This window comes from Thermoactinomyces sp. CICC 10521 (assembly GCF_016055135.1).
Lineage (GTDB): Bacteria > Bacillota > Bacilli > Thermoactinomycetales > Thermoactinomycetaceae > Thermoactinomyces_A > Thermoactinomyces_A daqus.
In genome coordinates this window covers 1-57,156 of record NZ_JAECVZ010000017.1, presented here as the reverse complement: position 1 = coordinate 57,156, position 57,156 = coordinate 1, and the positions used below count along the sequence as shown (strand labels likewise).

The following is a 57,156-nucleotide window of genomic DNA, read 5'->3' as shown; positions in this document are numbered from 1 at the left end:
AACACGACTTACAGCTTCGGAATCGACGACCAGGAATTCGTTGTCGCGTTTGAAACCGATGATCCCAAAGACTTCCTCAATCTCGTGCAGGAATTGCGCGAAACGGAAGCCAGCCGGTATACTCTGCGCGATGTTCCCATGTTTACTTGCATTCGCCATGATGATGTCCTCGATGCTCTTCATACCCTGTAAAAGAAGAAAAGTCCCGCTTTTAACGGGACTCGTTCCATTTGAATAAAAATTATGAATTTTTGTTACATTGTGTTTTATCTTTTGCGCTTTTCTTTGCCTGGCCCGTTCCGTTACAAGCATAGCAGGTTTCTGATCCGCCGAGAACCAAATCGATATATCCTGCACCTTCACAGTAAGAACAGGTCATTGTTTGCAGTTTCATATAACCGCCTCCTATAAAAATATATTTTCTGAAAATTATATAGTATTTTATCAAGAAATAAAAATCCCTAAATCAGGCATAAAAAGTGCTGCAGAGCAATGAAAGCGGTAACAAAAGGGTGATACGCGTCATTATATAGAATTAATCCGGTTTCCTTTCAAAAACAAAAAGACCCTTCATCAGAAGAGTCCCTGTTTGTTGACAAAATCCTGAAACAGGAGTCAGGCCGGGAAGAACCATTCCCTTTATTGACGGATGTCCGCGCGGACGCTGCCTGGCCCTCCATCAAGGTCCGGCCAGACAACGCTCAAGCTGGAGCAGACTGATCTCTTACAGTTTTCCTTTGCGCAATGCAAGGCCGACGCCGCCGAGCAGGAACAGCCAGCGCAAGTCGATCACTTTTTTCATGAAGGCAGCGGAACCGCCGGTCATTTTTTTGTTTCCGACAACACCAATCGCTTCTCTTCTTCCCAAAGAAGCAACTGTACCTTTCGGCTTGTAAACAAACGGCTCTGTAATCTGTCCGCCGCGAATCACTTTCGCTAATTGTTTGCCGAGATATTGGCCTTGTTGTGTCGAAATTTGTGCCGTTGGCGGATAAGGTCTTTCACCGTTAAACACCAAAGAGCTGTCACCGAGGATGAAGACATTTTCGTATCCGGGTGCGCGCAGTTGCTCATCCACTTTCACACGGCCCCGCATGGTTTCAATCCCCGATTCTTCAACCAGTTTGTTGCCCCGAACCCCACCGGTCCAGACAACGGTAGCAGCTTTAATTTCCTGACCGCCTTTGAGGATAACCCCCTCTTTTGTACACTCCTCAATCGGCGTATTGACCAGGAACTCAACCCCTTTTCCTTCCAAATACTTGACGGCATAATCGACAAGCTCTTTGTCAAAGCCCGGAAGAACCGTCGGGGCTGCTTCGACGTTCACGATCCGCACTTTTTCCATCGGAACATCATAGTCGTGGCAGAGTTCAGGCATGCGGTCAACCAGTTCACCTACATATTCGATCCCGGTAAATCCGGCACCGCCGACCACGATGGTAATCAATTCTTCTTTTTTCTCGCTTGCGTAGCGGGAGAACATATACTCCATATGTTCGCGGATCTGGCGCACGGAATTGATGTTGCGGATAAAGAAGGCATTTTCAAGAAGCCCTTTGATCCCGAACGTTTCCGGCGCACTTCCCAAACCGATGACGAGATAATCGTATTTGAGAGGCTCACCGTTTTCAAGCTGAACTTCCTGTTCATTCAGCTTGATCGCTGATACACGGTCTTGAATAAAGTTAATCCTCTTCGTGTTGATTACCGACGGAATCGAGACGCGGGCATGATCTGGATGGGCTGTACCTGCTGCCGGTTCGTGCAATTTGGTCGTAATGTAGTGATACTTATTTTCGTTGACCAGTGTAATTTCGGCTTCATTGTAACCCAGTTCCTTGGCCAGCCCTTTGGCGGTCATCAATCCGCCGTATCCCGCGCCCAGAATAACGACTTTTGGTACACTCATCGCTGATCACATCCATCTAACTAATATTGATTACTTTATCACAATCTGGGGGAACCAAGCACCTTCGCTCTTATTGAATGATACCAATGATTATGATATGATTTTCACGAACTTTTGGCAAGTCCTTTTCTTTGTTCACATTTTATCCACTTCTTTTGCCTGTATCCGCCGTGAAGCTAGAAGTTATTTCAAAAAACGGGTGATGGAGGAAGGCAGGAACATCGGTCTGTGTTTGCAGAGTGCCCCAAGATCGAATAGAGTTAGATTGAATTCCAGCAATTTGATTGGGATTTTTTATACACATAAGGTAATATATAAAATATCAACATAAAATCAAGTTTATCTTTTAAGAATTTTCTGGAGGTGGCATCATGACAAACATCGCTCAAAATCCGTCTTCAATCACGGATATTGCCGTGATCGGCGGAGGACCGACAGGTATTTTTGCTGCTTTTTATGCCGGAATGCGCCAATCATCGGTCAAGGTGATTGAAAGTTTGCCGCAACTCGGCGGCCAGCTCTCTGCGCTTTATCCGGAAAAATATATATATGATGTTGCCGGTTTTCCCAAGATTTTAGCGCAAGATCTGGTCAATAACCTGATCGAACAGGCCAACCATTTTAACCCGATTTACTGCCTGGATGAAAAAGTACTGCAAATTAATAAAAAAGAGGAACGCCTGTTTGAGATTGTCACGCAAAAACAAGTCCATCTGGCGAAATCAGTGATCATCACAGCGGGTAACGGGGCCTTTGAACCCCGCAAGCTCAACGTACCCGGTTCAGAACAATATGAACAAAGCAATTTGTTTTATTTCGTGAAGGATAAACAAACCTTCGCGGGCAAAGACGTTTTGATCGCGGGTGGAGGTGATTCAGCCGTCGACTGGGCCCTCATGCTGGAATCGATTGCCAAAAGTGTGACGGTGATCCACCGCCGGGATAAATTCCGCGCCCATGAACACAGTGTAGAATTGATGAAACAATCCCGCGTCCGCATCATCACTCCCAGAGAAATTGAATCTCTTCACGGCAAGGGCCGGATTGAACAAGTGACGATCGTCGACAAGAAATCCGGTGTACGGGAAGAATTGGCCGTCGATGCCGTGATCGTCAGTTTTGGTTTCATCTCGTCATTGGGCCCGATTGTCGAATGGGGGTTGGAGATTGAAAAAGGAGCCATTAAGGTAAATTCCCGGATGGAAACCAACATCCCCGGCATTTACGCAGCCGGCGACATTGCCACTTATCCGGGGAAAGTCAAATTGATCGCCGTCGGTTTCGGCGAAGCCCCCACTGCGGTAAATAACGCAAAACAATATATTGACCCGGATGCCCGCCTTCAACCCGGACACAGTTCCAATCTCAAACTGTAACAATGAAAAGAGTCCCCATCCGCTTAGGCCGGGGACCTTTTAATTTGGTTGTGCATTTCATCGCTGCATGAAAACACCGGAGCAGTGGCAGGTTAAACACAGGAGGTTGAAGAGAAGTCATGCGGAAAATTTCTTATGCCTGCCCCGTTTGCAACGGTTTTTCGGCACTGTCCATTTTATGCCCCAAATGCACGACTCCCTTGATGGATTACGGGCGCTTCAGCGACCTGCTGGGCGATTACAGCCCGTACCGTCCCATTGATGACTTGAAGATGACCGACGGATGGATCGATGTCGCCACCCATCGCTGTCCCCACCATCTGTTCTGTCCCGCCTGCGGTTTTTCCGATGTCGAGATGGTTTCGGAAATAGAAATTTAAATAAAAAACCCGCCTCTTTGTAAACGTGAGACGGGTGTTGGCCCATGCAATCAGCAATCACTTGGTTTTCCGGCATCAGTTGCCGTCCGGAAAGAAGATCCACAGCCGCAAGTAGCGACAGCATTGGGATTTTCAATGCTGAAACCACCGCCCATCAGTGACTCTTTGTAGTCAATGATCGTTCCTTTGAGGTAGGGTTCATTCTCTTTATCAATCAAGGTGCGCACACCATCAAATTCCAATTCGACATCATTTACATGCTTATCTTCATCAAAACCCATGCTGTATGAAAAACCGCTGCACCCTCCATGCTGTACACCGACACGAAGATACAGTTTCTCCGGATTTTCCTGCTCCGCAAGCATTTCCCTTACCTTTAACGCTGCTTGCTTCGTCAATGTGATCATCGGCGATCCCCTCCTTCATTCTTAGTATACAAGGGAATCCGTTGCCGATACAACCGAGCAAACGCGGCGAACATTCAGATCGCTTTAAACATATTGAGGTTTTTGCCCGATTCATCCGGCCGTGTGTGGGTGCGCAAGGGATAAACATTGCTCTTATTCTTCTCCGACCTGGCATTTTCCTGTTCCCATTGGTTGTGCAGCAGATCCAATTCACGACTCAGCTGATAGACCTTCGGATGACTGATCCCCAAGCGAAGTGCAGTTTCCTCCATCCGCTTCCGAACCGCCTCGATCTTGTCCTCCAACGAACGAAACCAGTTCATCCACAACTCCTCCCTTTCCTCAAAACTTGACCCTTGGTTTGTTTTTCTCTAAAGTTAAGCACATTTGTTCGAATTTGCTTACTATTTTCAGTATACAATGACAAAGGTGAAAATGAAAGATGGTATTTTTACAAATTTTTCAAGTAAACCTATTTTTTAGACAACCTGTCTTCCAAGCTCTTGACAATTTACGAAAACCAAAATTATTTTTGTAAAATGATGGGATGCGTTTTCCCATCAATCTCCTTTATACGTTGAAATCCGGCAAATCCGGAGAGCAAAACGCCGTCGCCCATCCCCGAAGCTTGACAGAAAAAGGTGGCACCCCGGCAGGTGTTGGATTCGACAGAGCTCTCGTGCCGTTTTCTATTAACTTCGTTTTGTGATATGATGAAATAGATCATGGCAACTTTTATTTAGAGTATCGAATTTTTCTCAATAAGCACAAACCAAAGCTAAATCGCTTGAATGATACCTGGGCAAAACCGGCCCAAAACATAAAAATCTCCACATCGTGGAGAGGAGGAACTTATGATGTTACTTTCCACCATCACTGACCACGCTCTGGAACCGATCGTGGAAAAGGTTCAAAACGGGGAGCGCCTTACGCTGGAAGACGGTTTAACCCTGTACAATACACCGGATTTGCTGACTGTCGCCCAGCTGGCCAATCTTGTCAACCAGCGAAAAAACGGGGATCGCGTTTATTTTATCCAAAATCTGTACATCAATCCGACAAACGTATGTGAAGCCAAGTGCGCCTTTTGTGCGTTCCGTCGCGACCCGGGCGAAGAAGGAGCTTACACCATGTCGCCGGAAGAGCTCCTGGAGTATGTAGAAAAGCGCTACAGTGAGGGAATGCGCGAGTTTCACATCGTGGGTGGTCATAACCACACCGTTCCTTTTGATTACTATCTGAATACGGTATCCATCTTAAAGAAACATTACCCCCATATTACGATCAAAGCTTATACCGCTGCGGAAATCGAATTTTTTTCCCGCCTCTCCGGCCTCTCCATTGAAGAGGTTTTGAAAGAGTTGATGGCTGCCGGTGTGGAATCTCTCACGGGTGGCGGCGCCGAGATTCTGACCGAACGTTACCGGCTGAAAATGAGCCCGGATAAAGCGAGCACAGATCAATATCTGGAAGTTCATCGCATCGCCCACCAGCTGGGGCTAAAAACGCACTGCACGATGCTCTACGGCTCGATCGAGACCCTGGAAGAGCGCCTGATTCATATGATTCGCCTGCGTGAATTGCAGGATGAGACGAATGGATTTTTGGTCTTTATTCCGTTGGCCATGCAGCCGCGCAATGTAAACGCATCGATCAAACGGCGCACGTCCGCGATGGATGATATGCGCACCATTGCCGTCAGCCGGTTGATGATGGATAACTTCCCGCACATCAAGGCATATTTTATCAATATCGGCACCCAACTGGCGCAGCTTGCCACCCAGTTCGGGGCATCCGACCTGCACGGCACCCTTGTAGAAGAGCGAATCAGTCACGCAGCCGGAGCATTAACCCAGCAGGCTCTTACCAAAGACGAACTCATCTGGCTGATCAAAGGGGCAAACCGCACGCCTGTGGAACGGGATACTTTCTATAACCCAATTAAAATCTATGAGTAAGAAAGCAATGCACCGGCTGATCTCCTGTTTTGGGGACTTTTGCAGGCAAAAAAAGCATCCGGCTCAATCCCGGATGCTTTCTTCATTTATAATTGATGTTAAAAGCGAACTTCCGTTTCCTCAATTGCCTTGTAAATGTTTTTCAGCAATTCCTCAGCCGTATCCCCGGTAATCAGTTCCCCGTTGACCAAGGCATAAGGTCCGCTTGCACAAATTCCGCAGTTGCCGAGGCAACCGTATTCAAGCACATCAATTTCCGGATCGGCTTCCAGTTTCTTTTTAATTTCCAAAACATCATCCGTCAAATTGTTAAGACAAAATTCCACCAACGGGAACATCTATCTTCACTCCATTATTGGCCTAACTGATCTACATAGCCATTATACATCGACTCTTTTATTTTGCCCAATCGCAAAAAAAGAGGTTCTTTTTTTCTTCAAAAAAACAAAAAGGCTCCGGCATAATGCGGAAGCCTTTTATCATTTATGATCCGATCTGCACCGCACCCCGCTCTTCGATGATGCGGACAATCTCTTTCAGTTTGGGATTTCCTTCAGCCACTATCTGTTCAGCGATCACGACCACCGGATACCACAGATCCTCATCGATCACTTTGCGGGAAAATGCTGCTTCTTCTTCGGTTTGCGGGTTAAAGATGTCGATATAGCGGACACTCACTTGCTCACCGTACTTGCGTCCCAGTGCCGCCCGCAGCCAGGTGGCCGTTTCGCGGGAAGACGGGAGATTGACACAGCTTGCGCACAACTCCTCCGCACCGTAAACAAGCACTTCGATCGGTTTCATGTTTCTTCCCCTCCTGACATCAGCTTAAAGCTTGATCCAGGTCGGTCAGCAGGTCCTCTATATCTTCCACCCCGACGGAAATGCGGATCAACCCATCCGTAATTCCCAGTCTCTCTCTTTTCTCAACCGGAATAGAAGCGTGGGTCATGCGGGCGGGAACCGAAATCAAACTTTCCACGGCTCCCAAACTTTCTGCGAGGGTGAAGAGTTTGGTTCTCTCCAACACTTGCTCTGCCAGTTCAGCACTGCCCACGTCAAACGAAATCATTCCGCCAAATCCTCTGGCCTGTTTAGCGGCAATCTCATGGCCGGGATGGGTGGCAAGCCCGGGATAATACACTTTCTTCACACGCTCATGATCAGCCAGCCATTCCGCAATCCTGCGGGCATTCGCCTCATGCTGTTTCATGCGCAGCCCCAGTGTGCGGATTCCCCGGATCAACAGCCAGGAATCTTGCGGACCCAAAACCCCGCCGATCGAGTTTTGCAGAAAATGGATCTCCTCGCCAAGGCTCTCCTCTTTGGTGACAGCGATGCCCGCCACAACATCGCTGTGACCGCCGAGATATTTGGTCGCGCTGTGCACAACGATATCGGCTCCCAATTCAAGCGGATTTTGCCAATAAGGGGTTAAAAAGGTGTTATCCACAATCAAAAGGAGCCCATTTTGCCGGCAAATGCCGGAGATCGCGGTAATGTCGCTTACTTTGAGCAGCGGATTGCTCGGGGTTTCCATATAGACTGCTTTTGTTTCCGGACGGATCGCCGCTTCAATCGCTTCCAAATTGCTGGTGTCAACAAAGGTGGCTTCCAGCCCCATCCGGTTAAAGACGCGGGTCAAAACGCGGAACGTTCCACCGTAAACATCATCTCCGACGACGAGGTGATCTCCTTGATGAAAGAGGGAAAGAACAGTGGAAATAGCCGCCATTCCCGATGAAAACGCCAATCCGCGCGCACCGTTTTCCAGTTCGGCCATCAATTGTTCAAGCGCGGCCCGGGTTGGATTGCCCGTCCGGGAGTATTCGTAGCCCGCGTGTTCACCCACGCGTTTTTGTTTATAAGTGGAAACTTGGTAGATCGGAACACTGACGGCACCTGTATGCGGATCGCCAAAAGTGCCCCCGTGAATCAGTTTGGTATCGATTTTCATTGTATCATACACCGCCTTGGTAAATTTTTTTGCTCAGATAGCGTTCACTGCTGTCGGGGAAAATGACCGCGATTCTGGTTCCCGGTTCCGCTTTTTCCGCCTCTTTGAGCGCAGCATAGCAGGCAGCGCCGGACGAACTTCCGACAAGCAAGCCTTCCTTTCGCGCCAATTCTTTCACCAGCGCAAACGCATCTTCATCTTTTACAGTATACACCTCATCTATTAATTGTCGATCGAAATACTCGGGAAAAAGCTCCATGCCGATTCCTTCGGTTTTATGCGGACCCGGCTCTCCTCCTGCGATAATTGATCCTTCCGGTTCGACAATGACCGCTCTCAACTGCGGGTTTTTCTCTTTGAGATAACGTGCCGCCCCCATAAATGTTCCGGCTGAACCCGCACCGGCAATAAAGATGTCAATCTTCCCGTCCGTCTGTTCCCAAATTTCCGGTCCCGTGCTTTGGTAATGGGCCCGGGGATTGGCCGGATTGCTGAATTGTTGGGGGCACCATGCTCCCGGAATTTCTTGTTCCAATTCCAGCGCCTTTTTGATCGCGCCTTTCATTCCTTCTTCCGTCGGCGTATTGATTACCTTTGCTCCCAAAGCGCGCATCAATTCCTGCTTTTCTTCAGAAAACTTCTCCGGAACAACAAAAATCGTTTTGTATTCCGTTCCGACAGCAGCCATGGCCAAGCCGATTCCCGTATTGCCTGCTGTCGGCTCAATGATGGTTCCGCCCGGTTTCAATTTCCCGGTGCGCACCCCTTCCTCAATCAAAGCGATTCCCAAACGGTCCTTCACGCTTCCGCCGGGATTAAAGTATTCTAATTTCGCATACAGCTCTACCTGTTCCGGAATGCCCATGCGCTGAATTCGCACCAACGGGGTGTTCCCAATCAATTCCTTAACATCTTCGTATCTATTTTTCATCGCTTATTCTCCTTTGACAAGATAGTCAAACAGGCTGAAGAAAAGCACCAAATTCATCTTAGCAATTTTTGTTTCCAAATTAAAGGTAAAATCGCTGGCAACCCGCTCTCCGGGAAATAACCATTGATTTTTTCGATAAAAAAACCTACAATGAACTTGACTTCCTGCTTTTACTTCCTTTTGATAAGGATTTCTACCCTGTAAAAAGAAAGGGGTTCTCAGCATGTCTGTACAAGAGCGCGTACAAGAAGTATTAGATAAATTGCGTCCTTACATTCAACGTGACGGCGGCGATGTGGAATTGGTTGAAGTCGAAGACGGCATCGTTCGTGTCCGCCTGCTCGGTGCATGCGGAAGTTGCCCCAGTTCGACGATCACATTGAAAGCCGGCATTGAACGGGCCTTGATGGAAGAAATTCCGGAGGTCCGTGAAGTGGAACAGGTGCTTTAATCCTGATCATCCCTTTTCCGAAGATGGAAGAGGGATTTTTTATTGGTTAAAAATTGTTAATAAAAATTCCAAATATAAATGTTTCAATTTAATAGACTTATCTTTATAATGTTGAATATAAATCGACATAAAGGAAGTGATGTTTTTGAATTACGCTGCTCTTCGGCGATACGCCCGCGAGTCCTTGCGCGGAACCTGGGGCTCTGCTGCAGGAGTGACCCTTCTGTTTCTGATTTTGGTCGGACCTCTCAGTTATATCCCTTTCTGGGGTATTTTTATGTCCGGCACCATCACGATCGGCTATACCTTATTCATATTAAAAAAGGTTCGCGGCCAACACGCCGAATTGGGCGATCTGTTTTCGCAATTTAAAAGCGGCCTTTATCTGAAAAGTGTTGGCGCAAGCCTGCTCACTGCCATCTATACTTTTTTATGGACATTACTTTTCGTTATTCCAGGGATCATCAAGAGCTATTCCTACTCCATGACCTATTTCATCTTGCTGGATCATCCGGAATATACGGTAAATGAAGCAATTACCAAAAGCCGGGAAATCATGGACGGGCACAAAGCAAAATTATTTGTGCTGCAACTCACTTTCCTGGGATGGTTTCTTTTATGCAGTATTGTCCCCTTTGGTTTTATCGGCTTTTTTTGGCTGATTCCTTATTACAATGCGGCAAAAGCCCATTTCTATCTGAAAATTACGGGCCAAGCCCGGGAAGAATCCCCTGTACATACAAACATCCCATCCGCCGGATAATTCCCGGCCCGGATGGGATGTTTTTTATCTCATCAAGTTGAAAACAATCTTCCTTCCAGCGCTGCGATGTATCTTTCCGCCGATTTTTGCACGGATTGATTTGCGTTCCGGACAACAACGCGATGGAACGCATTGTATATACGGTCAAACTTTAGACCGGCCACTTTTTCCGCTATCTCTGCCACTTTTCGGGCCGGAAGGGGAATCAGATTGGGAAAGCTGTACATAAAGCTGACCCATTGGCGGTCGGCGACGACTTCAATGATGTCCCCGGTAAGCAGGATTCCTTTTCCGGCATTGCCAGTCTCCCAATGAAGAACGGCGCCTCCCTTGAAATGCCCGCCAAGACGATGAAGAGTCATCCCTTCTGACAGCTGCAAAGATTCCCCTGTCCAGAATTGGATATAATCGCTAGGGCGCATTACCCATTCTTTATCATCTGTATGGATATAGATCGGAGCGTCGAATGTTTCAGCCCACTCCACCATTGTCGAATAGTAATGGGGATGAGACAGGGCAATCGCCTGAACGCCGCCCAATTTCTTCACTTCTGCCACCGTTTTTTCATCCAGGTAAGCAATGCAATCCCAGAGAACATTAAAACCTTGATCTTGCACGAGATAGGTCGTTTGCCCGATGGCAAATCGGGGGTTGGTCGTAATGCTGTACAAACCTTCTTCATCGTGGATGATCTCGTTGTGATATCGTCCGCTTTCTCGCATCATCTCCAAAGTGGTCCAAGTTTGCCCGTCAGGATGGACATATTGGCGCTCCTCGTCACAGATTGCACATCTTGCGGGCGGTTCAGTTGTTGGCGGATATTGAGTCCCGCAAGTGTTGCAAATAAAAGCCTGCATCCTGCGTCCCCCTTTTTGAGGAATTTTATAAGAGAAGGGATAATTCCCTTTCGACATCGCGCAGAGAATGATCCCTTCTCAGATGATTATTCGTTATAAAGATGGCATGCCACAAAGTGGTTGGGCTGTGCTTCTTTCCACTGCGGGATCTCTTTCGCACAAATCTCCATCGCTTTGGGGCAACGGGTGCGGAAACGGCATCCGCTCGGCGGATTGATCGGGCTTGGGACATCTCCTTCAAGAATGATGCGTTCCCGCGTTTTCGCCGTTTTCGGATCGGGAATCGGCACGGCGGAAAGAAGTGCTTCGGTGTAGGGATGAAGCGGATTCTCATACAGTTCGTCACTGCCCGCCAATTCCACCAGATTTCCGAGATACATCACGCCTACCCGGTCGGAAATATATTTCACCATGGATAAATCATGGGCGATAAACAAGTAGGTCAGTCCTTGTTCTTTTTGCAATTTTTTCATCAAGTTCACTACTTGTGCCTGAATGGAGACGTCCAGAGCGGAAATCGGTTCATCGGCTATGATAAACTCCGGTTCCACTGCCAGCGCGCGGGCGATGCCAATCCGTTGCCGCTGCCCTCCACTGAACTCGTGAGGAAAGCGATCGGCATGTTCTTCGTTCAGCCCGACCACTTTGAGCAGTTCGATCACGCGTTTGCGGCGCTCCTCTCCACTGGCCAACCCGTGAATGTCAATTCCTTCCGCGATGATATCCATCACCGTCATGCGCGGATTGAGGGAGGCATAGGGATCCTGGAAAATCATCTGCATCTGGCGGTTAAACGCTCTTAACTCCTGACCTTTTAACTCATGAACATTTTTTCCTTTAAACTCGACTGAACCGTCAGTCACACCGTACAACCGGATCAACGTGCGCCCGATGGTTGATTTGCCGCAACCCGATTCCCCTACCAGACCGAGCGTTTCACCCCGGTAAACATCAAAGGTAACTCCGTCAACCGCTTGAACAACTTGTCCTCCGCCGACAACAAAGTGTTTTTTCAGGTTTTTGACGGAGAGGATCACTTCTTTGTCCTGTGTTTCGGTTTTACTCATCTTTCGTCCCCCCTACTGCTGCCACAGGCGGCTTCACATCCGGCGCCATCGGGTGCTCAAGCCAGCAGGCAACTTGATGCGTCGAAGAAATATCGGTCCGCTCCGGCATTTGTTCCTTACAAATTTTCATGGCATATTTGCAGCGAGCCGCAAACGGGCATCCCTTCGGGGGTGAAATCAAGTCAGGGGGCGATCCCGGAATCGGGAGCAGCTCCTGGTCGCTTCTCAAATCGAGACGTGGCATCGAACCCAACAATCCCCATGTATACGGATGGCGCGGGTTATAAAAAATTTCGTCCAGTTTTCCTGTTTCAATCACAATGCCCGCATACATGACGACAACCCGGTCAGCGATATCGGCCACGACACCCAAATCGTGCGTGATCAAAATAATCGCAGTTCCCGTCTTTTTCTGCAACTCTTTCATCAAGTCAATAATTTGCGCTTGGATGGTCACATCGAGCGCCGTCGTCGGTTCGTCAGCGATCAAAATTTTCGGCTGACAGGCCAGCGCGATCGCGATCATCGCCCGCTGCCTCATCCCTCCGGAAAACTGGTGAGGATATTGCGCAAGCCTTGATTCCGGGCTGGGAATGCCGACAAGGCGCAACATTTCAATCGCTTTGTTCCTTGCTTCGGCTTTGCTCATTTTTTGGTGTCTGACCAGTCCTTCGATGATTTGTGCCCCTACCGTCATGGTCGGATTGAGCGAAGTCATCGGGTCCTGAAAAATCATCGCGATCTCTTTCCCGCGAATTTTTTCCATCTGTTTTTCTGTCGCCTTGGCCAAATCGTCTCCTTCAAACAAAATTTCCCCTTCTTTGATAAAGCCCGGCGGATTGGGAATAAGGCGCATAATCGTCTGCGAGGTTACGCTTTTGCCGCAACCGGACTCCCCGACGATGGCCAATGTTTCCCCCTTCTCAAGATCAAAAGTGACACCGCGCACCGCTTTTACTTCGCCGTTATACGTCTTAAAGGAAACGTGCAGATCACGCACTTCCAACAATTTGCTCATCCTCATTCACCCCCCTATTTGCGCATCCGCGGATCAAGTGCATCTCTCAGACCATCTCCGACCAGGTTGAAGGCCAGCATGATCAAACAGAGAATCGCGGCCGGATAAAACAATTGGTATGGGTAAATCTGCAGATAGTTATAACCATCAAACACCAGCGATCCCAGACTGGCTTGCGGCGGACGAATTCCCAGGCCGATCATGCTCAAGAACGCTTCAAAGAAGATCGCCGACGGAATGGCAAATGTTACTGCCACGATAATCGGCCCCATCACATTGGGAATCAGGTGCTTGAACAGTATGCGGCGATGTCCGGCTCCCAGTGTGCGGGCTGCCAACACATACTCCTGTGACTTCAGCTTCATGATCTGTGCGCGCACCACACGGGCCATCGGAACCCACCCGGTGATCGACAGCGCCACCGCAATCGGTACTATTCCCGGATCGAAAACCAACAACATCAAGGTAACGACAATCAGGTTTGGAATGGAATACAAGATCTCAATAATCCGTTGCAAAATATCATCGACCCTGCCCCCGAAATAACCGGAGATACTGCCGATCGTCACCCCGATGCACAAGTCAATCAAGGCAGCTAACAGTGCGATGAGCAGGGAGACTTGCGCCCCGTGCCAAGTACGCTGCCACAGGTCCCGGCCCAAGTTGTCCGTACCGAAATAATGGTCACCTATATGCTCCTGATTGGAGATCGTCAAATTATTTGTATGGTCGTCATACTTATTCATCATCGGGCCAAAAATAGCAAAAAAAACAATGAGTGCTAGAACAATCAGGCCGGCCATCGCTCCCGGATTGGTGCGAAAGCGACGCCACGCATCTTTCCAGAAGCCCACCCGCTCCCGCAGGATTCGCTCCTCCGCCCCAGCTTCACTGGCTACCGGCTCAAACAGCTCCGGCGACAATTCTTTTGCTGCGTTTGCGCTCATCTGTGTCTCACTCCTTTGCACTGGCAATGCGAATTCTCGGGTCAATCACTCCGTAAAGCAAGTCAACCAGGAAGATGGCGACAATAAACAGGATTGCATAGAAAATCGTGATCCCCATAATCATCGTGTAGTCGTTAGTGGTAATCGAATCCACAAAATATTTCCCATCCCCCGGGATGTTGAAGATCTGTTCGACCACAACCGACCCGGTAATGATGTTAATGGTCAGCGGCCCCAGTACCGTAATCGCCGGAATCAGCGCATTTCGCATGGCATGGCGGACAACGATCGCTGAGCGCTTCAATCCTTTCGCCTTGGCCGTTTTCATATAATCTTGATCCAACACTTCGACCATTTCCGAACGAACATAACGAGCCATCTGTGAAATGACAAAGAAGGAAAGAGCTAATGATGGCAAAATGGAATACTCCCAGGACTCCCATCCGGCCACCGGCAAAATGCCCCATTTCACGCCAACCCAAAAAGAGAGCAATCCGGCGGCGACAAAGCTGGGAACCGAAACACCGGCGATGGCGATGACGGTTGAAAGGTTATCCACCCAGGTTCCACGCCTCAGGGCGGCAATAATCCCGAGTGCCAACCCGATGATCACCCCAAAAATAACGCCTTGAATCCCGATCAAGGCCGAGGCCGGGAAGCCTTGCAAGATCAAATCTGTTACCGAACGGCCGTCCAGATTCATGGAATTGCCCAAATCACCCTGAACCAACTTTTCCAAAAACAGTCCGTACTGGACCATCAGCGGTTTATCCAAGCCATAGGAAGCGATAATTTGTTCTCTGATCTCCGGCGGGAGCTTCTCTTCATTTTTCAGCGGGGTACCGGGCAATAAATGCATGAGAAAAAAGGTTATTGTTACGATTACCCATAAGGTAACCACCATATAGCCCAGCCGGCTTAGCGTATATTTCAGCACCTTGATTCACTCCTTTCTTAATGACGGAAAAAAGCAAGGATGAAGGTATATGTCGCAACCGACACATACCTTCATCAAATACACACGGCTTATTCTTCGATGTAAGTCCACTTGAGGCTGTATTCAAATCCGATTGAATTCCAGTACCAGTCTTTGATTTTCGGTTGTTTCAGACCCAGTCGGGTTCTGTAGTAAAGCGGTACAATACCGTGGTCATTGATCAAGATTTGTTCTGCTTTGGTCAAATCATTGAAACGTTGTTTAAAATCCGGATTTTGCTTCGATTTTGCGATTAATTCGTCAAATTCTTTATTGCTCCATTTTCCGCGGTTAAAGCTGTTATCCGACGTGAAAAGATCCAAGAAGGTCATCGGATCGTTATAGTCTGCGTTCCAACCGGAATAAAGGAGATCGAATTGCTGATGTTTTCCTCTCTCCAAGCGTTCTTTGAAGGGTACCGAGTCGATGACGATTTTGGCGCCCAGGTTGCGCTGCAGTTGGTCTTGGAGATAGGCCAAGTCTTTTTTCGCCCCGGTCGTATCGTCACCCAAAATGTGAATCGGTGGCACTTGATCCTGAGTCATGCCCAATTCTTTCAGACCTTCTTGCCAGAGCTGTTTCGCTTTTGCTGGATCATACTGCACTTTGTCCTGATTGACTTCACGATATTTTTTCTTATCATCGAAACCGCTGGCTTTGATGGATGGAGGAACAATGCCGCCGGCCGGAATCGAACCGTTTTGCTCCACTTTGTCAGTCAGCGTTTTCTTATCAATGGCCAAGCCGATCGCTTCCCGGATTTTCGGGTTTTGGAACAGCTTTTCGGTTTGGTTCATTTCCAGATACCAGGATGAAGATTCCTTGATGTTGAAAACATCTTTGTTGTTTTTGTACTTGGCGGTAAATTCAGTCGGCAGATAGGTGAAATCCAGTTTACCCGTGTTGTACAAGTTGATCTGGGTTCCGCCGTCCTTGACGATCTGCCAATTTACCTGTTGCAGTTTGACCGTATTTTTATCCCAATAATTGTCGTTCTTTTTCACACTGAAGCTTTGGTTGTGCACCCAGGAAGTCAGGACAAACGGACCATCGTAAACCATATTTTTCGCTTCGAGCGCGTATTTTTCCCCGAATTTTTCCACAATGTCCTGGCGCTGCGGCAAATAGGTCGGGAAGGTCAACAGATCCAGGAAGTACGGGATCGGCTGTTCCAACGTCACTTGCAGCGTTTTGTCGTCAAGTGCTTTCACCCCGACATCGTCAGCTTTTGCTTTGCCCATGTTAAACGCTTCAGCGTTTTTCACAGGATAGAGGATGTAGGCATACTCTGATGCCGTTTTCGGGTCAAGCGCCCGCTTCCAAGCGTACTCGAAGTCGTGGGCCGTTACCGGTTTGCCGTCACTCCATTTTGCATCGCGGAGTTTAAAGGTATACGTTTTTTTGTCCGGGCTTACCTGCGGGGCGGCCGCGGCAATGCCAAGCACCGGGTTTCCGTCTTTACCGACGCGATAAAGACCCTCCATGATATTGTTCAGCAATGTAGCTGAAACTGTGTCCGTGGACTTCGCGCTATCCAGATTGGGCGGTTCTTGCAATTCAACGAGATTGAGCACTTGTTTGCCTCCGCCGCCGCTCGTACCGCTGAATGTATTACAACCAGATAAGGCCAATGCGGTTACGAGGAGGAGTGCGAACAAGGAGGATAGTTTGAACCTCTTGTTCATCCGATTGCCCCCTTTTTTCAAAGTTAAAATAATTTATAGTTTAGACCAAAAAATGGTCGTAAACCCATCTTTAGGAAGTATGATCTAAATCTTATAAACAATTCGGCTTCAACATTCCGCTTATCAAGCTCTTCCATGCTCTCCTCCGCTCCTCTTCTGTTTATCGCAACGTAATTGCCTCATTTCAGACAATTTACTCTTCAATACTTATCAAATTTTAGCCGCATATTTATATTTAACCCATAATTCAACGATTTGTAAAGGGTTATGTTTTGATAATTGACATGAAACTCTGCTAATAAAAAATGGAGACCTGACCAGGTCCCCATTTGTGTTTTACTATTTTTTGTTGGTAATATAACCCCACTTCAGGCTGTATTCGGCGCCAAACGGATGACGGTAAACATCTTTCACATACGGTTTCTGAATATAGGATTTGCCACCGTAGAAGAGGGGAATGAAAGCGGCCTGTCCTTCCCCGTCAGTCCCGACCAGGATCTTCTCCGCCTGGCTCAGATCCTGATACTCTTGGTGTTCATCCGTTTCCTGCTTCGCCTTTTCCACCAATTGATCATATTGGGCGTTGGAGAAATGGGAGTAGTTCATCGGGTTGTTGCTTTCGAAAATCTCAAAGAATTGCATGGGATCATCATAATCCGCACTCCAACCGAGCATCATCATATCATAATTGCCCGTCTCCGCCCGTTGCAGGTGCACTTTCCATGTCGGGGAATCCAAATTGATATCCCAGCCCAGTGTTTGCCGCAGCTGTTCTTTGATATTGACCGCCACATTCCGTCTGGCCGTCGTATCATATCCAATCATCACAATATTTCTTGGCGGCTGGCTGAGCCCCAATTCTTGCAAACCTTCTTTAAACAGTTTTTGCGCTTGTGCCACATTGGTTCCCACTACTTCGCCGCCGGCGCGGAAAGATTTGTTCGCCTCGCCTTTCATCGAAGGCGGAACCAGTGAACCGGCCGGGCTCGATCCGTCTTTGAGAATACGGTTGGCAATCTGGTCGCGGTCAAGCGCCAGGGTGATCGCTTTCCGTATTTTGTCATTTTTGAAAAATGGATTTTTTTGGTTTAATAGAATATAGTAAACGCCTGCCTGTTTGACACTGACAAAATCCGGCGTTTGTTTATAGGCATCGACAAATGCGTCATTGAGCGGTACAATGTCAAGCTGTCCGGCGTTGTACATGTTGATTCCGGTGGCCAAATCCTTAATGATGTTGATTTCCACCGTTTTCAGGCTGACGCTGTTGCTATCCCAATAATTGTCATTTCTCTGCAAGACCAATTTTTGCGGAGTCCAACTCTCCACAACAAACGGGCCGTCAAATACCATCTTGTCCACTTCGGTCCCGTATTTCGATCCGTATTTTTCCACAATATCCTGACGCTGCGGCAGGTATACCGTCATTGTGATCATGCTGATAAAATTGAGCATCGGCTTTTCCAGCGTGACCTCAAGCGTATGTTTGTCCAAAACTTTGATCCCTACTTGCGAAGCGCTCGCTTTCCCCTCATTATATTTTTGAGCGTTTTTGATGGGGTAGAGGGCATACGCATATTGGGAAGCTGTTTTCGGGTCAAGTGCGCGAAGCCAGGCATATCGGAAATCATCCGCTGTCACCGGCTGACCGTCACTCCAGTTCGCATCGTCCCGAAGATGGAAAGTATAGGTTTTTTTATCGGGGCTCACTTCATAATTCGTGGCAATTCCGTTTTCAGGCTGATTGTCCTGACCCTCGCGCATCAGCCCTTCCTGAATGTTATTGAGGATGTTCATCGACGAAACGTCAGTAGCCCGCGCACTGTCCAGGATGGGAATATCACCGGTATCAGCAATGCGGAGTATCTGATCCTTGCTCAATTGTTCACTGCCGGAAGCTCCGTTTTGTTGAAAAGAGCAACCGGTTAGCGCTAAACTGATCGAGGCGGCAACTCCAACAATGCTTTTCCATTTCTTACTGATCAAATTAAACCCTCCTTTACAGTTAATTCAGTACTTTTCAGATAATTCCCTTATCGCCTCGCTATCGTATTATTGACTTTCACATTATAAATTAATTAGTTGTAATAGAAAAGACAATAACTTAATAATAGAAATAAAAGCATTAACGTTTCACATAATATACAAAAAGATCCGACAGATGGAGGAGCAAAAATGACACAAAAAAAAGCCATCGTCCGCTACATGACAGCGGTTATGGCCATCTTTTTCATCATCACCCTGGTCATTGCCCCGAAAAACAAGCTGGCATGGAGTAACCATTTATTTCTATTCGGACTATTGTTTCTCACTATTTCCGCATCTATTTTTGTAATCCGTGGCGGTTTTTTTCATAACTTTGCCAAGGCTTTCAAAAAATTCAACCGTATCGGCCGCGAGCATGAATTCGCAACGCAACCGGATGAAAAGGCAATGTCCAGGCGCGATGCGGGACTGCGTACCGTGCAGACGGGCTCTTTTTTGGTCGCACTCATCCTCATCGGTTTATCCATATTGCTGCTTTATTCCAGATAATTTGAAAGTTCGCGGACAATCTCTTCATACAGTTCCTCAGGGGTGTCCGCTTCAACCGGCTTGTAATCGATCAAGGCGAAAAACGAACTTCCACAGCGGCCGCAGTAGCCCAAACACCGCTCCGCTTTGACTTTTATGTATGGATGTTTATGGTTTTTCAGTTGATAATATGCCGATAAGGAGCCACTGACCAAATTGGAGATGCAAAATTCCACTACGATTTCCCTTTTTTCCACGGCATCTTCCCCTTTTTTTCAGGGATTAATTTCATTGTATCATTTTTTGATTGCAGAGGAGGGTGAATTTAAATCAACAATACCAAAACCCCTCTGAAGCGAAAATCACAGCATTGTCGGGATCACGTTCGCTTAAGAGGGGTTTTGCCTGTTTGCACAAGCATCCGCTGACCGGGTCAGGCTGACATCCTTCAGCTGACAGGGTGGATCGTGAACGGTTGCAGGAGAATATGCGGGGAACCGAGTGTCACGGGCAAGTTGTTTTGACCGTTCTTGTCGCATCCGAAGACAGGATTGTAAAACCTCAACTCATTGGACAATTTCTCAACTTTCATCATAACGTCCATCTTATTTCCTTTAATATCAAAACGACGCACAATCTCATCCGTTAACCGGCCGTTGCGAATGATCCTTCCATAGGCAGGGCGGATGATAAAGTTCAGGCCCAACGAACCTCCTCCCCATGTCCCGATACAATAAATCCCATGTTCAATCCCCTCAACCAACTGCTTAAACGTCCAATTGCCCTGATCCGCATACGTGACTGACATCCTGGGCAATGTTTTTTCTCCATCAGGGGTGCGCCTTCCATGCCCGGCCCCCGGTGCCTGACATCGCTTCTGCGTTTCCCGGTTGTGCAACAGATCATTCCAAATGCCTTGCTTAACCAACTGGACACGTCTCGCCCGTTCACCCTCGTGGTCCATTTCATAACTAGCACGATGCCCCGGCAATGTGGGATCATCATACACATCCAACGGGTATCTCGTCCATTGGTAACCAAGCCGGTATCCATGCGGCAACATATAATCCAGATAATTATCCGCCTCGGAGGAGTGGCCAATGCACTCATGGATCAACTGTGAGGCCAGCCACGGGTCCAACAGCAGAGGCAACTTAACAGCTTCTTTCAGCGCTTCTCCAACCACTGCCGCTTCGATCTCAGGCAGGATATCTTCATGAATCGCTCTGTTTAGATTCAGGTTCCATTCTTCGACACAAGTGGACTGCCAAATCACCGGTATCGACGCCGATCGTCCCCGGACGAAAAGATGAATGAGCACGCCAATTTCACGAGGGGAAAAGTGGGGCCTTTCCATATGCCAAAGTAAACTCTGCTGTGACCGGATGGTGATTCTATAGTATTCAATCCTCTTCCGCACAGAACGGAGAGATACATCCAAAGCCTCTGCACACGAGGTCAGCTTCTCTTCCAGCCATACAAACGATTTCAGCCCTTGATATCCCTGCCGGGGATCTGATTGCAGCCGGGTGATGTGCTTCGTTTGCGATTCAAAATAAACCGTTCTGTAAAAACGCCAATGGTTCGCCGCTGATCCCCTCAATGTTCCGGGTTCCTCACGCCGCATAACTCTTTTTCCAGCTCCCTGAACTTTTCTGCCTCCGACAACATCCCGAGTTCGCCCGCGGCCACAGCTCCAACCTTGTATGCTTCCAGGCGCAAAGGCAATTCTTTCAGGCAGCGTTCAACCGTACGTAAACTCCGCTCAAACTGGCCCGACTTACACTCGCACAAAGCCCGGAGCGAGAGACTGTGGGCCTGAATCGTATCAACCAATTGGCCTTCCGCCCTGCTGAACCATTGAATTGCCTGCTCATACTGTTTCCGCCCCATATGGAACAGCCCAATCGAGTACGCTGCCCAAGTGGCGCGATCTCCCGATTCCACTGCTCTTTGATAACACCTTTCAGCTTCTGCGATGTCCGATAAGGCCAGCGCCAGAAGCGCCCGAAGTGACCAACCGGGCCCTTCCAACGGTTGCAATTCGTCCTGGCACAAACGCTGAAACAGCGCCCGATCCAATGAGCGTTTGCCAGCGATTACGCTCATGCTTTGCTCCGCATGTCCTTGACTTGATCGCCGTCGGCTAAGCGAACGAAGCGTGCAACCCCACTTATTGGCGACAGCTTCCCCCAACCATCTGCAGGAACGAGGCAGAAAACCACTGGAAATGGAATATGTCATCGTCGGTTCACCGTTGCCCATCCCCTCTCTTCTTAATGTCTCAACCACTTCGTCTACACCGTGAACAATTTGTCCCTTCTCTTCATAAAAATAATCCAAATCAATGTCGATTTTAGCATCCGGATCCAACCCAAGCTTGTGAATCCGGCGCAAAGTGGTAATCTCCACCTGCATCCCCGCCACTTGTGCCGATGCCGAATGCGGATTCACTTTGAAAGTGTTTTTCACTTCTTCTCCGTGCCCCGGAACAAGTGACAACAAGTCCCACAACACATGCCCCAGCGCAGCAACGGAAACGGGCTTGGGCTCGGGATAAACCCAAATGACCCGTTTGACCAGGTTCAAAGCGGTGGTCGCGTAGAGAAAATTATCCAAACCATACGCAAACAAGTCGTCATCACGAAACGGGATATCTCGGTTCAATAACCGCAAATCTTTCCGGTTCAAACCCTGTTCCCGAATCCGCCTCATCTGTGCCTTTTCTATTTTTTTCAGATCGAGATGGCGATCGAAGTAAATGAGCGTTTCATTGTCATATCCTGTTTCATGCCAATGCGCCAACACCTCTCCATGCTCCTCAAATGTATAAATCGTCCGTTTCCCCATCATCCAATTAACCCCAGCCGCAAGAATTTCTCCATCGCATCATTCAGTTCTTCTTCTGATATTTGATAAGTCTCCATCCATTCATTGGCCCATTTTGTGATCTCCTCCGCTCTCCCCAGTTCGATAAGCCGGGCGATGAACGGGTTAATCGGTCCTTTAATGAATTGATCCTTCGCTGCAGCGTACAAATAGAGAGTCCGTCCTTGCGAATCTCCGTGAACCTTTCTATTGGCCAAAGCCGACGCGATTTGATCAGGGTAGGATTGAATGGCGTAGAAACATGAATCGTTTTTGCGAATCAAGTTCGTCTTGATGCAGAAATTGGGGTGCTTGTTGACAACCAAAATCGAAAGCATCACAGTTAAAAATTCATGAGTAAGAAGAAGCCGGTTATTGGGTGATTCCCTCAGAAAATCTTCCTGCTCCATCATAAAGCCGTAAAAAGCTTCCTCAACACACAAACCCACACCGCTAAACGGGAGTTCGCGATATTCCTCAAAATGGGGCGATTCCATAAATTGATACATCAGCTCATACCGATCATAACCCATCCGCTCCAGTTCCTGAAAAACGCCCGGATAAGAACCCTTTAAGCCACCGCTGATTTCCAGGTTTCCCGACAGCAGGTTTCGGCAGATATTTTTGGCCGTCGCACACAGTTCCTCATGATCGATGGTGGCAAGCTGCCGCAACTCCCCGTCGGACAACTGCAACTTGTCATACCTTCCTTCCAAAAACGCCTGCCGATATGAACGATGGTAAAGCAAACCATATAAAGCCCGATGCAAACCGATGCTTTCTCCCTTTATTGCCCCATCCATTTTTCCACTACCTCCTTCATGCGTTGATAATTGGGTTGCGATTTGGGAATGAGAATCCCCTCATCCGTATACTTGGGATCTTCGTACGTAATGGCTTTCAGATTGGGGCAACGCGGAAGCATATACTCAAGCAGATCAATTTGTTCATCCAATAAAACACCATGATGCAAGTCCCGGAATTTCCCTTTGATGATTTGGCATCCCGACAGATGGAACTCAAAGCAGTATTCGTAAGGCAAACGGTCCAGCTCTTCATACATCCGTTCTCCCGTGCGGCCCATCAACCACTGGTAGCTGAGAATATGCCCGATATCAATCGTAACAGGGGAATTCGTCTCTTCCGCTATAATCCGAAAATAGTCATATGCGTCCATATCGCCAATATAAAAGTTGGTTCCTTCCGTAAATCCCGCAAATTCCACCGACAAAGGAGCCAGCAAATTTTCTTGGTATTCTCTGATGTTCCGAATACAGGCCTTCAAACCTTCCATCGTCATAAAAGGGGGCAGCGGAAACGGCACCGACTTCCCTTCAACTGACCACAGGCCCAAGTCTTCCACAATCCATTTGAAATCGTAGCGCTCAATCAACCGGTTGGTAAATTCGATAATTTCCCCCTTGCGGTAATTCTCCATCGTTCCCATGTTCAAAATGGTTTGATGGAAAGCTCGCGCCTTGATTTCCGGTACTTCGGCAAAAAGACAATCATAAGCCTCAAAATATTCCTCCGCGTTCAACCGGTTTCGGTTTTTCGGCTGGAAAGCGATAAAAATGTAGTTGAATTGACCGCGGTACTGGTCAAAAAATTTTTTCATTTTCGGGGTGATTGAATCCCCTTGTCCCGAATCTCTTTGAAAACCGATTTCTTCTCCCCAGGGCAGATCCATCCCCAAACCCAACCCCAGTTTTTCATTCACTTCAGGAAAACGGACCGATGCAACAGGACTCATCAACTGATCTCTCCTTATGCTTGAGTGATAACTCTGCCCATACCCGCCTTGACCAAACGTTTCAGTAATTCCATGCCTTCCGCATTTTCCGTTGATGTCCGCATAACCTGTCCGGATGACTCCAGCAGCAGATCAGGAATCCGAAAAAACCGTTGCCACAACATGTCGACTATAAACGTTTGCACAGGTTGTCCGGAACGAAGAGGGGCTTGAATCACCTTAACCCACGGCAACAACTCGATCTCTTTAATCCCGATTTCATCCCAATCATCATCCTGCCCGGAAAAACGGGCATCCGGGGGCAATTCATCATTTTTCTGCGGTTTGACATTGCGGAAAATCGTCAAGAAATTTTGAAGTCTGGGTTCAAAAGTATCCCCGTCCACATAGTCGAAATCGTATCCCATCCGCCCCATGCCGTAATTCAGCAATTGGTTGCCGCGCAGCTTGGTTTTCGATTTGATTTTTATGTTGTATTTTTCCGGTGATTCCGTGAGATACGTTTTGGGCTCGGCCACCAACATTTGCATCACATCAATACCGATTTTGTGCGCATTGCGTATCAAAAACTCTTCCGATGCTCGCAATTCCTCTTCTGTCTCGTCCAAAATGCCTCCCATGACCGACAGTCGCAGCGGAATGTTCACCTGGTGCAAATTATCGATGATCTGCTGATAATGGGCAGCCTGCACCCCTTTATCCAGCAAGTCAAGCAGGCGTTGCGAATTCGTCTCGTATCCGACCGACATCAATACGCAACCGCGTTCCTTTAACTCCTTGCAAAATGACAGATCAAGCAAACATTCTTCCATGCGATTCCGGGTGCTGAACTGCATCCGGTATCCACGCTGGTTTAATATTCTCATCGCATGAACCACTAAACGGAGATTTGTGTTTTCATCGATGAAATTGATCCGCTTAACCTGGTGTTTGTCCAGCAAATATTGACACTCGTCAGCGATTTGCCTGGCTGTTTTCTGTTGGTAGTTTTGCTGTTTGCGGGAGCGGTTGCCGTAGGAACAGAAAGCGCATCTGCCCCAATAACAGCCGATGCAGGTGATCAGGGAAAGGTTCACTTCCTCACTCAGATATTTGTCAAATGGCAAATCACTGAAGTCAGGGGGAGGCACATTTTGAATATGCACGGTTGAACGGGGTGAAGGTTGAGATGGAGGTGAGTCTTGCAGCCAAACCACATCGGGCACTTTTTCCTGCCCGCCCCCACCGGTCAAATATTGCCACAGACGAAGCATGGTTTCCTCTCCCGCACCTGTTCCCAAACCATCCACATATCTGCGGAATGCCGGAATATTCGCCATATCTTCATGTCTCAGCATGATTTGTTGCCCACCAAAGATCACAAACGTATCCGGGATGCAATCTTTAACCCATCTGGCTAAAAGCAAGGAGGGGAGAATCTGGCTGTAATAGGCGATGGAGACAGCAAAAACCCTGGGATTCAATCGATTGATCAACGGAATGAAAGATTCATACAAAGTGAGGGCAGCGATGTCTTCTTCTGATGGGGTCTGGTAATCCAGAGCCTTTTTCCCGATCTCATCAAGCGAAGTGATTTGCTCTTTCAAAATGGAGTTTTCCAGCAACATTTCAATTCCCTGGCGGACAAATCTCGTATTTCGGTGGGCAACCTTTAATGAGGAGTATTGTTTATCAAAAACCTGCGAAAAAAAATCACGCTGGTTTTTCCACAAAAATTTAGCCATTTCCAGACGATATCTGTGTTGTAAATCGTTTCGCCCCTGTTTTTCCAGCAACGAAATAAACTGTCCGATCTTGTCCGCCGAGAAAAGTTGATGGCACAGCTCAATATTCAGATCCTTCTGGACCACAGGAACATCCCGTTTCCGCAAATACGAAGTGATCATGGGCAAGCTTAGGTAAGGGAATAACCGTGCTTCCGTGGTGGGGGGAAAAACGATCAGGATCTCGTCACCCATTATACTCACCTCCGATCTTGAATGGACTAAAGAAAGAAGTGTTGCATCATCCGGATCGATGGGTTGCAACACCTCTTTCAAAGCACTATCAATTAAGCATTGAAACGGAAAGCATGGAAAGCATTGCCCACTTTCAATTCATTCGCTTCCACAACGTCCAGTTCCTCAATGGCGGAAGAGAAACGGAAAGCATGAAACGCATTGCCCACTTGCAACTCCTTCGCCTCAACAACAGTCAGTTGTTCGAGTTCATTTTTGAGCTCTTTTTTGATTTCCTTGCTCAAGGCGATCACCTCCTGTTATTAATCTATAATATTATCATATAATTGTCAATATTTTTTATTTTCTAAATTTATATTATTTCACTCTCGTTTGTACCAATTTTAATTGAATATAAAATCCTTTTTCGATAGACAGCGATCCACCACAGCTGCCCCCATACTGCCAAAAAATCAAGCAATCTGTTTAAAGACATCTCTCTACAAGCGAAACAATAAAGATATAAATATGCTTTCAAAACCCCTCTTCTTCAATTTTCTTTTCTGAATTTTATTTTAAAAATAATTTATAATACTATTTTATAAATTATAGTCTTATGATATATTGATCAAAGCCCAACAGAAACGTGTATCCCCCGGACGAAAACCAGAACCCTTTTTCGATCGCAAAGCCGTTTTCCCTGAATGATTTTATGAAAATACCGAAGACGCCATTTGGGAGGGTATGAACTTGAAGAGTACATTCAAAAACCACTTTTTGATCCTAACCATTTCGATGGGTGTCTTTGCCAGTGTCATGAGCACTTCCATGTTGACGATCGCATTTCCCGATATCGTGTCGGATTTCAACATCTCGTATGAGACGCTTCAGTGGCGGAATATTCTTTTCTTTGCCCTATTCGCCGTCGGTTTGCCGTTTTTCGGAAAAACAGCCGATCATTTCGGTGCCCGCCGCCAGTTTTTCACCGGGATTGTTTTATTTGCGCTGTCCACACTTTGCAGCGGGTTGACCCGTGATTGGAACTTCTTCCTCATCTTTCAGTCCTTGCAAGGGCTGGCTGACTCGATGATTGTTCCTGTTCAGGTCATTTTCATTCGTCAAAGTTTTCCGGAGAACAAAATCGGTTGGGCTTTTGGTTGGTTCTCCGGCACACTGGCCACAGCCACCCTGATCAGTCCGGCCATCGGCGGCCTCCTGATCAAGCATTATCATTGGAATTCAATTTTCTGGTGTCTGTTCGGTTTGTCAATAATCTCGCTAATCATGGCGTTGATCCACCTTCCGCGTGGACTTTCGCCCGAAAAAAAATCCAAAATCCCGTTCGTCGGCGCATTCGGCTTATTAATGACCGTGATTGGCATTCAATGCCTTTTTATGAACAATCTGTCCACAGCCAGCAAACTGGTCTGGGCGATCCTTGCGGCTGCGGGCATCATCGGCATCATTGTGTCCCAAAAAAGCAACAACGGAGAGGGGGCCATCTTCCCGCCCGGCGCTTTTCATAACAAAACATTTATCCTGGCGTGCTTGCGCGTCTTTTGCCTGTACCTGGTAAGCAACGCCATCTCTCTGTACGCCCCCAGTTATTTGCGGGATGTGCATGCCATCCCACCTGACCTCGTGGGCTTGATCATTCTCATTGATTCCGTCATGGGCTTGGCATTTTCCGGTATTGCCGGGCGTGCTGCCGACAAAAACCCGCGTTTCACTTTAGCCGTCGGAATGATCCTGTCACTTGGCGGTTCCGTCTTCTTTTGGTTCAGCGGCAACTTTCATCACCTTTTGCTTTTCATCGCCATTTACTTGTTATTGGGAATAGGGGGGACCATTGCCATGCCTTCCCAAAATAAAATTGCCCTCCTCTCCGTCCCTCCCGAACAAACCGGGGCATTCATCGGTTTTTTCCAAATGATCCAGTTCGGTACAGGTGCATTTGCCGCCGGATTGTTCTCCCGTCTCGTTGAAGGCCCGGAAATCGGGAAAATCAGCGCAAGCGGATTTCAAATGATGATCACCTGTGCGATCGCGTTGCAATTGATCGCGCTAACCACGCTATTACTGGAACGAACAGGCATCAAGTCGGAAAAGGGCGTGAACAAAACCACATAAACCGGGATGGTAGCAGACTGACACCAAGTGCAAGGTGTCAGTCTGTTTTTCAGGTTGTTCGCACAGTTCATTTCACGGCCTTTTTTTGCAGTGCCTCTTCGAACCCTGCCACGATCCGTTCCCCTTCCGCGGTCAGCCGGGCATGCTTCCGGATCATGTCCAACGCCTTCTCCACCCGCTCTGATGTCTTGCGCAAATAGCGTTCGAGAGAAAGGTCTTCAATCTGCTCCACGGCCCCCAGCAACCGCCCGGAAATGTGAATATCCTGAAGGAATGCAAAGGTTTCATGGAAGATCCATGTCAGAGGCCGTTGGTCATCGTCAAACGGTGAATAAAACAAAACACCCGGATCATTTTCAAACAAATGATACAGATCCAAAACGGAATTGAATTTGTTGTGCCCGGTTTCATGAACCAACGTTTGGGCAGCAAGGTAGGACGGGCGTGCGCTTGTCGCAATCATGCCACGAAATGCTTTGATTGTTGTCTGATATGGAAGATAACCTTTTGACTTCAAGGGCAAAATGCATGAAATCTGTTCGTTCAACTCGGCAAAAGCCTCCGGCCAAAAAGCACGAACCAGCCCGATCCCTTCATCAAGGCATCGATTCAAATCAGTCCGTTCTTCATTACTGCATGTTTGTCGCAGACCGGTTACATCCTTTTTTGAATCTCCGGGCAAAAAGTTCTCATACCAGTCATGCCCCGCACAAATGACCGCGGAGGTGTTCCTGAGCACGGCTAGGCGAGTGATCTCCATCCCCTGACCGATCCGCATCTCTCCCTCTTCTTTCCAAAATGTCTCCAGCGGGACTTCGACCGTCTCCTGATCATTTTGCAATTGGATGGCCCGATTTTTGAAGTTCACTCTCATAAGGGACGCAAATCCTTTTGCTGCGTGTATCTGTTTGCCAATGGGCCATAACTGGATGGTGTCTTTGGTGGAACGCCTGAGAACCAGACTTTCCCCCTCCAAATCAGGTAAGTCCGATTGCAGAAAAAATGGGAGAAAGAATGTTCCTAAATATGAGAATATTTCCTCCACTCGCGGGCCATAACCAAAATCGATCGCCTCGTGCGCCCGCCAGATCCAGGAGGTTAATTCCGGGCGCACCGCCGCTTGCGCCAATCGTTTGGGATCCAACTGCAACAAGAGGGTTAACAAAGTCTGAGTTGAATCCTTCAATTCTCTTGTTTCCAACATGGGAAAACCTTTGGAGCAGACGAGCAAGAACCGTTTCAAATAAACGCGAAACACCAGTTCCCTGAAAGCGTTGAATGCGGTTGTCTCTCCCGGCAAAACCACTTGTTTCAGGTCAAATGACGAAACAGGCTGACCATATATCTCCCGAACACGATCCATATCAATCAGCAGTTCCTCCTGGCCGCCTCTGCTGTTTCCCCGATTGTTCGTCTCTTCCTGCGCTTCTCCGTAAACTTGGCGGCAACGCTGTTTCCGCCACAATGATTTTACCCGCTCTTTAAACGAATCCTCTTGCATGCGGGCCAGCAACCGTTCCAACATCCGGTCAAATTCATCGTCTTGCCCGCCTTCATCCAGCCGCATCATCGGCAGCGGCTTCCACCATTCCGGGTCTTCCGCCAGTTGTCGGGATACAAGCGGCAACAGATCACGCAAGCCGTTCGTAGCGTTGCAAACCAGGGAAAGGCTGAGGGAAGGACCTTCGGAAACACCCCAATGCGGCCAGAATATCGGAATGTACAACAAGTCGCCTGGCTCCAGGATAAATTCCAGATACTCATCCGGCATAAAGATATTCCCCACATCCGGGTTTTTCAACATTCTTTTTTGAAGCACTTCGTCTGCAATGATGTCAGGCGGGTGCAGTTTCCAAATTTTCACCCCTTCTTGTTGCAAAACAAAATTATCGCTGTCATCAAAATGGCAACCGATGCTGTGTCCGTGATTCGCCCTCACTCCGTCAAACCAAATGCTGGGACAGGACATCTCCTTTTGAAATCGGACGGCCAATTCACTCAACCGTTCATTCACGATGCTCACCTTTTGCACGAAAGTGAGGCCATTGGCATTTCTTTTAACAAGCCGGGGGTCCAACTCCTCCACCTGACGTGCCATTTCCTCAAACTCCGCCGCCTGCCATTGCGTTTGCAACAACTTGAGAGCCCCTCCTTTGATAAAAAGGGGTTTCTTGCGCCAATACTCTTGAAAAAACTGTTCCCAAGTCAATCCTGCCAGCATCATGCACTCTCCCCCTCATCCATGCTCAGGCGATTTTTCAGCGTTTTTGTTGCAAAAAACAACTCAACAATTCCACGGTATGCCCAATGTCGCTCAATTCGATCATTTCAAACGGCGTATGTGTATACCGCGTGGGAATCGTGACCAGAATGGAGCGAATTCCGCTGTCAACGAAAGCTATGCCGTCGGAACCATAGTTGCTGAACAAACCATGTTGATAGGGAATATGATGTTGCTCGGCAACATCCGCCATTTTCCACAGAAGCCCTTCATCATAATGGACAACTGAATCCCTGTGAACCAGGATGGGACCGCCTCCCAAACGGGCGGGATAATCATCTTCACTGATATTGGGGATATCCCCCACCAATCCCACGTCCAAAGGAATGGCCAAGTCGAACTCCCGCTTGCGACCGATCGCATAGGCCCCGTGCGCCTTGTTTTCTTCCTGAACGGTTGCGCCGAACCAAACTTCATACGCCAGCGATTCTTTGCGTTGTATCAGCTGCTTCAACAAAAGATCCATAACTCCAAGCAAGGCCCGATCATCCATCGCTTTCCCGACCACTCTTGTCCCCATTTGCAGCAAAGGGCGATACCATACCACACGCGCCCCGATATGGACACCTTTTTCCTCCGCTTCTTTCCTGGAATTGGCTCCGATATCAACAAAAAAATCTTTGTAGGTGAGAGTGCGGTTCACAAACGACTGTGACAGAACATGTCCGGCCGGCGCAGCAAAAATCCCTTCCGCAACCACCCCGCCGCGCCCGATCACTTGAGCCCGACATCCAATCATATAAAGCTTGTCCAGCGGAACATCACGCGGTTCCTGAGCCGATTCAACCAGAATGAAACCTGAATCGGTAATATAGCGGACAATGAACCCGATTTCATCCATATGGGCCGCAATCAAGACTCTCGGACCCTGACCACCCACTTTGCACAAAATATTCCCCAACGAATCTTCCTCCCACTCTTCCACATGCCTTTTCCATCTCTGTCGCAACCAATCGCGGACAGGGCCTTCACGCCCCGCCGGTCCCGGCAACTCCGACAGTTGTTTTAACGCGGGAAGCCAAGCATTTATCTCCATTCCAATCCCCCACTCTCTCATTCATTCAGCGTCCTCTTGCCGGAAAGTTTCAAACCGATCGTTTGAATCTTATTCCTTTATATAGGCGTATGTGTAATCCGTCGTCCCCCCTATGGTCACGACAACATTCTTCACCGATTTATCTGCCATCGAACTCTCCGTCAAATAAAAAATAGGCATGATTGGCGCTTCATTCATAAGGATTTCCTCCGCCTTGTGCATCGCTCGCATGCGTATGCGCTGATCCGGACTGCTCTTGACGGTATCCATCAACCGGTCATATTCCTTATTGGACCAATTGGTTTCATTTGCACCTGCATCCGTCACAAAGCAATCGATAAACACAACGGGATCATTAAAATCCGATACCCAGCCCATTGACGCTATTTGATAGTTTTTGGAAGCCAATTTGGCCAAATACACTTTTGATTCCGAACCCCTTAACTTCACCTCTGTTTGAAGAGTCTTTTTCCACATCTGCTGAACCGCTTCGGCAATCTTTTTGTTTGTTTCGGAATTGCTGTAGTCCAAAGTAATTTCGGGCAATTGACGGATCCCCTCTTCTCTCATTCCTTCTTCCAATAATTTTTTCGCTTTTTCTGCCTGAGCCCGGGGAGTTAAAACCGGTTTCGTTACCTGATAAAACTCTTTTTTCTCTACGGGATCCGGCATCTTCCATGGCACCCAGCTCACAGCGGCCTGTTGTCCACTTTGCAAGAGATTCTCCGACAGCTGTTCACGGTCAATGGCCATGGAAAAGGCCAACCTGATTTTTTGGTTGTCAAATGGAGGTTGCTCCACATTCATTTTGTACACGTAGGTCCCCAAAATCGGGTGGTTTTGCACTTTCCCCTCTTTCGTCAATGCGGGGAGCAAATCAGTTGGTATGGCACCTGAGCCAAGATAATTCAATTTTTTGCTCAAAAACATCTGGTATGCCGTTGTCGGCGAGGAAATGAACGGGAATTCGATCTCTTCCAATTTCACTTCTTTTGCATTCCAAAATCGCTCATTTTTCTCCAGTACAATTTTTTCGTCATGATTCCACTCTTTTAATTTAAAAGGGCCGTTTCCTACATAGCTGGTTGCTTCACGACTCCAATCCGGATTGTTTTCCACCACCTTTTTGTCGACCGGATAGAATGCATAATTTCCAACAAGACTGGGAAAGTATGGCGCAGGTTGTTCAAGCGTGACTTCCAATGTGTCATCATCCAGCGCTTTCACCCCCACATCGTCAGCTTCAGCTTCACCTTGTTGAAACTTTTCACCGTTTTTTATGCAATACAGCTTATAAGAAAACATGGATTTCCCCTTATTTTCGGGGCTCAACATTCTCTTCCACTGGTATTCAAAATCATGAGCTGTGACACGATCACCATTCGACCACTCTGCCGCTCTGAGTTCAAATGTGAATTTCTTCATGTCAGCGCTGGCTTTCCAGCTTTTCGCCATACCAGGCCGGGGATTTCCTTCCCTGTCCAGGCGAACCAACCCTTCCATCACATGATACAGTACTTCCCCGGATCCAATGTCATTCACCAATAACGGATCCAAACTCGCAGGCTCGCTTGTCACATGATTGACAACATGGAGCACTTGGTTTGGCTTACCCGCTTCGTCATTGAAGTCGCAACCACCCAAGACCAGCGCGATCGCGATCAGAATAATAAAAATTCTCAAACTAATTTCCACCTCTCCGGGTTACCCTGATGATGTCATGCCTTACAAAGACAAGGCTGTATTAAGAATGAAAATAAAGTTTTTTCAATTTTAAATCCTTTTATGATAAAACACCAAAATATGACTCCAATAATTTAATAATAAGTTAATATTTTTTATATGTCAAATATTATGTATAATATAAATCAAGAATATTTGAGGTGAAATGAAAGAGCAAAATTACCAAAGAGGCTGTTGACGGAGAAGAGTCAACAGCCTCAAAGCGATCATGATCATTCTTTTTTCCAGCCGATCAAACCGTTTGCTTCCAAGATCTCCAAAAACTTCACCAGCCTGGGTAAAACCGGCTCTGCCTTTTCTCCAAACTTCTCCCCCACTTTCTCTTCCATCTCGCTTACTGTCGTTTGCCCATCACACAAAGAGAGAACGAAGCTCCCCAGTTCATCCAGACGCACGCAGATGAAAGCCGGTTGCTTCAAAAAGCGAACGGAAAAACGTTCAATCGGATTTGTCCGCGGAATGACAACCTGCATCAGACCTTCTTCGCCTGGGATTGGTTCGAGACGGTAAGCCGGTTTTAAAAAAGGAGTAAACTGGAGCAAGTTTTCCTTGTTTTTACGTTTGAACATACCCATCTACGCCTTATTCGACTTGGATTTTCTCACAGTCACTGCCCACAACACCGCTGTTAAACCAAGGAAAAGGATGAGCGGCAGCCAGTTGCTGGCAAATTTGGCCGGTGCATCCGGATTGATCAGTCCCGGCACGATTAACAGTGCAATTACGACACTGATCAATGCTTCACCGGCAATCAAACCGGAGGCAAACAAAGTACCCGTTTCTTCCCGCTCTTTTCTCTCCTCCTCTGTTTTGGCAAAGCGATCCGTCACCCAGCGGATCAGGCCGCCGATCATGATCGGCACACTCGTTGAGACAGGCAGATAGAAACCCACAGCTACGGTCAAAGAGTTCAACCCGAGAAACTCGATGGAAATGGCGAGAGCCGCACCCATGATAATCAGCTGCCAAGGCAAATGCCCCTGCATCAATCCTTCAACAATGATTTTCATCAAAACTGCTTTGGGAGCGGAAAGCACATCGCCGCCGATACCATAAGCCTGGTTAAACAGATATAATACCCAGCCGATCAGTAGGCCACTTGCTGCAACCCCGATCATCATCGCCACTTGTTGTTTCCACGGAGTCGCACCAACGAGGTATCCTGTTTTCAGGTCTTGGGAAATATCGCCGGCAACTGCAAGCGATACACAGACAATGGCCGCGACTGTCAGGGAAGCAACCATCCCCGGCATCCCGTGCATGCCCAGCGCTTTGAAGATCAGGGTTGTGATCAGGAGGGTGGCAATGGTCATCCCGGAAACAGGCATGGAGGAGCTGCCCACAATCCCCACAATGCGCGAAGCCACAGCCACAAACAAAAAGCCAAAAACGGCAATTGCAATTGCACCGATGATCCCGACATGAACCACCGGGGTAAAGGCGATCAACAAGATCAACAGAACAGCCCCGATCAGCAGATAGGGAATAGGAATATCAAAATCAGTCCGCGTAATTTTAAACCCCTTCTCTTTTTGTCGGGCCAAACCGGCAATTGTGTCACGGATCGAGCTGAACAGCATGGGAAGCGTGCGGATTAAGGTAATCAATCCTCCCATGGCCACGGCGCCAGCCCCGATGTAACGGATGTAATAATCGGCAATCGCGCCTGCATCCAATGTTCCGACCGGCTGGCCGGCAGGATAAAAGACACTGGGATTTCCGCTGGCAAAAAAGGAAATCAACGGAACAAACACGATGGAAGCCAGTAATCCGCCGGCGATCATCTGCCCGGAGATGCGCGGTCCGATAATATAGCCGACCCCGAGCAGAGAGGGCATTGCATCCATCCCGATCGCCGCATTTTTATACCCCGGGATCATCGCGGAGATGGAAGTTTTAAATAAATGGAATCCATCCCCCAACGCCTTGAATATCCCTCCCACCAGAAAACCGGAAAAAATCTTGCGGGCATGGCTGCCGCCGGTTTCTCCGGATTTAAGTACTTCTGCACAAGCAGTCCCTTCCGGATAAGGAAGGACTTCATGCTCATTCACAATCAGCAGGCGACGCAAGGGGACCATCATGAACACGCCGAGGAAACCACCGGTCAACACGATAAACGCAATCAACCAGTTGCTCGGATTTAAATGCCACAGGTACAGCGCCGGCAACGTAAAAATTGCCCCGGCGGCCACCGCTTCACCCGCAGTGGTCATCGTTTGCACAATGTTGTTTTCCAAAATCGATTTCCTTCTGAAAATTCCCCGTAAAATAGCCAGGGAGATTACGGCCGCCGGAATCGACGCACTCACCGTCAAACCGATTTTCAACCCGAGATACGCATTGGCCGCCCCAAAGACAATGGCCAAGATAATTCCCAGGACGATGGCAAATCCCGTCAACTCCGGAAGTGACTTCGTCGCAGGCACATAAGGAACAAATTTTTGCTTGTCCTTACTCATATTTGACTTTCCCTCCTCCGAGTTAAAATTATTTGACAATTATTCAATTATTATACAATCCTTCATCATAATAACATGAAACATTAACTATTTTCATCTAATTATCTCAAATTTTTATCATTTCACGTTCAACTCTGACAAAACTGTATAAAAATCTTTCCTCAATAACTGGAATGACAAACATCCCGGCCATGAATGATACAGGCAAAACAGCACCTAGATTCTGCCTTGTCTGACACAATCATAAGATGAAACTAAGCAGAATTCCAAGGACACCACACCCCGGCCTGCAACAAACTTTCGCAAAAAAAAACAAGCCCCGTTTCCCCTGTCACAAGGGATCCGTGGCTTTTCCATGCCATCGGTCAAGCCGATATTTTCGATTCTTTCTTGTTCATAGCGAGAACCGCTTCCTTATATTTTTCTTCATCAAATTCGTTCTCGCTCTTGGCGACAACCATGGTTGCCACCCCATTTCCGATCAAGTTGATAATCGCCCGAGCTTCCGACATAAAGCGATCCACCCCGATCAGCAGCGCCAATCCCTCGACCGGAATCAAATTCATCGAACCCAATGTGGAAGCGAGGACAATAAATCCCCCACCCGTGACGGCCGCAGCCCCCTTGGAAGTCAACATCAAAATTGCAATAATGGTGATTTGTTGCCAGATGGAAAGGTGAACGTGAAAAACCTGTGATAAAAAGATAACAGCCATCGAGAGATAAATGGAGGTGCCATCCAGATTAAATGAATATCCTGTCGGGATCACCAGACCGACAACAGATTTGGAACATCCGAACTTCTCCATTTTGTCCAGCATGCGCGGCAGGACCGCCTCCGAGGAAGAAGTTCCAAGGACGATTAACAATTCTTCCTTGATAAATCGAAGATAATGCCAGATCCGGAATTGATACATACGACAAATCAGCGCCAGAACGACAAAAACAAACAGGATCATCGTCAAATAGACGGAAAGCATCAATTTTCCCAGCGGCAACAGCGATTTAATCCCAAATTTCCCGATTGTATAGGCCATTCCGCCAAAAGCGCCGAGCGGAGCCACCTTCATAACATAGGAGACAATTTTGAAAAAAACCTTGGAAAACCGTTCAAACAGATCAATGATGTTTTTTCCGTAATCCCCCAAACCGGCCAAGGCAAAACCGAAAATCACGGCGAAAAAGACCACTTGCAGGGTATCCCCTTCGGCAAAAGCGCCGATCATGCTGGAAGGAACGATATTGACAAAAAACCCGACCCAATCCATTTCTTCCCCGCTTTTCGTATATTGCGAAATATCCCCTTTGTCCAGCTTGCTCGCATCGATTCCCGCCCCCGGGTGAAGCAGATGAGCGACCAGCACCCCGATTATCAAGGCAAAGGTGGTGACGAGCTCAAAATATAAAATCGCCTTTCCTCCGACACGACCGATTTTTTTCATATCCCCCATCTTGGCGATCCCCAAGACAATGGTCAGGAAAATGATCGGGGCCACCACCATTTTTACAAGATTGATAAACATGTCCCCAAGCGGTTTCATCTGCTTTGCCCCGTCAGGCCACAAAACCCCGAGCGCCACTGCCACGATAATGGCCACAACCACTTGGAAGGTCAGATTATTCAGGATTCGGCGCAATTTGATTCGCTCCTTCCTGCATTTGTTTCAGCGATTATACAAGTTTGGTTCATCAGCTTCATCTTGTTATAATGATAAATGAAATTTATTAAATTGTAAACGATTTCATATTGTGCAATAGATTATCAAAATCAAATAAAAAAGGCCCCAAGGGACCGGATCTGTCGATTCTCAATATTTACGGCGAATCCGTCGTTTGCTGCCTTTCATAATTTTGTACATCCGTTATGATTTCTTCGTTTCCAACCAGTCCAACTGCGGAATAGTCACGCCGAAATGATCTTTGACAACATTGGCGTACATTTTTAGCAGCCCTTCTTTTTTCTCCTCGATATCAATCGCCGTACGGACGCGGGAAACAGCGGCTGTTTCCGACAATGTTTGATTCAAATAGACATTTTGCAGAAGTCGTGTCAATTTTCCGGGAAACAAAAACTGGGCATAAATGAGTGAATACTCGGATTCATCCAGCGGAGCCACCTGCTGATAACCTGCAAGAATCGCCTGCAAAACCCCGGGGCTGCCCGTGCATCCATAGGCATACATCAACCAATCGGCCAGATCGGCCGTTCTCACGTCGAGGGTCATCTCATTCCAATCGAGAAAAACGGATTGTTCGCCAGCTTGCAACAAATTATGCCGATGCAGCCGGGAATGGCAGATCTTGCCGAATTTGACCGTTTCCCGGCATGCCTCGTCGCCGTTGATTTTTTGATAATATTTGATCATATTTTCCATCATGCCGATAGTATAGCCGGAAATGTCCAACCATGTCCGGTCCAAATCACTTGGATAGGAAGTTAATTTAGCAGCCAAATGAAAAATTTCAATCTGTTGCAAAGCCTTTTTCAGATGTGATTCTTTGGCGGACAGCCGGGAATATTCCGCATGCTCCTTTGAAGGTTGAAAATCTGCTGTCGCCTGATGCAGGAGGGAAAGTGACTCTGAGAGACGGGCCCACTCATCCAGGCCGGAGAGCGACACCGTTTCCCCCTCCATCCAGGGCAAGAGCACATAGGCATAGCGAAACCCGTCAAAATAGAGTTTCTTCGCTCCTGTATCAAGCGGTTCCGGAAGAGTTACGCGCTTCTCTTGCTTCCCGTTGACGTGTTCCGCCACTTGCTTGATCAAGTGCCAACGATCTTTCTCTCCCGGTTTCACCCTTTTCAGCACATAAGTGCCCTGATCGGTTCGCAAACGAACAATGCCGCGAATCGGCTTGGCCTCTTTCACGTGAAAACCGTAATGGTAGTGGAGGAGCATTTCCAATTGCTCTTCTCCGGTAAGTTCGGACAAATATCCGGGCTGAAAATCAGATGACATAATCCCTCACCCCTCGTCGTGTTATTCTATTCGCGACGTGAGGGTGAGGTGCCTAGAAATCAGGGTGTTTCCTCTTGGAAACAGGGTGAATGACATCGAGGCCTCCTGTCACATTAATCAAGTTTCCGGTCACAAAATCAGACTTTTCTTCGACAAGAAAACGGATGACCCGTGCCACATCCTCGCCACTGCCCGGTCGTCCCCGCGGCGTTTCTTCATCGTTTAGCATCCGCACCTGATCTATCAGCATTTCCTTGTTATTCCCGACGATATCCCCGGGACAAACCATATTGACGGTAATGCCGAACGGTGCTTCTTCAACAGCCAATGTTTTCGTAAAGGAAACCAGTCCGGTTTTCGCTGCGGCGTATACGGAACGATCCGGCCATGCCGGTGCCTCCATCGCTCTGCCAAACCCGAAAAAAATGATTCGGCCCCATTTTCGTTTGCGCATCCCGGGAAGAACCGCACGTGTGATCCACATGGCGCTCAGGAGGTTGCCTGCAATCATCTCCTCAATTTCCGCCGCCGAATGCTCCACAAACCATTTGCGCTCGCGAATAAAAGGGCCAACCGCATGAACGAGGACATCGAGCCGGCCGTAGTGTGCCAGGGTTTCAGCGACAACCTGTTCAGCTTCTTCTCTCCGGCTGACATTGCCGTAAACACGGAGCACTTCTCCTTCTTCCGGCCCCAGGATTGGGGAGAGACCGTCCGCATTCCCGCGATCCGTCCGCGAATTTACCGCCAATCGATATCCGGCTTTTCCCAACTGGGCCGCAGCCATTTTGCCCAGCCCCGTTGAACCGCCGGTAACCAGTGCCACTTTTCTCTCCATCTCCATCACCTCTCTTTTTCATAAACTCACCATGTCAGGAGAAAATAGAAAAACAGGCTGCCTTGCATGTCAGCAGAAAATGTTGGGGGCTTTTTGGCATGCCGAGCTCTTGCCGCCTTCCGTTGCGAGTTTGGAGCGCAATGCCCGCTCCTGACTTTCCCAGTCTTTCATCCCTGGATTGTTGGGGTATTCGGGGTCCATCATAAGGATCATTCCCAGTTGCAGTTATTCAAGAATTTCACCTGATTTAAAGGAGTATCGCCGTATGACCGGGTCAACCCAGAATTGTGTATCGGAAGAGGAACTGTATCAAACGACCTTGCAGTGGATCGCCAAACGCGGGGTCGAACTGAAAGAAATCGCTGAACTCACGTTTTTCTTGCAGAAAGATTATCTGCCAAGCTTAACCCTCGAGGAATGCCTGGAAAATGTAAAGCAAGTGCTGAAAAAAAGAGAAGTGCAAAACGCGGTGCTGACGGGAATACAACTCGATATGCTGGCGGAGCGCCGGCAGCTCGAAGAACCGCTGTTGGATATGCTGGTTCGCGATGAGGGTTTATACGGAATTGATGAAGTGTTGTCAATGGCCATTCTCAATGTTTACGGAAGTATCGGTCTGACCAACTACGGCTATATCGACCGCGTCAAACCGGGTGTATTGAAACGTTTAAATGACAAGCACGACGGGGAAATCCATACCTTCCTGGATGATATCGTCGGAGCGATCGCGGCCTCCGCCTCCTCCCGGCTCGCCCATAACCGCAAACAAGCTCCGCCGGATTGACCGGCACATCCACAACAAGTTCCACCAGATGGGGCGGTTTCCTTCCGGATCACACTCATCCATGGAGAAACCGCCTTTTCTGTCAACGTTTGTTTCCGTCAAAGCGCATTTCCAGACGGGCCGGTATGCCCCCCCTAGACCTCCCTGTGTCCCGAGATGGTCGCTCAATGGTTCCCCAGCGTCCCTCCGAGTCACTCAGGATTTCATCTTAATCCACTTTGCAGCGATATCGCTTAGTTCCCTCTTTTTCAAACAGATCCATCTTCCCTTTTACCCGCAAATACTCCAGATGGGCCAACGTTTCGGAAAGGGCAAACCGCAGGTTGTGAATGGACAGGCGGTCTCCAAACAGGCACTTGCACACATCATATGCCGTCGGCTCTCCCAGGTCCCGGACGTATTTCGCAATCAATTGCAGACGCGCCTCATGGTGTTCTTCCAATTGGGCAATCCGCTCCCGGTAATGAGTAAAGGCGTTGCCATGAGCCGGAAATATTCGCTTTACCGGCACTTTTTTCATCTTATCCAGGGTGGACAGATAAGTGGCGAGGGGATTGGGATCAGCCCCCGGCCATAAACTGATGTTCGGGGTAATTTTCGGCAACAGGAAATCACCGCCGATCATGATTTGGCGTTCGGGATCATAAAAACTGAGATGACCGTCCGCATGGCCCGGGGTATGAATCACCTGATAATCGCGATCCCCCATCCGAATCGTTTCCCCCGGAGCAATCCATGTCGGCTCTGGATGCGGCTCAACCCAACTGTGAAAACTGCGCAAGTGGCCGGGGATTTTTTTCACCCAGTCTTCCGTCAAGCCATGTTCGGCAAAAAAAGCGGCCATCCGTTCCGGCATATCGCTTTTCCGCCCGAAAAAGAACTGAGCCTGCTCCCAGTCTGTTCGCGAGAGATAAACAGGGGCATTGGTCAGCTGCTGCAATGTTCCCGCCAGTCCGTAGTGATCCGGGTGATAATGGGTCAGCACAATTTTTTCAACATCGTTCCACGACCAGCCATGCTTTGCTTGCGCTTCTTCCCAGACCTGCAAATCCTGATCGGTATGAAGGCCGGTATCAATGATTGTGAATCCGTTTTTTCCTTTGATCAGATAACAGTTGACCACTTTCAATGCAAAAGGCAATGGCAACGGAACTTCGATAATATCTTCCCGGATATCGTTCAATGCGCTCGCCTCTCTTCGTTTGCCCGGTTCATCCATTCCCTCAGGTTTCGGGCAGTGTAGGTTGCTTTAATCTCAGCCTTTTCCGCCATCTCGGGCGTTGTAATTCCCGTAAAGACCAGCAGCGTGTCCATTCCGCCTTCGATCCCGGCACGGATGTCCGTATCCAGGTTATCACCGACAATCAGCACTTCTTCCGGAGCAACCCCCAATTTTTTCAAGGCATAGCGGAGAATGATCGGCTCCGGTTTCCCGATGAATAACGGCTTCACTCCGGTTGCGGCAGAAATGCCGGCCACCAGTGAACCGCTTCCGGGCAAAAGCCCCTCCTCTGTCGGCAAGGCCCGGTCCGCATTGGTACCGATCAGCGTCGCCCCCGCCCGAATCGCCAAACAAGCTTTTTTCATCTTTTCATATGTAAACCCGCGATCGATTCCGACCACAACAGCATTGGGATGCTCCTCCGTAATGCGGCATCCTTTCTCTTTCAGCGCCTGCAACAGTCCTTCTTCCCCGATCACATAGACGCGCGCATCAGGAAAGTTTTCCTGCACATATTGAGCAGTCGCCAGAGCAGTTGTATAAACTTGCCCGGGCCGGGCCGGAAATCCAAATTGCCGCAGCTTATCCGCAACTTGCTCCGGTGTGCGGGACGAATTGTTGGTCAGATAAAGATGAGGGATTCCCTTTTGGTCCAGCTCGCGGACAAACTCGAGCGCTTCCGGGATCAATTCAGTACCCCGGTACAACGTGCCATCCAAATCAATAAAGTATCCTTTATATTCCTTCATTTGTTCACACAACCTATTAAAATGATTCGCTTGCTGGAAGACTGGATCGGCTCGCCGGCAAAACTGCCATATCTTTTTTCCACATTGAGACCCGCTTTCTCCAGCATCTGCTCCAATTGCCCGGAATCGTACATTTTGACTCGTTCCTGATACCGGCGTGTTCCACTTTCATCCGTGATCGTGATCGCTTTGCACACAAAATCCCCGTCAATCCAGCGTTCCTCCCGGATGCGGACACCGTCTTCTTCCCGTTCCGATTTGGGAACAAGATTTTGCACCACATATGATTTATTGAGAAAATCGAGGAGATAACGCCCTCCCGGCTTCAATACGCGAGCAATCTCCCGAAGCACTTGCTGATTATCCTCATCATCGGAAAAATAGCCAAAAGAGGTAAACAAATTCAGGACCACGTCAAACATTTCGTCGACAAAGGGGAGATATCGCATATCCCCGTGAATGAAGGGAACCGCCAACTCACCGGCATCTTTCACGGCATGAGTCAGCAAAACTTTTGACAAATCCAGCCCCACCACATGGTATCCACGCTTGGCCAGGCTGAGTGTATGTCTGCCGGTTCCGCAACACAAGTCCAGAATGAGGTCATTCTCGCGCAGATGAAGCCACCGGCTTATTTTTCCGACTTCACATATTGCATCTTCGCGAGTGCGATGTTTGTATACGATCAAATAATCTTCGCCAAAACTTTCTTCGTACCAAGACGGCATCTCTTTCCCTCCCGCAATAAAAACCTCATTCCCCGCTTCATTTCAATTCACAGTCGCGGTTGCTTCCATTTGATTGTACCACAAATGAAAACGGCACAAGAAATGTGCCGCAAGCCTGTTGACAATTAAGGAGAAGGGGATTGGTGCTTAGCAGCGGCCTTTCGACGAAGGAGCCGGGAGCAAAGAAAAGCGCCAAACCCCATGGTCTTCTCAATTCGCAATCAAGCTGACGGCACAAGGAACGTGCCGCCCGCCTGATGCTGCGTAAAAAATCATATTTTGGCCATTTGCCGTGCCCGGATGGTGTATATGCAGTTTTGTCCCCCTTTTGCCTTGCACTCCATCCGTTCGACATCGGCATTGAGCAGCTTTTTAAACCAATTGATCTCACACTTGCAGGCATGGTTATACCGGTTGGCCACTTGGGCAATGGGACAATTGTATTCCACCAGCCGATAACTTCCGTCCTCTTGTTTGTTCACTTCAACCATATAGCCTTTGGAATCCTGGATCTTCGCCAAAAGTTCCACTTTTTCATCCAGGCTTTTGCCGGAGAAATCGGCCTGGTACTCTTCCGTCAGCCGTTTTTCCCGGCTGCGAAATACTTGTTCTATCATTTCCAACCCGTGATTTTCCTCGAGATCCTGCAACAAATCCAGGGTGAAATTGGAATAGCTTTTAGGAAAACAGTCCTCCGATTTTTCCGTCAAATAATATTGATTCGTCGGACGTCCCATCGCCTGACGGAGCAATTTGGCCGCGATCAAACCGTCCCGTTCCAGCGTATTGATATGCCGGCGAACGGCCATTTCCGTAACACCCAACCGCTCGGCGATTTCCCCGACGGTAAGAGCTCCCTCGGTTTTTAACATCATCATAATCTGTCTGCGGGTAGAACTCGCTCCATTCATGCCCTTCACCTTCCCTCGGCCACAAAAAGCCCCTTTTTACTTCTATACCCTTTTTTATCGTATACTTTGTTCACCGAGTTCCTTTTGTAGATAAGTTTTCACTTGTTTGGCAAAATCCGCGAACCAGCCGGAATCCTGCACATACGGGATCAGATCCGTCCATGCCGTCTCGGTGTAACGGCGAACCAAACGCTCCCTCAGGGACAGCAGATTCCTGAGCTTGCTTCCGGTTTCGCGATCGATCACCCGCTCGTCTTCCAAAATGTCGACAATATCGAAATATCCTCCGGGGTCTCGCATGATGAATCCGTCGATCATCACACTCCCCACATCAATCATGCATTCAGATGCCAAATGGAGCGCCCGTTCCGCGGCAAATCGCTCTTCCAGCTCCCTTTTTCCGACAGCCAGACGCTCCAGCAGGTCTGCACATAGCTCAAGATGGGATAATTGCTCCTTAATCCTGTTTACGTTTACATCATAAATCACACCGCGTTCCCCCAATCTTCCGTAAAACCTGACCTTTCCATTTACAACAACGAAAATAAGGCAGGAGAAGTGTCACACAATCAGATGCCAAATTGTTGAAATTCATTAATGCTTTCACGTGATAAATTATAACGCCTGTCCGGAATGAAAGGAAACATCAGCCCAAGACTGTTCAGAATAAACCCTCCTGCAATCGCAAAGAATAGATGCTAAAAGGAGCAGCTGTTGTTGATCTGAAAAGGAGGGACAGTAAGGTGCAGCTTTCCGACAAAGATCTTCATTATCTGACCGATGAAATGTCCTGGGAATTGCTGGCGATGAAAAAATGCAACCATTATGCCGGCCTGTGCCAAGATGCATCCGTGCAATCACTCATCAATCAAATCGGACAAATGCATCAGCGCCATTATGAAATGCTGTTATCGCAAATACAATCTTCCACCGGCGCCGCTTCAACAAGCCAACCGAACGCCGCCAACCAACAGATGAATTGATGAGGAGGGAAGACGATGCAGTTTCAATCGAATGCCGATACATCGCAAAAATCAACCGGTTTGCCAAAGGTAAAAGGGCCGCAAATGAACGACCGTGACTTTATCAACGATATCTTGTCCACGGAAAAATATATCTCATACGGTTACAATGCCGCTGTCAATGAAGCGAGCAATCCGCAACTGTTTCAGACGCAAATGCAACTGTTAAACGAGATTCACCAGGCGCAGCATCAACTATTCGACTTGATGCATCAAAAAGGATGGTACAAACTGGAGGCGGCGCCTGCCGGCAAGATCGCGCAAAAAGCGCAGCAATTCGCGAACTATCGCACACAATTTCCCTATCAGTAAAAGCGTACCCCCTCCAAGGAACAAATGCGGAGGGGGTCTTTCTGTGGAGCGGGTGGTCACAATTGTTGCCGGACAGCAGGTTTTGTCAGCTCCTGACTTCCTTTGTCAGCGAGAAGGAATTTATTTACATCCCTCGAAGTTGTAAAAGTAATAATATTCTTGCAAGGAGGGCTGTCTGGCAATGAATAATCAGGAAGCGGGCATTTCGACGAGAGAAGCCGCCGAACGTTTACAAGTGACGGCTCGAACGGTTCGCAAGTGGATTGATATGTTTGAAGATTATATTCAACCGGATTGGAATGAAAGAGGGCATTATCTCTTGACTGAGGAGGGCCTGAAACGGCTGTCCGATATCCAGAACCGTCTTTCGGAACCGCAAAAATCGATGAAGCAAGTGCGCATGGACTTGATCAAAGAGGGAAAAATTCATCTGAGACCCGATCAGTCTGAATTGACAGACACGGAATTGCCGGACGAAACCCTGCAGCAGATCACGGAAACACTCGACAGCGTCGGGGAAATGGTTGAAGAGCTGTTTGACCGGATGGACCGGCTGGAAAATCACATCTTCGGGCTGTTCACCACCCTGGAGGAAATGGAGCATAAACTGGTCGCCGTAAGCATCGATTCCGTTTCCGCCAATGAGGTGCAGCAGATGTTCGACGAAGTCCGCAAAAAACAGGATCAACTCCGAATGGAATTGCGCAATGTGACCTTTACCCAGCGACTGACCGCTGCTACCAGCGAACAGGGGTTACTTCCGCGTCGCCAGAAAAAAACGCGCTTTTTCGGCCTTTTATAGCCCGCAAAAACGGGATTGCCCCCGTGAACGTAATCATCGGATCTGCAGGTGGCGGGGCACTTTCCGGTTTTGCCAATGCTTCCGTCCGGATTGTACCGACAAGTTATGATCGTTATTGTATAATGGAAGGAAGTTGAGCAAAAAGGAGCCATTCGCATGTCAAACCAAGATCTGATGTTTTTATACGATGAATCGGAAAAAACCCATACCCGCTTTATCAGCTTTGTCGGTGAATCCAACCGTTTTGACCTCGCCATTGTGACAACCGAACGCTTTTACGGAAAAGTTTTGGTTCTCGACCTGCAATCCAACCGTTTTGCCATCATCGGGCCGGATGATCTGGAAGAACCCGGTTATTTGGAACACGTCTATCAGATTTCGGAAGCAGAAGCAGAGGAATTAAAGCAATTTTTACATACGGTTGTCTGACGAATATTTCTCCTCTTTCTTCCGCACGTTAGAAAGGAAGGAGGAGATGAGGCATGAGCCGGCAAAATAAAAGCAAAGAACTTGGCACCGTCGAGTCGCATCGCAGCGAACTTGTGCCCGAAGAATTCCCCGACGGCCCTTACGGAGCGGCAACCTCATATCGCTTGGGGAAATCCACACCATGGCGCCCCGGTCAACATGCCGGACCGCAATTCACCTACGAAATGCGCGAATTTCATGAAGGGATTGAACGCCAATTTCCGGGAAGCCATCCAACACACGATCAACCGAACCCGTAAAAAAGCCAGCCCTATTCCTTCCGGGCTGGCTTTGCACTTTTCACCTTTCTGAGCACAAAATAGGCACATCCGAAGTTGCAAAATTCATTTAGATATTCTTGTAAATAACTGATCTTGGTTTCTGTTGTGGCCCGGGTGTGATCATCGGCAAAGAAACCTTTCAGTCGCAGCTGACCATATCCCCAATCGCCGACGACATAATCATATTTTTCCAGGATCTCACTGAACCGTTTGCGAAAAGCTTCCATATTCCAACCGTTGCGATGGTTGGAAAGAAGTTCATACTCCAACCCATTTATATGAATTCGCTCCATAAACGTCCTACCTTTTCTATTCCAATTTTACATTTATATGTTACCATATCCTCCCGTTAACATCTTCATCCTTTTTCGTATGGATTGCCGTTGTTTGGGCACGTTAAAAAAAGGAGGTGCCGAAACTTCGATGAAACGACGATACCTAATTCTGTTCGCGGCGATGCTTCTTCTCATCCCCGCCTGTAACAATGATGACCAGCAGCAGGCAGATCAGGGATTACAACAAACCCATGAACCGCTGTACCGGGAAAAAGATCAGGATTCGCGGATCGGGATGGTGCGAAATGATGAAATTAACGGTGAGGAAAATGCACGCGGCGGTGGGCAGAACGAAATCGGATATTTCAAATACACACCGGAAAATTATCATCAAAACGGTCGTGCCGCAGGACCCGATGTCTTTGTGGACCGCCCCCTCCTGGCAAAGCATATCGCGCAAATGGTCACTGTTTTGCCCAATGTAAAGGAAGCCACCGCACTTGTTACAGATGATCATGTATTTCTTGGGATTAAAACGAAAAACGGACGCATGGATCCAAAAACGGTAAAAGAGGCAAAGCGTACTGCGGAAAGTATTACTCCCCGCTACTTTAAGGTTCACGTGACGGAAAACCGCACCCTGGAGTCGCAGATCAATTCCATCGGCATGCGGATGACGAGCGATTATGATGTAGAAGGGATCAGAGGGGATTTGGAACAGCTTCTCCGGGAAATGGGCGATACCACCCCTCCGGAAGTGAATGAATCATCACAACCGAACAGGCGGAGCCAAATGAACCCGAGGCAGGATTAAGCGGGAAAACCAGCTTTTCGGCTTGGAAGGCTGGTTTTTTGTGTGACCATATTCCATAAAAAAAGCAGGCGATAATGATCTGCCATTATCACCTGCCAGTCGGTTTTATGCCATTTTCTCCTCTTTTTTCTGAGCGGATGCCATTTGCTCATGCGCATGATACGAGCTGCGCACCAACGGCCCCGATTCGACATGGGAAAAGCCCATGCTCAGTCCGATTTCTCTCAACTGCTTAAATTCGTCCGGCGTATAATAGCGGTCGATTTTCAAATGCTTTTTGGTCGGTTGCAAATATTGACCGATCGTGACAATATCCACATCATGCGCCCGCAAATCTTGCATTGCCTCAACCACTTCATCAAATGTTTCACCGACTCCCACCATGATGCTTGATTTGGTCGGGATCTGCGGTTGCATCTCTTTGGCCCGTTTCAGAAGCTCGAGCGAACGGTCATATTTTGCCTTGGAGCGAACGCGGTCAGAGCGGCGCCTTACGGTTTCGATATTGTGATTGAGCACATCCGGTTTCGCATCCATCACCACTTTCAGCGCATCCCAATTCCCCATGAAGTCCGGGATCAACACTTCGACACTGGTAAAGGGATTGCGTTTGCGGATCGCCTTGATGGTCGCCGCAAAGATCGCCGCGCCGCCATCTTTCAAATCGTCACGCGCAACGGAGGTCACAACCGCATAGCGTACCCCCATCTGTTCCACTGCCTCAGCGACGCGCTCCGGTTCCTGCCAATCCAGTTCCGTCGGAAGACCGGTTTTGACGGCACAAAAACGGCAAGCCCGCGTACAAATGTCCCCCAGGATCATGAATGTGGCCGTCCGATTGGCCCAGCATTCAAAAATATTGGGGCAACGAGCCTCTTCACATACGGTGTGCAAGGTTTTGCTCCGCATCATCTTTTTAAGCTCTTGATAGTTTTCATTTGTATTTAGACGAATTTTTAACCATTCCGGTTTACGTTCTCTAGCCTGAGATTGGCTTTCTGCCATAATGCTCCCTCCTCACTGCAGGTACGATCGCCCGCTGTACCTTGGCTGCAAACAATACAACAAGATTATATTACCACAAAGTAGATCAACTTACGCCAAATCATCCCTTTTCCTCTTACTTTTTCCGACTCCAATAGAGCAAAAAGAGGAAATAGGGGGCGCCGATCACGGCTATCAGCACACCGGCCGGCACTTCCAGTGGTGCAAATAAAGTTCTCCCCAGCAAATCGGCACCCATGACCATGATGGCTCCCAACAGTGCCGACGCCGGCAACAAAAGACCGTAGGCGGCTCCGACCAATTTGCGCGCCGCATGAGGGGCGATCAATCCGACAAAGCCGATCGTACCGACAAAGGATACGGCAGCTCCGGCAAGCGCTGTCGCAATCAATAAAACCAACAGCCGCTGGAGGGAGGGACGGGCACCAAGAGCTGTTGCCAACGAATCGCCCATTTGCGAAACATTGAGATGGCGGGAAAACACGAAAGCCAGCGGTAGCAAAAGGGCAAGCCAGGGGAGCAAAACAGCAACCTGGTTCCAATTGCTCCCGTAAATACTTCCGGTCAGCCAGGTTTTCGCTTGCAAGGCACTAAACGGCGGACCGATCAGAATAATGAAATTGGTTGCCGCCTGGGTAGCCAGCGTGAAACCGATCCCCAGGAGCACCAGCCGGAACGGGGAGATTTTTCCCCAGGAGAAAAAGAGCAACAGTCCCACAATGACAGCCGCCCCGATAAACGATGCGGCCGGCACCCAAAATAATGAAACTGAAAGGTTGGTGGAACGGTCGCTGAAAAAAGTGATCACCGTAACCGCTCCGACTGAGGCACCGCCCGTGACCCCGACCATATCTGGTGAGGCCAACGGATTTCGGATCACCGCCTGCAAAAAAGCGCCGGAAACGGCCAGCGAGGCTCCGGCAATCAGCGCCAGGAGGATGCGCGGCAGACGGAATGTCTCAACGATCAATTGATCAAATTTGGACCCGATCCCCAAAAAGACCCGGATCACATCGAGCGGAGAAAGCTGAACCTGACCTACTCCGACACTGAGCACCATGACAAGAAAAGCGAATGCGGCAAGCAAAAACAAGATCGAGACGGCTCGCCAGTCAATCAAGGCGGAGAAGCGCGAACCAAGGCGGAGAGAAGTGTACCGCTTCATCCTTCCTCACTCCCCTTTCTGCCCGCAAGATAAATAAAAAACGGGGTTCCAAGAATAGCCGTCATCACCCCAACCGGAATCTCCTGCTGATTCATCACCAATCGTCCGGCAATATCGGACGCCATAAGCAAAGCGGCTCCGTAAACGGCGGCATAAGGAATGATGAACCGGTGGCTTGCTCCGACCCAGGCACGAACAAAATGGGGAACTACCAGCCCGACAAAAGCGATCGGACCGGCCACCGCAACCGAGCCACCGGCCAGCAAAACGACGATCAGCGCGCCGATTCCTTTGATCAAACCAGTTTTCATTCCCAGTCCCCTGGCCACATCTTCTCCCATCGTCAAGATGTCAATATTGGGTGCCATCCACAACGCCAGCAACCATCCGACCAACATAAAGGGAAACATCGGCAGGGCACTTTCCAGGCTCCGTCCTTCAACTGAGCCGGTCAGCCAGAATAACAGCTCATTCAGTCCCTTTTCATTCATCACCAACATTCCCTGTGTGATCGAAGCAAAAAAAGCGGCAATTGCGGCTCCGGCCAGGGTTAGTTTCAACGGACTCAGTCCCTCCCGGCCGACGGATCCCAGAAAATAGACGATTGCCGCCGCGACAGCTGCCCCGATAAAGCCAAGAATCATCAAGGACGGGACGGCAGTGATCGAAAAAAGCGTCACCCCTCCGACAATAAATAAGCTGGCTCCGGCATTTACCCCGAGTGTCGCCGGTGATGCGAGCGGGTTTTTCGTCAAAGCTTGCATGAGTGCCCCGGCCACGGCCAGACTTGCTCCGACGACGAGCGCAAACACCGTTCGGGGAACTCTGGTTGTCCGAATAATCAAATGCTCATTATTTGTCGGCTGATAATGAATAAATGACTCCACCACCGTTGAAAGCGGAACCCGGGTAACGCCGACACTGATACTGATCATGGCCAAAACAGCAACCAACACCACTCCGGCGAGCAGTCCGGTCCATTTGAACCGCCCGGTATATAAACCCCCCATATCCACTACCTCTCTTTCTTCCAGACCAACTTAAGTCTAGAAAAAGGAAAAGATGATGTCAATGAGGTTGAAAATCATTATCATAATAATTGACAGCCGGCTTCTTTATTTTTATAGTAAAGAAGAAATCAGGAAAATGATAATCATTATCATTAATAGCGAAAGGAGCATATTCGGTGCGTTCCATAAAAGCAATTCTTCCCCTGTTCCTTGCACTCGCTCTCTTTTCCCTTGTGCTTGCGGGATGCAGCTCATCTGATTCATCAGATCAAACCAAAGAGAGCGGCCGCACGATTCAACATGCAATGGGGCAATCCATCGTCCCGACCCATCCGAAACGCGTTGTCGTCCTTACCAATGAAGGTCTGGAAGCCTGCCTTGCTCTGGGAGTCAAGCCGGTGGGAGCGGTTAAAGGTTTTACCGGCCATCCCTGGTACCCTCATCTGGCAAAAGAACTGACAGGTGTGACTGTAGTCGGAACGGAGAGCCAGCCTGATCTGGAGACGATCGCCAGTTTAAAACCGGATTTGATCATCGGAAATAAAATGCGCCAGGAAAAGGTATATGAACAATTGTCGGCAATCGCCCCGACCGTGTTTGCTGAAACCTTGCGCGGGGATTGGAAAGTCAATTTCTCCCTGTATGCCAAAGCGCTCAATAAAGAAAAAGAAGGCAACAAAGTCCTCAAGGAATATGAGCAAAAGGTGGCCGAAGTGCGGAAAAACGCCGGAGACCTTCTGAATCAGAAAGTTTCCATGGTTCGCTTTTTGTCCGGGGAAACGAGACTCTACCAACTGGACAGCTTTTCCGGCGTGATTTTAAAAGATGTCGGGTTTCAGCGCCCGCCGCTGCAAAATAAAAATTCCTTTGCGGTCACGATCACAAAAGAACAAATTCCACAAGCCGACGGAGACATTATCTTCTATTTCACCTATGATACAGGCGACAAAAAAGGAAATAAACAGGAAGAGACGTTTTTAAGCGATCCGCTTTGGGCCAATCTCCAGGCGGTTAAAAACCATCGTGCGTTTAAAGTGGATGATGTGATCTGGAATACGGCCGGCGGCGTCAAAGCAGCCTTTTTGATGTTGGATCAACTCAATTCCTATATAAGCAAAATCAAAGCACAAACAACATAACCTCCTCCCGTGAAGGCATGACCTCCCCAGGATCATGCCTTTTTTGTATCCTGTCCCGAGCGTCGGTCTCCCCTTTCCGAATTCCTCCCTGAAAATGCCAAAATGTTTTCGATGAATGCCAGGCAAACTATCTGTAAAACCTTTTAAACCAAAAATCGGTGGTCATGATGGTAAAAAGCTGTAAAATCCTGCTAAGCTTTTTTTTGTTGTTTTCCGCTTTTCCATGTTCTGTTGACGCGTCGGACAAAGATCAGGAAGCGTCGGACAAACTTCACCTGTATGAAACCATGGAAACATTAACCGGCGTGCCGTGGGTATATCTGGCAGCCATGGACCAATATGAGAAAAATGCACATGCTGCCAAAAACAAAAAAGAAAAAAGCGGAAAGAAAAGGCTCACTTCAATTGAGGTTCCCTCCTCCTTGTGGGCAGGCCGGATCAATCCTGACCCTGATGACCGGGTGCCTGAATCGATTGCCTTTTTTCAGGGAATCGGAAAGGATGCCAACGGTGACGGCAAGGCAGATCCACAGGATGACCTTGATGTTCTCTACTCCGTCGCTTCCTTTCTGGCGCAAAAAGGTTTGAAAGAAGAACAAATCCGCGAACGGATCTGGGACTATTACAAACATCCGACCACGGTGGATGTGATCACGCACATCGCGAAAATCTACGCCAGATACCAAACGCTCCATCTGGAAGAACGCCGCTTCCCGATCCCGCTTCAATATAATTACACGTATCACAATACCTGGGGAGACCGCCGCGGCTGGGGAGGTCTGCGCATCCATGAAGGAACGGATATTTTCGCCAACTACGGAACGCCCGTACTGAGCACCTGCTACGGCTATGTTGAATTGATTGGCTGGAACCGCTATGGGGGGTGGCGCATCGGAATCCGCGACGTCAACAATAACTATCACTATTTCGCCCATCTGAACGGCTTCCGCAAAGGGCTGAAAAAAGGAGATGTCGTCAAACCGGGCGATCTGATCGGCAGCGTCGGTTCTTCCGGTTACGGGCCGCCGGGAACTGCCGGCAAATTCCCGCCCCACCTTCACTATGGAATATACAAATTCAACGGAAAAAGCACCTACTCATTTGATCCCTATCCATTGCTGAAAAAATGGGAACGGCAGGCCTATCTGAAATGGAAACGGAAGAAACGCCGCCACCGTTCGGCCAGTTCCGAAACCACTCACCCGATCCATTCCTCAACCAAAAAAAAGCATGATGGCTAAGTCCCTCCATCATGCTTTTTCCATTTGTGATTTACCCGGCTTTTTGTTCATCGCTTTTTCTTTTATTCAGGTTGGAGCTGTGGTAACCATAGATGAAATAGATGATCAAACCTACTGCCAGCCAGATCAGAAAGCGAATCCATGTCGCTTCGTGAAGCTGAACCATCAAAAAGACGCAGAAGATAATCGCCAAAATCGGCACCAACGGCATCAAAGGCGTTTTGAATTTCCGCGGCAGATCCGGCTGTTTGTAGCGCAGGACCATAACGGCGATCGAAATCAGAACAAATGCGGCCAGCGTCCCCAGATTGACCAATTGGGCCAATTCGTCAAGCGGCACAAAAGCTCCGAGCAACGCAGCGAAGATCCCAAATGACCAGGTGGTCACGTAAGGCGTACGATATCGCTGGTGAACATGGGAAAAAATCGGGGGCAACAAGCCATCACGCGACATGGAGAAGATGATGCGAATCTGTCCGTACAACATGACCAGCATCACGGTAAACATCCCGACTAATGCCCCCAGGCTGATCAGTCCGACCAGCCAGTTTTGATGGACGAATTGCATCGCGAAGGCGACCGGAGCATCTTGATGGCTGGCAAAGTTTTGATAGGGCACAATCCCCGTCAGAATGGCCGTCACAATAATATAGAGGAACGTGCAGATGCCGAGCGACCACAAAATGCCTTTGGGCAAATCTTTTTGCGGGTCACGCGTTTCCTCCGCCGCGGTGGTGACAGCATCAAAACCGAGGTAGGCGAAAAAGACGGTCGCGGCAGCCAAACCGACTCCGGAGAAACCAAAAGGCATGAACGGAGACCAATGGGCCGGTTTTACATAGAAAATTCCAACAATTATAAATAATGCAACGACAATCAACTTAATGGCAACCATGATGTTGTTAACCCATTTTGACTCTTTTACACCGATTGAAAGTAAAAAAGTAATAATTAAGACAATGACAAGTGCAGGCAAATTGACGATGGCTCCGGGCACTGATCCCCCTGGTGCATTGGTTAGCGCCGCAGGCAGATGTATGCCGAACCCTTCCAACAGCGATTTGAAATAACCGGACCAACCGGACGATACTGCACTAACCGCCAACAAATATTCCAAAACCAAATCCCATCCGATAATCCAAGCGACAAATTCTCCCAACGTGGCATAGCTGTAAGTGTACACCGACCCGGAAACCGGCACCAGCGAGGAAAATTCAGCATAGGCCAAAGCTGCAAACAAACAGGCCAAACCTGCGATCACAAAAGATAAAATCAAGGCGGGACCCGCTGTCAGCGAACCAACACCCGTCAGAACAAAGATCCCGGTTCCGATGATGGCACCAATCCCCAGCATGGCCAAATCAGTCGCTTTTAACTCCCTCTTGAGCTGAGTTCCCTGACGGCTCGTTTGAATCGAGGCGTCAATACTCTTTTTACGGAATAGCTGCACGGCAAAACCTCCTCTTCGGATAAGCCGATTTTTATTTTTTTGAAAAATCGGATGTGTACTTATTATATATAAATTCTTTAAGAAAACAAATAAAAAATCCTGCCAATTTCGGCAGGTTATCTCAAAAACTAGGCTTTTTGTTTCTTTAATTCTTCTAAAATCGCGTCCGGCTTCAGGCCTTGAATCGCCGTATCCCCGATGACTGTAACAGGAACGCCCAGAAAACCCAGTTTTTTTACATCTTCCAAAAAGGCGGGGTTTTCTGCACAATCGCGTACTTCGTATTCGATTTTATAATCATTTAAAAATCGCTTCAAAACATTGCATTCAATACAATGCGGCCGGGAATATACAATCACTTTCATTGTTCGACACTCCCTTCATGCGGGGCAAAAACTCTCTTCCTGTCATTTCCCATACCGGGATGACTTAACCATAATATATCACAGTTTCTCGGACAGGCGGGTCCCTCCTTCGAGTGCTTTCTTATCGACCCCTGAATCTCTTCGACAGGCCATTGATGTTTTCCGCATCCGGATGTGTTGGCTTCCCTGACCCGATATGCTATCTTTGTCACAGAGAAACGAAAAATATCAGGGCATTTGACCAAACACTGAATAGACGCAGGCTTGCGGATTTTCATCCGTTTGATCTGCATGCCTGATTCGGGAGAGATGATCGACTTGCACAGAAACCTGCGAAGTTTTCTTACACAATTGCGTCAAGAAAAAGAGATTGTGGAAATAGCGGCTCCCGTTGACCCGCATCTGGAGCTGGCGGAAATTCATCGGCGCGTGATCGCCGAAGAAGGTCCCGCCCTGCTCTTCACCAACGTAAAAGGAAGTTCGTTTCCCGTTGTCACCAATCTCTTTGGTACTTCCCGACGGGTGGAACTGGCTTTTGGCCCGCGGCCGGAGCAACTGATGAAAAAAATCGTTTCCCTGGCCCATACTTTAATGCCGCCCACACTTGGTGCACTGTGGAAAGAACGGCGCATCCTGTTTGACCTGATGAAAGTGGGATGTCAGCCCGTTTCTGCCGGTAAAGCACCTGTACTGGAACAAAAGCAAGCTGAAGTGGATCTGACCCGGTTGCCCGTCATCACTTCGTGGCAAGAAGACGGAGGGCCGTTTATCACCTTGCCTCTTGTGTATACGGAACACCCGGTTACGGGACAGCATAACCTCGGTATGTACCGCATGCAAATTTTCGACAAACAAACCACTGGCATGCACTGGCAGATCCAGAAGGGCGGAGGATTTCACCACTATGAAGCGGAATCGCACAATCAAGCCCTGCCTGTGCGGGTGCATCTGGGAGGGCCGCCCGCGCTCATTGCTTCGGCGATTGCACCTGTGCCTGAATTTTTGCCCGAACTGCTCTTAACTTCCCTGATTCTCGGAGAAAAGCTGCCCGTCGTCAGACCGTCTGATGGCGGTTACCCTTATATCGCGGAAGCGGAATTCGTCCTGTCCGGCGTGGTTCCACCACATGAGCGCCGTCCCGAAGGTCCGTTTGGCGACCACTACGGTTACTATTCGTTGGAGCACCCGTTCCCGGTCTTCCATGTGAAAGAGATCCGCCATCGCCGCGATGCGATCTATCCCGCGACAGTAGTCGGCAAACCACGCCAGGAAGATTACTATCTCGGTGAATTTTTGCAGCGCCTTCTCTCCCCCGCTTTCCCCATGGTGATGCCGGGTGTGCGCGATTTGTGGACATATGCGGAAACCGGCTTCCACCCATTGGCCGCGGCCATCGTCAGGGAGAGTTACAAACGGGAGATCATGGCCCACGCTTTCCGCATTTTGGGCGAAGGGCAGCTCTCGCTGACAAAATTCCTGATCCTGACTGACCGGAGCATTTCGCTCGACGCATTTGACCGCTTGTTTGAAACGGTTTTGGAGCGGTTTGAACCTGCATCGGACTTGTTCATTTTCCATGATACCTCAATGGATACGCTCGACTACACGGGACGCCGCTTCAATCACGGCAGCAAGGCGGTACTGCTTGGAACCGGGGAGGTCAGGCGCACGTTGCCCGCGGAATATCACGGCCCCGATCTCCCAGGGGTGCAAGGTGTGGCTGTTTACTGCAAAGGGGCGCTCGTCCTGGAAGCCGACCCGTTTGAGCAAAACCCCCGGCTGGCGGAACATCTGCTGGAGCAATACGGGGATGCCCTGCAGGAATGGCCGTTTATATTCCTTGTTGACGACCTTGCCGCCGCTTCGGGGCAGACGGCGTTTCTGTGGACGGTCTTCACACGGTTTGACCCGGCCCACGACCTGTATGCGCGGTCGGATTGGAAGCAGCACCGCCCGCATTACCGCCTCCCCATTGTAGTCGACGCCCGGATGAAACCGGGCTATCCGGATGAACTGGAATCTGATCCGGCAGTCAAAAAACTTGTTGATGATCGCTGGAAAGAATACTTTGGTTCATAAAAAAAGCTTGTGCCCGATTTCGGCACAAGCTGAGATTGATGACAAACCCCCCCCTTTTCTTCGGAAAAGGAATGGGGTTTTGTATATTTCTAGGATATATACAGATAAAGTAAACCTGATGTGACCT

The 57,156-nt window shown here is 48.6% G+C and carries 59 protein-coding genes (1 of these 59 only partly in view); 18 read left to right on the top strand and 41 right to left on the bottom strand.

Features of this window, described 5'->3' with window-relative positions; all coding sequences use genetic code 11:
* Window positions 1-192: the final stretch of a chlorite dismutase family protein gene (locus I8U17_RS12275; protein ID WP_033099461.1), read on the top strand. 576 nt of this gene lie to the left of the window's left edge; the window shows 192 of its 768 coding nt (coding positions 577-768); its start codon lies beyond the left edge, outside the window; it ends in the stop codon at window positions 190-192.
* A gap of 49 nt (window positions 193-241) precedes the next feature.
* Here the strand turns inward: I8U17_RS12275 and I8U17_RS12270 are convergent, their stop codons facing one another.
* Window positions 242-394, bottom strand: coding sequence for a YuiA family protein (locus I8U17_RS12270; protein ID WP_198056042.1), 153 nt, complete (start codon window positions 392-394; stop codon window positions 242-244).
* A 330-nt stretch (window positions 395-724) separates the two neighbouring features.
* A complete protein-coding gene (locus tag I8U17_RS12265) occupies window positions 725-1,912 on the bottom strand; it encodes an NAD(P)/FAD-dependent oxidoreductase (protein WP_033099462.1) in 1,188 nt (395 codons plus the stop codon).
* 371 nt (window positions 1,913-2,283) lie between these two features.
* Between I8U17_RS12265 and I8U17_RS12260 the strand changes: the two genes are divergently transcribed.
* Both I8U17_RS12260 and I8U17_RS12255 read left to right on the top strand, forming a co-directional pair.
* Window positions 2,284-3,288: an NAD(P)/FAD-dependent oxidoreductase gene (locus I8U17_RS12260; RefSeq protein WP_198059480.1), complete on the top strand. Its 1,005-nt coding sequence runs from the start codon at window positions 2,284-2,286 to the stop codon at window positions 3,286-3,288.
* A gap of 119 nt (window positions 3,289-3,407) precedes the next feature.
* The gene (locus I8U17_RS12255; RefSeq protein ID WP_232331071.1) at window positions 3,408-3,668 is read left to right on the top strand and encodes a hypothetical protein; all 261 of its coding nucleotides are present in this window, start codon (window positions 3,408-3,410) and stop codon (window positions 3,666-3,668) included.
* A gap of 50 nt (window positions 3,669-3,718) precedes the next feature.
* Here I8U17_RS12255 and I8U17_RS12250 read toward each other — a convergent pair whose 3' ends face one another.
* Together I8U17_RS12250 and I8U17_RS12245 are read right to left on the bottom strand one after the other, a co-directional pair.
* Complete coding sequence (locus I8U17_RS12250) at window positions 3,719-4,075, bottom strand: HesB/IscA family protein (protein ID WP_033099464.1); 357 nt, start codon at window positions 4,073-4,075, stop codon at window positions 3,719-3,721.
* Window positions 4,076-4,149: 74 nt separating this feature from the next.
* Complete coding sequence (locus I8U17_RS12245) at window positions 4,150-4,398, bottom strand: aspartyl-phosphate phosphatase Spo0E family protein (protein WP_198056043.1); 249 nt, start codon at window positions 4,396-4,398, stop codon at window positions 4,150-4,152.
* A gap of 534 nt (window positions 4,399-4,932) precedes the next feature.
* Here I8U17_RS12245 and mqnE point away from each other — a divergent pair.
* Window positions 4,933-6,033, top strand: coding sequence for an aminofutalosine synthase MqnE (gene mqnE / locus I8U17_RS12240; RefSeq protein WP_198059479.1), 1,101 nt, complete (start codon window positions 4,933-4,935; stop codon window positions 6,031-6,033).
* Between the two features lie 98 nt (window positions 6,034-6,131).
* Here the strand turns inward: mqnE and I8U17_RS12235 are convergent, their stop codons facing one another.
* The 4 genes from I8U17_RS12235 to cysK form a co-directional block, all read right to left on the bottom strand.
* Window positions 6,132-6,371: a DUF1450 domain-containing protein gene (locus I8U17_RS12235; protein WP_033099468.1), complete on the bottom strand. Its 240-nt coding sequence runs from the start codon at window positions 6,369-6,371 to the stop codon at window positions 6,132-6,134.
* A gap of 145 nt (window positions 6,372-6,516) precedes the next feature.
* The gene (locus tag I8U17_RS12230; RefSeq protein ID WP_033099469.1) at window positions 6,517-6,837 is read right to left on the bottom strand and encodes a YuzD family protein; all 321 of its coding nucleotides are present in this window, start codon (window positions 6,835-6,837) and stop codon (window positions 6,517-6,519) included.
* 19 nt (window positions 6,838-6,856) lie between these two features.
* Window positions 6,857-7,990, bottom strand: coding sequence for a bifunctional cystathionine gamma-lyase/homocysteine desulfhydrase (locus tag I8U17_RS12225; protein WP_033099470.1), 1,134 nt, complete (start codon window positions 7,988-7,990; stop codon window positions 6,857-6,859).
* Window positions 7,991-7,994: 4 nt separating this feature from the next.
* Entirely contained in the window at window positions 7,995-8,921 is a 927-nt protein-coding gene (gene cysK / locus I8U17_RS12220) for a cysteine synthase A (protein ID WP_198056045.1), read from the bottom strand.
* A 223-nt stretch (window positions 8,922-9,144) separates the two neighbouring features.
* Here cysK and I8U17_RS12215 point away from each other — a divergent pair, with 223 nt between their 5' ends.
* Together I8U17_RS12215 and I8U17_RS12210 are read left to right on the top strand one after the other, a co-directional pair.
* On the top strand, window positions 9,145-9,372 hold the full coding sequence (locus tag I8U17_RS12215; protein ID WP_033099472.1) for a NifU family protein: 228 nt from the start codon (window positions 9,145-9,147) through the stop codon (window positions 9,370-9,372).
* 145 nt (window positions 9,373-9,517) lie between these two features.
* On the top strand, window positions 9,518-10,135 hold the full coding sequence (locus I8U17_RS12210) for a DUF975 family protein (protein ID WP_232331070.1): 618 nt from the start codon (window positions 9,518-9,520) through the stop codon (window positions 10,133-10,135).
* A 32-nt stretch (window positions 10,136-10,167) separates the two neighbouring features.
* Here I8U17_RS12210 and I8U17_RS12205 read toward each other — a convergent pair whose 3' ends face one another.
* The 7 genes from I8U17_RS12205 to I8U17_RS12175 form a co-directional block, all read right to left on the bottom strand.
* Complete coding sequence (locus I8U17_RS12205) at window positions 10,168-10,992, bottom strand: MBL fold metallo-hydrolase (RefSeq protein ID WP_198059478.1); 825 nt, start codon at window positions 10,990-10,992, stop codon at window positions 10,168-10,170.
* 86 nt (window positions 10,993-11,078) lie between these two features.
* Window positions 11,079-12,059, bottom strand: a complete 981-nt coding sequence (locus I8U17_RS12200; protein ID WP_033099475.1) for an ABC transporter ATP-binding protein — start codon at window positions 12,057-12,059, stop codon at window positions 11,079-11,081.
* The gene (locus I8U17_RS12195) at window positions 12,052-13,077 is read right to left on the bottom strand and encodes an ABC transporter ATP-binding protein (protein ID WP_198056047.1); all 1,026 of its coding nucleotides are present in this window, start codon (window positions 13,075-13,077) and stop codon (window positions 12,052-12,054) included. Before I8U17_RS12195 ends, I8U17_RS12200 begins: the two co-directional genes overlap by 8 nt.
* 14 nt (window positions 13,078-13,091) lie before the next feature.
* Window positions 13,092-14,024 (bottom strand): ABC transporter permease, encoded by a 933-nt coding sequence (locus I8U17_RS12190; RefSeq protein ID WP_033099477.1) that lies wholly within the window; start codon window positions 14,022-14,024, stop codon window positions 13,092-13,094.
* Between the two features lie 7 nt (window positions 14,025-14,031).
* The gene (locus tag I8U17_RS12185; protein ID WP_198056049.1) at window positions 14,032-14,961 is read right to left on the bottom strand and encodes an ABC transporter permease; all 930 of its coding nucleotides are present in this window, start codon (window positions 14,959-14,961) and stop codon (window positions 14,032-14,034) included.
* A gap of 89 nt (window positions 14,962-15,050) precedes the next feature.
* The gene (locus tag I8U17_RS12180; RefSeq protein ID WP_198056050.1) at window positions 15,051-16,685 is read right to left on the bottom strand and encodes a peptide ABC transporter substrate-binding protein; all 1,635 of its coding nucleotides are present in this window, start codon (window positions 16,683-16,685) and stop codon (window positions 15,051-15,053) included.
* Window positions 16,686-17,024: 339 nt separating this feature from the next.
* Complete coding sequence (locus I8U17_RS12175) at window positions 17,025-18,671, bottom strand: peptide ABC transporter substrate-binding protein (RefSeq protein WP_198059477.1); 1,647 nt, start codon at window positions 18,669-18,671, stop codon at window positions 17,025-17,027.
* A 189-nt stretch (window positions 18,672-18,860) separates the two neighbouring features.
* On the opposite strand from I8U17_RS12175, the gene I8U17_RS12170 reads away from it, so the two are divergent.
* Window positions 18,861-19,220, top strand: coding sequence for a DUF3899 domain-containing protein (locus tag I8U17_RS12170; protein ID WP_033099480.1), 360 nt, complete (start codon window positions 18,861-18,863; stop codon window positions 19,218-19,220).
* Here the strand turns inward: I8U17_RS12170 and I8U17_RS12165 are convergent.
* From I8U17_RS12165 to I8U17_RS12135, 7 genes are all read right to left on the bottom strand, one after another.
* Window positions 19,208-19,456 (bottom strand): YuzB family protein, encoded by a 249-nt coding sequence (locus tag I8U17_RS12165; protein ID WP_033099481.1) that lies wholly within the window; start codon window positions 19,454-19,456, stop codon window positions 19,208-19,210. The genes I8U17_RS12170 and I8U17_RS12165 overlap by 13 nt on opposite strands.
* Window positions 19,457-19,647: 191 nt before the next feature.
* Window positions 19,648-20,826, bottom strand: a complete 1,179-nt coding sequence (locus tag I8U17_RS12160; RefSeq protein ID WP_198059476.1) for a TldD/PmbA family protein — start codon at window positions 20,824-20,826, stop codon at window positions 19,648-19,650.
* Complete coding sequence (locus tag I8U17_RS12155; protein WP_198059475.1) at window positions 20,799-22,052, bottom strand: tetratricopeptide repeat protein; 1,254 nt, start codon at window positions 22,050-22,052, stop codon at window positions 20,799-20,801. Before I8U17_RS12155 ends, I8U17_RS12160 begins: the two co-directional genes overlap by 28 nt.
* Window positions 22,049-22,870: a hypothetical protein gene (locus tag I8U17_RS12150; protein ID WP_033099484.1), complete on the bottom strand. Its 822-nt coding sequence runs from the start codon at window positions 22,868-22,870 to the stop codon at window positions 22,049-22,051. Before I8U17_RS12150 ends, I8U17_RS12155 begins: the two co-directional genes overlap by 4 nt.
* Window positions 22,855-23,820 (bottom strand): multinuclear nonheme iron-dependent oxidase, encoded by a 966-nt coding sequence (locus tag I8U17_RS12145; RefSeq protein WP_198056054.1) that lies wholly within the window; start codon window positions 23,818-23,820, stop codon window positions 22,855-22,857. Before I8U17_RS12145 ends, I8U17_RS12150 begins: the two co-directional genes overlap by 16 nt.
* Before the next feature lie 14 nt (window positions 23,821-23,834).
* Window positions 23,835-25,778, bottom strand: a complete 1,944-nt coding sequence (locus tag I8U17_RS12140) for a radical SAM protein (protein ID WP_033099485.1) — start codon at window positions 25,776-25,778, stop codon at window positions 23,835-23,837.
* Window positions 25,779-25,870: 92 nt separating this feature from the next.
* Window positions 25,871-26,062, bottom strand: a complete 192-nt coding sequence (locus tag I8U17_RS12135; protein ID WP_033099486.1) for a hypothetical protein — start codon at window positions 26,060-26,062, stop codon at window positions 25,871-25,873.
* Window positions 26,063-26,507: 445 nt separating this feature from the next.
* Between I8U17_RS12135 and I8U17_RS12130 the strand changes: the two genes are divergently transcribed.
* The gene (locus I8U17_RS12130) at window positions 26,508-27,887 is read left to right on the top strand and encodes an MFS transporter (RefSeq protein ID WP_198056055.1); all 1,380 of its coding nucleotides are present in this window, start codon (window positions 26,508-26,510) and stop codon (window positions 27,885-27,887) included.
* 67 nt (window positions 27,888-27,954) lie between these two features.
* Here I8U17_RS12130 and I8U17_RS12125 read toward each other — a convergent pair whose 3' ends face one another.
* The 8 genes from I8U17_RS12125 to I8U17_RS12090 all read right to left on the bottom strand — a co-directional run bounded on the left by I8U17_RS12125 (window position 27,955) and on the right by I8U17_RS12090 (window position 39,207).
* Window positions 27,955-30,111: an aKG-HExxH-type peptide beta-hydroxylase gene (locus I8U17_RS12125; RefSeq protein WP_198059474.1), complete on the bottom strand. Its 2,157-nt coding sequence runs from the start codon at window positions 30,109-30,111 to the stop codon at window positions 27,955-27,957.
* Window positions 30,112-30,145: 34 nt separating this feature from the next.
* Window positions 30,146-31,204, bottom strand: coding sequence for a M42 family metallopeptidase (locus tag I8U17_RS12120; RefSeq protein ID WP_033099490.1), 1,059 nt, complete (start codon window positions 31,202-31,204; stop codon window positions 30,146-30,148).
* Window positions 31,205-31,273: 69 nt separating this feature from the next.
* A complete protein-coding gene (locus tag I8U17_RS12115; protein ID WP_198059473.1) occupies window positions 31,274-32,887 on the bottom strand; it encodes a peptide ABC transporter substrate-binding protein in 1,614 nt (537 codons plus the stop codon).
* A gap of 272 nt (window positions 32,888-33,159) precedes the next feature.
* Window positions 33,160-33,516, bottom strand: coding sequence for a PqqD family protein (locus tag I8U17_RS12110; RefSeq protein ID WP_198059472.1), 357 nt, complete (start codon window positions 33,514-33,516; stop codon window positions 33,160-33,162).
* A 6-nt stretch (window positions 33,517-33,522) separates the two neighbouring features.
* Window positions 33,523-35,409: an OPT family oligopeptide transporter gene (locus tag I8U17_RS12105; protein WP_198059471.1), complete on the bottom strand. Its 1,887-nt coding sequence runs from the start codon at window positions 35,407-35,409 to the stop codon at window positions 33,523-33,525.
* A gap of 365 nt (window positions 35,410-35,774) precedes the next feature.
* Entirely contained in the window at window positions 35,775-37,046 is a 1,272-nt protein-coding gene (locus I8U17_RS12100; protein WP_198056060.1) for a dicarboxylate/amino acid:cation symporter, read from the bottom strand.
* 225 nt (window positions 37,047-37,271) lie between these two features.
* A complete protein-coding gene (locus I8U17_RS12095) occupies window positions 37,272-38,369 on the bottom strand; it encodes a phosphotransferase (RefSeq protein WP_198059470.1) in 1,098 nt (365 codons plus the stop codon).
* A gap of 52 nt (window positions 38,370-38,421) precedes the next feature.
* Entirely contained in the window at window positions 38,422-39,207 is a 786-nt protein-coding gene (locus I8U17_RS12090) for an SDR family oxidoreductase (protein ID WP_198059469.1), read from the bottom strand.
* 265 nt (window positions 39,208-39,472) lie between these two features.
* Here I8U17_RS12090 and I8U17_RS12085 point away from each other — a divergent pair, with 265 nt between their 5' ends.
* Complete coding sequence (locus I8U17_RS12085) at window positions 39,473-39,991, top strand: phosphatidylglycerophosphatase A family protein (protein WP_033099494.1); 519 nt, start codon at window positions 39,473-39,475, stop codon at window positions 39,989-39,991.
* A 208-nt stretch (window positions 39,992-40,199) separates the two neighbouring features.
* Here the strand turns inward: I8U17_RS12085 and I8U17_RS12080 are convergent, their stop codons facing one another.
* The 5 genes from I8U17_RS12080 to I8U17_RS18595 form a co-directional block, all read right to left on the bottom strand.
* Window positions 40,200-41,174: an MBL fold metallo-hydrolase gene (locus tag I8U17_RS12080; protein ID WP_198056063.1), complete on the bottom strand. Its 975-nt coding sequence runs from the start codon at window positions 41,172-41,174 to the stop codon at window positions 40,200-40,202.
* Window positions 41,171-41,962: a TIGR01457 family HAD-type hydrolase gene (locus I8U17_RS12075; RefSeq protein WP_033099496.1), complete on the bottom strand. Its 792-nt coding sequence runs from the start codon at window positions 41,960-41,962 to the stop codon at window positions 41,171-41,173. Before I8U17_RS12075 ends, I8U17_RS12080 begins: the two co-directional genes overlap by 4 nt.
* Window positions 41,959-42,690: a class I SAM-dependent methyltransferase gene (locus I8U17_RS12070; RefSeq protein WP_033099497.1), complete on the bottom strand. Its 732-nt coding sequence runs from the start codon at window positions 42,688-42,690 to the stop codon at window positions 41,959-41,961. Before I8U17_RS12070 ends, I8U17_RS12075 begins: the two co-directional genes overlap by 4 nt.
* A gap of 272 nt (window positions 42,691-42,962) precedes the next feature.
* Window positions 42,963-43,601, bottom strand: coding sequence for a helix-turn-helix transcriptional regulator (locus I8U17_RS12065; RefSeq protein ID WP_198056065.1), 639 nt, complete (start codon window positions 43,599-43,601; stop codon window positions 42,963-42,965).
* Between the two features lie 54 nt (window positions 43,602-43,655).
* Window positions 43,656-44,090 (bottom strand): DUF86 domain-containing protein, encoded by a 435-nt coding sequence (locus I8U17_RS18595; RefSeq protein ID WP_052153930.1) that lies wholly within the window; start codon window positions 44,088-44,090, stop codon window positions 43,656-43,658.
* A gap of 254 nt (window positions 44,091-44,344) precedes the next feature.
* Between I8U17_RS18595 and I8U17_RS12055 the strand changes: the two genes are divergently transcribed.
* From I8U17_RS12055 to I8U17_RS12035, 5 genes are all read left to right on the top strand, one after another.
* Complete coding sequence (locus tag I8U17_RS12055) at window positions 44,345-44,584, top strand: hypothetical protein (protein ID WP_235281581.1); 240 nt, start codon at window positions 44,345-44,347, stop codon at window positions 44,582-44,584.
* 15 nt (window positions 44,585-44,599) lie between these two features.
* A complete protein-coding gene (locus tag I8U17_RS12050; RefSeq protein ID WP_033099499.1) occupies window positions 44,600-44,935 on the top strand; it encodes a spore coat protein in 336 nt (111 codons plus the stop codon).
* A gap of 181 nt (window positions 44,936-45,116) precedes the next feature.
* Window positions 45,117-45,737 carry a helix-turn-helix domain-containing protein gene (locus tag I8U17_RS12045; protein WP_033099500.1) on the top strand — a complete coding sequence of 207 codons (621 nt, stop codon included), beginning with the start codon at window positions 45,117-45,119 and terminating at the stop codon, window positions 45,735-45,737.
* Between the two features lie 156 nt (window positions 45,738-45,893).
* Window positions 45,894-46,166 (top strand): DUF3055 domain-containing protein, encoded by a 273-nt coding sequence (locus tag I8U17_RS12040; RefSeq protein ID WP_033099501.1) that lies wholly within the window; start codon window positions 45,894-45,896, stop codon window positions 46,164-46,166.
* A gap of 53 nt (window positions 46,167-46,219) precedes the next feature.
* Window positions 46,220-46,465 (top strand): hypothetical protein, encoded by a 246-nt coding sequence (locus I8U17_RS12035; RefSeq protein ID WP_033099502.1) that lies wholly within the window; start codon window positions 46,220-46,222, stop codon window positions 46,463-46,465.
* Window positions 46,466-46,476: 11 nt separating this feature from the next.
* Here I8U17_RS12035 and I8U17_RS12030 read toward each other — a convergent pair whose 3' ends face one another.
* Window positions 46,477-46,779, bottom strand: coding sequence for a YutD family protein (locus I8U17_RS12030; protein ID WP_033099503.1), 303 nt, complete (start codon window positions 46,777-46,779; stop codon window positions 46,477-46,479).
* A gap of 130 nt (window positions 46,780-46,909) precedes the next feature.
* On the opposite strand from I8U17_RS12030, the gene I8U17_RS12025 reads away from it, so the two are divergent.
* Window positions 46,910-47,575: a YhcN/YlaJ family sporulation lipoprotein gene (locus tag I8U17_RS12025; RefSeq protein ID WP_198056067.1), complete on the top strand. Its 666-nt coding sequence runs from the start codon at window positions 46,910-46,912 to the stop codon at window positions 47,573-47,575.
* 105 nt (window positions 47,576-47,680) lie between these two features.
* Here the strand turns inward: I8U17_RS12025 and lipA are convergent, their stop codons facing one another.
* The 3 genes from lipA to I8U17_RS12010 form a co-directional block, all read right to left on the bottom strand.
* On the bottom strand, window positions 47,681-48,580 hold the full coding sequence (lipA, locus tag I8U17_RS12020; RefSeq protein ID WP_033099505.1) for a lipoyl synthase: 900 nt from the start codon (window positions 48,578-48,580) through the stop codon (window positions 47,681-47,683).
* Between the two features lie 115 nt (window positions 48,581-48,695).
* Window positions 48,696-49,745: a FecCD family ABC transporter permease gene (locus I8U17_RS12015; protein WP_033099506.1), complete on the bottom strand. Its 1,050-nt coding sequence runs from the start codon at window positions 49,743-49,745 to the stop codon at window positions 48,696-48,698.
* Complete coding sequence (locus I8U17_RS12010; RefSeq protein ID WP_198059468.1) at window positions 49,742-50,755, bottom strand: FecCD family ABC transporter permease; 1,014 nt, start codon at window positions 50,753-50,755, stop codon at window positions 49,742-49,744. The genes I8U17_RS12015 and I8U17_RS12010 overlap by 4 nt, the downstream gene beginning before the upstream one ends.
* A 176-nt stretch (window positions 50,756-50,931) precedes the next feature.
* Here I8U17_RS12010 and I8U17_RS12005 point away from each other — a divergent pair, with 176 nt between their 5' ends.
* A complete protein-coding gene (locus I8U17_RS12005) occupies window positions 50,932-51,894 on the top strand; it encodes an ABC transporter substrate-binding protein (protein WP_235281582.1) in 963 nt (320 codons plus the stop codon).
* Between the two features lie 164 nt (window positions 51,895-52,058).
* Window positions 52,059-53,135, top strand: a complete 1,077-nt coding sequence (locus I8U17_RS12000; protein WP_081943667.1) for a M23 family metallopeptidase — start codon at window positions 52,059-52,061, stop codon at window positions 53,133-53,135.
* 31 nt (window positions 53,136-53,166) lie between these two features.
* Here the strand turns inward: I8U17_RS12000 and bcaP are convergent, their stop codons facing one another.
* Together bcaP and I8U17_RS11990 are read right to left on the bottom strand one after the other, a co-directional pair.
* The gene (gene bcaP, locus I8U17_RS11995) at window positions 53,167-54,585 is read right to left on the bottom strand and encodes a branched-chain amino acid transporter BcaP (RefSeq protein ID WP_370589257.1); all 1,419 of its coding nucleotides are present in this window, start codon (window positions 54,583-54,585) and stop codon (window positions 53,167-53,169) included.
* 128 nt (window positions 54,586-54,713) lie between these two features.
* Window positions 54,714-54,950, bottom strand: a complete 237-nt coding sequence (locus I8U17_RS11990) for a glutaredoxin family protein (RefSeq protein WP_033099508.1) — start codon at window positions 54,948-54,950, stop codon at window positions 54,714-54,716.
* A 318-nt stretch (window positions 54,951-55,268) separates the two neighbouring features.
* Here I8U17_RS11990 and I8U17_RS11985 point away from each other — a divergent pair, with 318 nt between their 5' ends.
* The gene (locus I8U17_RS11985) at window positions 55,269-57,029 is read left to right on the top strand and encodes a UbiD family decarboxylase (protein ID WP_370589256.1); all 1,761 of its coding nucleotides are present in this window, start codon (window positions 55,269-55,271) and stop codon (window positions 57,027-57,029) included.
* Window positions 57,030-57,156 lie beyond the last annotated feature (127 nt).

What these genes read in the sequence shown, in the direction of transcription:
- I8U17_RS12270 (WP_198056042.1), bottom strand. Translation starts at nt 394, where the DNA reads ATGAAACTGCAAACAATGACCTGTTCTTACTGTGAAGGTGCAGGATAT.
- I8U17_RS12265 (WP_033099462.1), bottom strand. Translation starts at nt 1,912, where the DNA reads ATGAGTGTACCAAAAGTCGTTATTCTGGGCGCGGGATACGGCGGATTG.
- I8U17_RS12260 (WP_198059480.1), top strand. Translation starts at nt 2,284, where the DNA reads ATGACAAACATCGCTCAAAATCCGTCTTCAATCACGGATATTGCCGTG.
- I8U17_RS12255 (WP_232331071.1), top strand. Translation starts at nt 3,408, where the DNA reads ATGCGGAAAATTTCTTATGCCTGCCCCGTTTGCAACGGTTTTTCGGCA.
- I8U17_RS12250 (WP_033099464.1), bottom strand. Translation starts at nt 4,075, where the DNA reads ATGATCACATTGACGAAGCAAGCAGCGTTAAAGGTAAGGGAAATGCTT.
- I8U17_RS12245 (WP_198056043.1), bottom strand. Translation starts at nt 4,398, where the DNA reads ATGAACTGGTTTCGTTCGTTGGAGGACAAGATCGAGGCGGTTCGGAAG.
- mqnE (WP_198059479.1), top strand. Translation starts at nt 4,933, where the DNA reads ATGTTACTTTCCACCATCACTGACCACGCTCTGGAACCGATCGTGGAA.
- I8U17_RS12235 (WP_033099468.1), bottom strand. Translation starts at nt 6,371, where the DNA reads ATGTTCCCGTTGGTGGAATTTTGTCTTAACAATTTGACGGATGATGTT.
- I8U17_RS12230 (WP_033099469.1), bottom strand. Translation starts at nt 6,837, where the DNA reads ATGAAACCGATCGAAGTGCTTGTTTACGGTGCGGAGGAGTTGTGCGCA.
- I8U17_RS12225 (WP_033099470.1), bottom strand. Translation starts at nt 7,990, where the DNA reads ATGAAAATCGATACCAAACTGATTCACGGGGGCACTTTTGGCGATCCG.
- cysK (WP_198056045.1), bottom strand. Translation starts at nt 8,921, where the DNA reads ATGAAAAATAGATACGAAGATGTTAAGGAATTGATTGGGAACACCCCG.
- I8U17_RS12215 (WP_033099472.1), top strand. Translation starts at nt 9,145, where the DNA reads ATGTCTGTACAAGAGCGCGTACAAGAAGTATTAGATAAATTGCGTCCT.
- I8U17_RS12205 (WP_198059478.1), bottom strand. Translation starts at nt 10,992, where the DNA reads ATGCAGGCTTTTATTTGCAACACTTGCGGGACTCAATATCCGCCAACA.
- I8U17_RS12200 (WP_033099475.1), bottom strand. Translation starts at nt 12,059, where the DNA reads ATGAGTAAAACCGAAACACAGGACAAAGAAGTGATCCTCTCCGTCAAA.
- I8U17_RS12195 (WP_198056047.1), bottom strand. Translation starts at nt 13,077, where the DNA reads ATGAGCAAATTGTTGGAAGTGCGTGATCTGCACGTTTCCTTTAAGACG.
- I8U17_RS12190 (WP_033099477.1), bottom strand. Translation starts at nt 14,024, where the DNA reads ATGAGCGCAAACGCAGCAAAAGAATTGTCGCCGGAGCTGTTTGAGCCG.
- I8U17_RS12180 (WP_198056050.1), bottom strand. Translation starts at nt 16,685, where the DNA reads ATGAACAAGAGGTTCAAACTATCCTCCTTGTTCGCACTCCTCCTCGTA.
- I8U17_RS12170 (WP_033099480.1), top strand. Translation starts at nt 18,861, where the DNA reads ATGACACAAAAAAAAGCCATCGTCCGCTACATGACAGCGGTTATGGCC.
- I8U17_RS12160 (WP_198059476.1), bottom strand. Translation starts at nt 20,826, where the DNA reads ATGCGGCGTGAGGAACCCGGAACATTGAGGGGATCAGCGGCGAACCAT.
- I8U17_RS12155 (WP_198059475.1), bottom strand. Translation starts at nt 22,052, where the DNA reads ATGATGGGGAAACGGACGATTTATACATTTGAGGAGCATGGAGAGGTG.
- I8U17_RS12150 (WP_033099484.1), bottom strand. Translation starts at nt 22,870, where the DNA reads ATGGATGGGGCAATAAAGGGAGAAAGCATCGGTTTGCATCGGGCTTTA.
- I8U17_RS12145 (WP_198056054.1), bottom strand. Translation starts at nt 23,820, where the DNA reads ATGAGTCCTGTTGCATCGGTCCGTTTTCCTGAAGTGAATGAAAAACTG.
- I8U17_RS12140 (WP_033099485.1), bottom strand. Translation starts at nt 25,778, where the DNA reads ATGGGTGACGAGATCCTGATCGTTTTTCCCCCCACCACGGAAGCACGG.
- I8U17_RS12125 (WP_198059474.1), bottom strand. Translation starts at nt 30,111, where the DNA reads ATGATGCTGGCAGGATTGACTTGGGAACAGTTTTTTCAAGAGTATTGG.
- I8U17_RS12120 (WP_033099490.1), bottom strand. Translation starts at nt 31,204, where the DNA reads ATGGAGATAAATGCTTGGCTTCCCGCGTTAAAACAACTGTCGGAGTTG.
- I8U17_RS12110 (WP_198059472.1), bottom strand. Translation starts at nt 33,516, where the DNA reads ATGTTCAAACGTAAAAACAAGGAAAACTTGCTCCAGTTTACTCCTTTT.
- I8U17_RS12105 (WP_198059471.1), bottom strand. Translation starts at nt 35,409, where the DNA reads ATGAGTAAGGACAAGCAAAAATTTGTTCCTTATGTGCCTGCGACGAAG.
- I8U17_RS12095 (WP_198059470.1), bottom strand. Translation starts at nt 38,369, where the DNA reads ATGTCATCTGATTTTCAGCCCGGATATTTGTCCGAACTTACCGGAGAA.
- I8U17_RS12090 (WP_198059469.1), bottom strand. Translation starts at nt 39,207, where the DNA reads ATGGAGAGAAAAGTGGCACTGGTTACCGGCGGTTCAACGGGGCTGGGC.
- I8U17_RS12085 (WP_033099494.1), top strand. Translation starts at nt 39,473, where the DNA reads ATGACCGGGTCAACCCAGAATTGTGTATCGGAAGAGGAACTGTATCAA.
- I8U17_RS12075 (WP_033099496.1), bottom strand. Translation starts at nt 41,962, where the DNA reads ATGAAGGAATATAAAGGATACTTTATTGATTTGGATGGCACGTTGTAC.
- I8U17_RS12070 (WP_033099497.1), bottom strand. Translation starts at nt 42,690, where the DNA reads ATGCCGTCTTGGTACGAAGAAAGTTTTGGCGAAGATTATTTGATCGTA.
- I8U17_RS12065 (WP_198056065.1), bottom strand. Translation starts at nt 43,601, where the DNA reads ATGAATGGAGCGAGTTCTACCCGCAGACAGATTATGATGATGTTAAAA.
- I8U17_RS12050 (WP_033099499.1), top strand. Translation starts at nt 44,600, where the DNA reads ATGCAGTTTCAATCGAATGCCGATACATCGCAAAAATCAACCGGTTTG.
- I8U17_RS12045 (WP_033099500.1), top strand. Translation starts at nt 45,117, where the DNA reads ATGAATAATCAGGAAGCGGGCATTTCGACGAGAGAAGCCGCCGAACGT.
- I8U17_RS12040 (WP_033099501.1), top strand. Translation starts at nt 45,894, where the DNA reads ATGTCAAACCAAGATCTGATGTTTTTATACGATGAATCGGAAAAAACC.
- I8U17_RS12035 (WP_033099502.1), top strand. Translation starts at nt 46,220, where the DNA reads ATGAGCCGGCAAAATAAAAGCAAAGAACTTGGCACCGTCGAGTCGCAT.
- I8U17_RS12030 (WP_033099503.1), bottom strand. Translation starts at nt 46,779, where the DNA reads ATGGAGCGAATTCATATAAATGGGTTGGAGTATGAACTTCTTTCCAAC.
- I8U17_RS12025 (WP_198056067.1), top strand. Translation starts at nt 46,910, where the DNA reads ATGAAACGACGATACCTAATTCTGTTCGCGGCGATGCTTCTTCTCATC.
- lipA (WP_033099505.1), bottom strand. Translation starts at nt 48,580, where the DNA reads ATGGCAGAAAGCCAATCTCAGGCTAGAGAACGTAAACCGGAATGGTTA.
- I8U17_RS12015 (WP_033099506.1), bottom strand. Translation starts at nt 49,745, where the DNA reads ATGAAGCGGTACACTTCTCTCCGCCTTGGTTCGCGCTTCTCCGCCTTG.
- I8U17_RS12010 (WP_198059468.1), bottom strand. Translation starts at nt 50,755, where the DNA reads ATGGGGGGTTTATATACCGGGCGGTTCAAATGGACCGGACTGCTCGCC.
- I8U17_RS12000 (WP_081943667.1), top strand. Translation starts at nt 52,059, where the DNA reads ATGATGGTAAAAAGCTGTAAAATCCTGCTAAGCTTTTTTTTGTTGTTT.
- I8U17_RS11990 (WP_033099508.1), bottom strand. Translation starts at nt 54,950, where the DNA reads ATGAAAGTGATTGTATATTCCCGGCCGCATTGTATTGAATGCAATGTT.